The organism is Polyangiaceae bacterium, from assembly GCA_016715885.1.
In the GTDB taxonomy this organism is placed as follows: domain Bacteria; phylum Myxococcota_A; class Polyangia; order Polyangiales; family Polyangiaceae; genus Polyangium.
Genome location: JADJXL010000001.1, coordinates 390,001 through 447,671, shown reverse-complemented (window position 1 = coordinate 447,671; position 57,671 = coordinate 390,001). Strand labels below are relative to the sequence as shown.

General features: G+C 60.5%; 44 protein-coding genes and 2 rRNA genes (2 of these 46 only partly in view). 20 read left to right on the top strand and 26 right to left on the bottom strand.

The window, feature by feature from the left end:
* Positions 1-905, bottom strand: the 5' portion of a protein-coding gene (locus IPM54_01970) for a pentapeptide repeat-containing protein (protein MBK9258581.1). Its footprint begins 466 nt before the window's first position; 905 of the gene's 1,371 nt are visible here — the first part of the coding sequence; the start codon lies at positions 903-905; the stop codon falls past the left edge of the window.
* A complete protein-coding gene (locus IPM54_01965) occupies positions 899-2,647 on the bottom strand; it encodes a DUF2169 domain-containing protein (protein ID MBK9258580.1) in 1,749 nt (582 codons plus the stop codon). Before IPM54_01965 ends, IPM54_01970 begins: the two co-directional genes overlap by 7 nt.
* Between IPM54_01965 and tadA the strand changes: the two genes are divergently transcribed.
* Both tadA and IPM54_01955 read left to right on the top strand, forming a co-directional pair.
* Positions 2,544-4,625, top strand: coding sequence for a Flp pilus assembly complex ATPase component TadA (tadA, locus tag IPM54_01960; GenBank protein MBK9258579.1), 2,082 nt, complete (start codon positions 2,544-2,546; stop codon positions 4,623-4,625). The genes IPM54_01965 and tadA overlap by 104 nt on opposite strands.
* A 31-nt stretch (positions 4,626-4,656) precedes the next feature.
* The gene (locus tag IPM54_01955) at positions 4,657-5,169 is read left to right on the top strand and encodes a hypothetical protein (protein MBK9258578.1); all 513 of its coding nucleotides are present in this window, start codon (positions 4,657-4,659) and stop codon (positions 5,167-5,169) included.
* Between the two features lie 34 nt (positions 5,170-5,203).
* Here IPM54_01955 and IPM54_01950 read toward each other — a convergent pair whose 3' ends face one another.
* On the bottom strand, positions 5,204-5,650 hold the full coding sequence (locus tag IPM54_01950; protein MBK9258577.1) for a hypothetical protein: 447 nt from the start codon (positions 5,648-5,650) through the stop codon (positions 5,204-5,206).
* A gap of 235 nt (positions 5,651-5,885) precedes the next feature.
* Between IPM54_01950 and IPM54_01945 the strand changes: the two genes are divergently transcribed.
* Positions 5,886-7,235, top strand: coding sequence for a hypothetical protein (locus tag IPM54_01945; GenBank protein ID MBK9258576.1), 1,350 nt, complete (start codon positions 5,886-5,888; stop codon positions 7,233-7,235).
* Here the strand turns inward: IPM54_01945 and IPM54_01940 are convergent.
* The gene (locus IPM54_01940; GenBank protein ID MBK9258575.1) at positions 7,232-7,822 is read right to left on the bottom strand and encodes a CoA pyrophosphatase; all 591 of its coding nucleotides are present in this window, start codon (positions 7,820-7,822) and stop codon (positions 7,232-7,234) included. The two genes, IPM54_01945 and IPM54_01940, sit on opposite strands and share 4 nt — an antisense overlap.
* A 31-nt stretch (positions 7,823-7,853) precedes the next feature.
* Positions 7,854-9,077, bottom strand: coding sequence for a methyltransferase (locus IPM54_01935; GenBank protein ID MBK9258574.1), 1,224 nt, complete (start codon positions 9,075-9,077; stop codon positions 7,854-7,856).
* A gap of 155 nt (positions 9,078-9,232) precedes the next feature.
* On the opposite strand from IPM54_01935, the gene IPM54_01930 reads away from it, so the two are divergent.
* From IPM54_01930 to IPM54_01915, 4 genes are all read left to right on the top strand, one after another.
* Positions 9,233-10,783: a serine/threonine protein kinase gene (locus IPM54_01930; protein MBK9258573.1), complete on the top strand. Its 1,551-nt coding sequence runs from the start codon at positions 9,233-9,235 to the stop codon at positions 10,781-10,783.
* The gene (locus tag IPM54_01925) at positions 10,767-13,532 is read left to right on the top strand and encodes a VCBS repeat-containing protein (GenBank protein MBK9258572.1); all 2,766 of its coding nucleotides are present in this window, start codon (positions 10,767-10,769) and stop codon (positions 13,530-13,532) included. The genes IPM54_01930 and IPM54_01925 overlap by 17 nt, the downstream gene beginning before the upstream one ends.
* Entirely contained in the window at positions 13,529-14,761 is a 1,233-nt protein-coding gene (locus tag IPM54_01920) for a PEGA domain-containing protein (GenBank protein MBK9258571.1), read from the top strand. Before IPM54_01925 ends, IPM54_01920 begins: the two co-directional genes overlap by 4 nt.
* 107 nt (positions 14,762-14,868) lie before the next feature.
* Positions 14,869-16,161, top strand: a complete 1,293-nt coding sequence (locus IPM54_01915) for a hypothetical protein (GenBank protein ID MBK9258570.1) — start codon at positions 14,869-14,871, stop codon at positions 16,159-16,161.
* A 44-nt stretch (positions 16,162-16,205) separates the two neighbouring features.
* Here IPM54_01915 and IPM54_01910 read toward each other — a convergent pair whose 3' ends face one another.
* The 6 genes from IPM54_01910 to IPM54_01885 form a co-directional block, all read right to left on the bottom strand.
* The gene (locus tag IPM54_01910; protein MBK9258569.1) at positions 16,206-16,850 is read right to left on the bottom strand and encodes a hypothetical protein; all 645 of its coding nucleotides are present in this window, start codon (positions 16,848-16,850) and stop codon (positions 16,206-16,208) included.
* Positions 16,851-16,929: 79 nt separating this feature from the next.
* Positions 16,930-17,313, bottom strand: a complete 384-nt coding sequence (locus tag IPM54_01905) for a hypothetical protein (protein MBK9258568.1) — start codon at positions 17,311-17,313, stop codon at positions 16,930-16,932.
* A gap of 39 nt (positions 17,314-17,352) precedes the next feature.
* The gene (locus IPM54_01900; protein MBK9258567.1) at positions 17,353-21,996 is read right to left on the bottom strand and encodes a DEAD/DEAH box helicase; all 4,644 of its coding nucleotides are present in this window, start codon (positions 21,994-21,996) and stop codon (positions 17,353-17,355) included.
* Between the two features lie 46 nt (positions 21,997-22,042).
* Positions 22,043-22,237 (bottom strand): hypothetical protein, encoded by a 195-nt coding sequence (locus tag IPM54_01895; GenBank protein ID MBK9258566.1) that lies wholly within the window; start codon positions 22,235-22,237, stop codon positions 22,043-22,045.
* Positions 22,238-22,404: 167 nt separating this feature from the next.
* A complete protein-coding gene (locus IPM54_01890; protein ID MBK9258565.1) occupies positions 22,405-23,490 on the bottom strand; it encodes a DUF4145 domain-containing protein in 1,086 nt (361 codons plus the stop codon).
* 44 nt (positions 23,491-23,534) lie between these two features.
* Positions 23,535-23,900, bottom strand: a complete 366-nt coding sequence (locus IPM54_01885) for a hypothetical protein (protein ID MBK9258564.1) — start codon at positions 23,898-23,900, stop codon at positions 23,535-23,537.
* A gap of 121 nt (positions 23,901-24,021) precedes the next feature.
* On the opposite strand from IPM54_01885, the gene IPM54_01880 reads away from it, so the two are divergent.
* Positions 24,022-24,597 (top strand): RNA polymerase sigma factor, encoded by a 576-nt coding sequence (locus tag IPM54_01880; protein ID MBK9258563.1) that lies wholly within the window; start codon positions 24,022-24,024, stop codon positions 24,595-24,597.
* Positions 24,594-24,857, top strand: coding sequence for a hypothetical protein (locus IPM54_01875; GenBank protein ID MBK9258562.1), 264 nt, complete (start codon positions 24,594-24,596; stop codon positions 24,855-24,857). Before IPM54_01880 ends, IPM54_01875 begins: the two co-directional genes overlap by 4 nt.
* Positions 24,858-24,876: 19 nt before the next feature.
* On the opposite strand, the gene IPM54_01870 is transcribed toward IPM54_01875, so the two are convergent.
* Genes IPM54_01870 through IPM54_01850 form a run of 5 tightly spaced genes read right to left on the bottom strand, consistent with a single transcriptional unit; the run spans position 24,877 to position 31,094 of the window.
* Positions 24,877-25,386, bottom strand: a complete 510-nt coding sequence (locus IPM54_01870) for a DUF2452 domain-containing protein (GenBank protein MBK9258561.1) — start codon at positions 25,384-25,386, stop codon at positions 24,877-24,879.
* 2 nt (positions 25,387-25,388) lie between these two features.
* On the bottom strand, positions 25,389-26,846 hold the full coding sequence (locus tag IPM54_01865; protein ID MBK9258560.1) for a hypothetical protein: 1,458 nt from the start codon (positions 26,844-26,846) through the stop codon (positions 25,389-25,391).
* Between the two features lie 18 nt (positions 26,847-26,864).
* The gene (locus IPM54_01860) at positions 26,865-29,459 is read right to left on the bottom strand and encodes an Hsp70 family protein (GenBank protein ID MBK9258559.1); all 2,595 of its coding nucleotides are present in this window, start codon (positions 29,457-29,459) and stop codon (positions 26,865-26,867) included.
* Positions 29,449-29,883, bottom strand: a complete 435-nt coding sequence (locus IPM54_01855; protein ID MBK9258558.1) for a hypothetical protein — start codon at positions 29,881-29,883, stop codon at positions 29,449-29,451. The genes IPM54_01860 and IPM54_01855 overlap by 11 nt, the downstream gene beginning before the upstream one ends.
* Positions 29,880-31,094 carry a hypothetical protein gene (locus tag IPM54_01850; protein ID MBK9258557.1) on the bottom strand — a complete coding sequence of 405 codons (1,215 nt, stop codon included), beginning with the start codon at positions 31,092-31,094 and terminating at the stop codon, positions 29,880-29,882. The genes IPM54_01855 and IPM54_01850 overlap by 4 nt, the downstream gene beginning before the upstream one ends.
* Before the next feature lie 142 nt (positions 31,095-31,236).
* On the opposite strand from IPM54_01850, the gene IPM54_01845 reads away from it, so the two are divergent.
* The 3 genes from IPM54_01845 (at position 31,237) to IPM54_01835 (ending at position 37,138) form a co-directional block, all read left to right on the top strand.
* Positions 31,237-32,085 (top strand): DUF3380 domain-containing protein, encoded by an 849-nt coding sequence (locus IPM54_01845; GenBank protein MBK9258556.1) that lies wholly within the window; start codon positions 31,237-31,239, stop codon positions 32,083-32,085.
* Positions 32,086-32,144: 59 nt separating this feature from the next.
* Complete coding sequence (locus IPM54_01840) at positions 32,145-34,388, top strand: DUF2169 domain-containing protein (GenBank protein ID MBK9258555.1); 2,244 nt, start codon at positions 32,145-32,147, stop codon at positions 34,386-34,388.
* Between the two features lie 122 nt (positions 34,389-34,510).
* Positions 34,511-37,138: a protein kinase gene (locus IPM54_01835; protein ID MBK9258554.1), complete on the top strand. Its 2,628-nt coding sequence runs from the start codon at positions 34,511-34,513 to the stop codon at positions 37,136-37,138.
* An 85-nt stretch (positions 37,139-37,223) separates the two neighbouring features.
* Here the strand turns inward: IPM54_01835 and tssI are convergent, their stop codons facing one another.
* Positions 37,224-39,314: a type VI secretion system tip protein VgrG gene (gene tssI, locus IPM54_01830; GenBank protein ID MBK9258553.1), complete on the bottom strand. Its 2,091-nt coding sequence runs from the start codon at positions 39,312-39,314 to the stop codon at positions 37,224-37,226.
* Between the two features lie 206 nt (positions 39,315-39,520).
* Here tssI and IPM54_01825 point away from each other — a divergent pair, with 206 nt between their 5' ends.
* The 3 genes from IPM54_01825 to IPM54_01815 all read left to right on the top strand — a co-directional run bounded on the left by IPM54_01825 (position 39,521) and on the right by IPM54_01815 (position 43,494).
* Positions 39,521-39,970, top strand: a complete 450-nt coding sequence (locus IPM54_01825) for a hypothetical protein (protein ID MBK9258552.1) — start codon at positions 39,521-39,523, stop codon at positions 39,968-39,970.
* A 137-nt stretch (positions 39,971-40,107) separates the two neighbouring features.
* Positions 40,108-42,201 (top strand): protein kinase, encoded by a 2,094-nt coding sequence (locus tag IPM54_01820; GenBank protein MBK9258551.1) that lies wholly within the window; start codon positions 40,108-40,110, stop codon positions 42,199-42,201.
* Between the two features lie 84 nt (positions 42,202-42,285).
* Positions 42,286-43,494 (top strand): hypothetical protein, encoded by a 1,209-nt coding sequence (locus IPM54_01815; protein ID MBK9258550.1) that lies wholly within the window; start codon positions 42,286-42,288, stop codon positions 43,492-43,494.
* Here the strand turns inward: IPM54_01815 and IPM54_01810 are convergent.
* On the bottom strand, positions 43,491-44,807 hold the full coding sequence (locus IPM54_01810; GenBank protein ID MBK9258549.1) for an ATP-binding protein: 1,317 nt from the start codon (positions 44,805-44,807) through the stop codon (positions 43,491-43,493). The two genes, IPM54_01815 and IPM54_01810, sit on opposite strands and share 4 nt — an antisense overlap.
* A gap of 93 nt (positions 44,808-44,900) precedes the next feature.
* Here IPM54_01810 and cysK point away from each other — a divergent pair, with 93 nt between their 5' ends.
* Positions 44,901-45,887, top strand: coding sequence for a cysteine synthase A (cysK, locus tag IPM54_01805; GenBank protein ID MBK9258548.1), 987 nt, complete (start codon positions 44,901-44,903; stop codon positions 45,885-45,887).
* Between the two features lie 24 nt (positions 45,888-45,911).
* On the top strand, positions 45,912-46,865 hold the full coding sequence (locus IPM54_01800) for a serine acetyltransferase (protein ID MBK9258547.1): 954 nt from the start codon (positions 45,912-45,914) through the stop codon (positions 46,863-46,865).
* Positions 46,866-47,099: 234 nt separating this feature from the next.
* Here IPM54_01800 and IPM54_01795 read toward each other — a convergent pair whose 3' ends face one another.
* The 4 genes from IPM54_01795 to IPM54_01780 all read right to left on the bottom strand — a co-directional run bounded on the left by IPM54_01795 (position 47,100) and on the right by IPM54_01780 (position 51,007).
* A complete protein-coding gene (locus tag IPM54_01795) occupies positions 47,100-48,647 on the bottom strand; it encodes an SDR family oxidoreductase (protein ID MBK9258546.1) in 1,548 nt (515 codons plus the stop codon).
* Between the two features lie 11 nt (positions 48,648-48,658).
* Positions 48,659-49,282, bottom strand: coding sequence for a hypothetical protein (locus tag IPM54_01790; GenBank protein MBK9258545.1), 624 nt, complete (start codon positions 49,280-49,282; stop codon positions 48,659-48,661).
* A gap of 107 nt (positions 49,283-49,389) precedes the next feature.
* Positions 49,390-49,869: a hypothetical protein gene (locus tag IPM54_01785; GenBank protein ID MBK9258544.1), complete on the bottom strand. Its 480-nt coding sequence runs from the start codon at positions 49,867-49,869 to the stop codon at positions 49,390-49,392.
* Entirely contained in the window at positions 49,841-51,007 is a 1,167-nt protein-coding gene (locus IPM54_01780) for a serine/threonine protein kinase (protein MBK9258543.1), read from the bottom strand. The genes IPM54_01785 and IPM54_01780 overlap by 29 nt, the downstream gene beginning before the upstream one ends.
* Before the next feature lie 171 nt (positions 51,008-51,178).
* Here IPM54_01780 and IPM54_01775 point away from each other — a divergent pair, with 171 nt between their 5' ends.
* The 3 genes from IPM54_01775 to IPM54_01765 all read left to right on the top strand — a co-directional run bounded on the left by IPM54_01775 (position 51,179) and on the right by IPM54_01765 (position 53,849).
* Complete coding sequence (locus IPM54_01775; GenBank protein ID MBK9258542.1) at positions 51,179-51,979, top strand: crotonase/enoyl-CoA hydratase family protein; 801 nt, start codon at positions 51,179-51,181, stop codon at positions 51,977-51,979.
* A gap of 159 nt (positions 51,980-52,138) precedes the next feature.
* Positions 52,139-53,002, top strand: coding sequence for a cyclic nucleotide-binding domain-containing protein (locus IPM54_01770; GenBank protein ID MBK9258541.1), 864 nt, complete (start codon positions 52,139-52,141; stop codon positions 53,000-53,002).
* 28 nt (positions 53,003-53,030) lie between these two features.
* The gene (locus IPM54_01765; protein MBK9258540.1) at positions 53,031-53,849 is read left to right on the top strand and encodes a 2-oxo acid dehydrogenase subunit E2; all 819 of its coding nucleotides are present in this window, start codon (positions 53,031-53,033) and stop codon (positions 53,847-53,849) included.
* Between the two features lie 4 nt (positions 53,850-53,853).
* Here IPM54_01765 and IPM54_01760 read toward each other — a convergent pair whose 3' ends face one another.
* The 4 genes from IPM54_01760 to IPM54_01745 form a co-directional block, all read right to left on the bottom strand.
* Positions 53,854-54,606 (bottom strand): hypothetical protein, encoded by a 753-nt coding sequence (locus IPM54_01760; GenBank protein MBK9258539.1) that lies wholly within the window; start codon positions 54,604-54,606, stop codon positions 53,854-53,856.
* A gap of 49 nt (positions 54,607-54,655) precedes the next feature.
* Complete coding sequence (locus IPM54_01755; protein ID MBK9258538.1) at positions 54,656-56,317, bottom strand: DUF885 domain-containing protein; 1,662 nt, start codon at positions 56,315-56,317, stop codon at positions 54,656-54,658.
* Positions 56,318-56,418: 101 nt separating this feature from the next.
* Positions 56,419-56,535, bottom strand: a 5S ribosomal RNA gene (gene rrf, locus IPM54_01750).
* A gap of 171 nt (positions 56,536-56,706) precedes the next feature.
* Positions 56,707-57,671: ribosomal RNA gene (locus IPM54_01745) — 23S ribosomal RNA — on the bottom strand (it continues 2,039 nt past the right edge of the window).

The following is a 57,671-nucleotide window of genomic DNA, read 5'->3' as shown; positions in this document are numbered from 1 at the left end:
TCCCAAATGGAACCCTTGGCATCGACATTTCGGAACGTGCACTCGACCAGGGCTGCTCCGTCGGCATGAACTTGGTCGATTCGAGCGCCGTCGAAGTTCGCACCTTTGCCGCGAGCATCGTTCAACTTGGCGTCGGGAATGACGGCGCGTTCGAGGATCGCTCCATCGAGTGCCGCTCCCGTAAAGTCGGCGCTGAGGACGTCGATGGAGCGAAATGACGCGCCCAGCCATTGGCCGCGAACGAACAACGTCGCGCGCCCCTTCGAGCCATCGAAGATCGCTCCATCGCCGTGAGCGGCCGTGAAATTCGTGTTGTCGATGTTCGCTCCGGACATGCGGGTCTTCGTCAGGGTTGCACGCGTCAAATCCGCGCCGGCGAGATCGGCGTTCGAAAGATCGGCCTCTTCCAGTTCGGCATCGACGAGACGCGCACCACCCAGCCGAGCACCGGTCAGGTTTGTCTTACACAACTTCGCACCACCGAGGTCATGACCCGACAAGTTGGCGCCTCGCATGTCGAGGCCACTCAGGTCTGCACCAGCAACGGCGAGGCCGTGGAGTGGCGCTGGAACGCCAGCGCGGAGCCGTTCGATGATCGTCGCTCGGATGCCGGTTTCCACCGCGGCTGCTGCTACCGGCGGCGAAGCACTCACTGCAGGCGGTGGCGTTGCGGCTTTCTCCGGGGGTTCTTCCGATGCAACCGGCGCGGGTGCTTGCGCGGGCGGTGGAGGCGCTGCGACGACGCTCGAGGCTTCAGGGTCGGTCCGGACAACCGGCGGTACCATTGGCGGAGGTTGCGGCGCGGATGCTGGCGCAGCAGGCGGTGGTGCAACGGCGATGGGCGCGACCACCGCAGGCGGTTCGATGCGTACGGGCGGTTCGACGAACGCTGGGGGGTTCACCACGGCGGGCGGTTCGACGCGCGACGGCGAAGGTGTGGGAGCGTCGGGCACCTCGACGCGGCTCGACGATGCCGACTTCGTAAACGGAAGCGTTTCGAATTCCGTTTCAGAGACCGCTTGCGTGTGTGGATCTTCGATGCTGAACGCCACCGTTTGCTTCTGTTTCGCAAGGTCTGTCCGAACGACGGGCGGCGGCGGTGCCGAGCCGGGGCTCCAAGGCGCACCGGGGATGGGGCTCGATCCGGCGACGGGTTTGCCCGCGGCGCCTGCGGCAAACGGCGTGACGGCAACGCGTTTCGCCTCCAGCGCGCTGATGTCGATCGCTCGCGTTGCGTTGTCGTCGTCCATCGAGGGTCGAGGCAGCGGCGGAGACACTTGAATGCGCGGAGGCGCCAGCGCACACGCGCGGGGGGCGGAGGTTGCGACCGCGGAGGCGCAGCCGCTTGTGGAGCAGGAGCTGCAGAGCTTGCAGCGAATGGAATCGCAGGACGAAGCGCGCTGTCTTCGACGTCCGCAGCAACGGTACGCATCAGCGGATCGTTCTCGTCGATCTCGACACGCGGGCGCGGTGGCGGCGCAATCATGTTCGGCACGACGGTCATGGACCCGAGAGGTTTGGGCTGAAACGGCAGCACGGGCCTGACCGAGCTGTCCTCGCGCGCAGCTTGCGTCGTAAAAATCGATTGAGCAGCCGCTGCGCTCGGGGTCGTCGGCGACGCAATGGGCGCAGGCGCAGGCGCTCGCAGTACGTCCGCTGCTTCCGGCCATCGTGTTGGATTCCCCGGCAATTCCACGTCGGCAAAGACGCGCAAGCGGGGAAGCATGTCGAGCGAATCGAGCGGCAAGCTGCCGCGAAAAACAACGGATGCCACTTGGCGCTCGGCGTCGATGACGAGCATGTCCTGCACGAGGTCGACGACTTGGCTGTGGCTCACGCTGTTGGTCCCAACGAAAAAGACACACGCTTTGCCTCGCATCTGCGGCAGACGAGACTGCACGCGAGCAAGCGTTGGATGCATGCCGTCGAGCACGATCCATTCGTCGCCGCGGAGGTATTCGATCTGTTGATCCAAAGGGGCCGGATTGAACCAACGGAAGTCGAAACCGCTGGGGAAGTCGGCTATCGGCGCATCGATGAACGTCGAGTCTGCGGCGCCGAAAAGACGCTTGCGTTGAGGCCACTGCCGGCTGATCGGACCAAAACCAGCAGCTCGAGTTGGGTTTGTCGCATCGCAAATGCTGGGCAACCATGCGGCTCCCGCAGGTACACCGACGGGATTGTCCTCGCTGCCTGGTCCCCCCCACGTGCGCTCGTAGACGAGCGGAACACGTTCGAAGGGGCGCGGGTGTTGCGGTGCGTTTGCGGCACGCTCGCCGAATACGTGCACGGTCTTGTCGATCAAACTACGTTCGCGAAACACGGCGAGGCGCGCAGAAAGCGCAGGCACGGGGCGGCCTTGAGGAGCGCATGCGTGCGCAAACAAAATCACGCCCGCGCTCGGCAGAAACGGCATTACCTCTGCCGCTTCCACCAAGCTCGCATTGGGATTGGCGTCACGACGGCGATCTTCCGTGACGAGCTCGAGCGTCGTCGTCGGCCATGCCGTGCGCTCGTGAACGAGCCCAAGGGTGATCTTGACGATGAACGTGGCGCGTAGGTGCCCCGCGCTGCGCCAAAGAACCGACCCGCAAGAGACGGGTTTGAGCGCAGAAACGGGGATCGGGAAGGGCGATGATAAGGGCACGGACCCGTTCCTGGTACGGCTCGAGGCCGAAGATCGAGAGCAGACGGTACCGCTGCCGCCGTCAGAGACGCAAGCAGCTTCAATCGGCCAATGTAGACACGCGGGTGACCAGCCTTCCGCCGCGCGCGCAAAGGGCTATGCTGCTGCTCGGTCCATGCCCGAATCGAAGAAAGCCGAGCAAGCACCATCAGTTACATCCCCAAGCGTCGCGCCCGAAGCTGCCGCTGCACGACCCCGCCTGGGCGATCTGCTCGTCAATGCGGGCATCGTCGAACGTCCCGTCGTCGAACGCGCAGCCGTCGAGGCGCGAGCGCATCACGAGCGGCTCGGCGAAGCGCTGACTAGCCAGGGGCTCGTCGAATCGGTCGATGTGTATCGTGCCCTCGCAGCACAGTGGAAACTGCCCTTTTCGTCGGTGGAATCTCTTTCGCCGCTCCTCGACGGCACTCTTTTCGAGGCGCTACCCCGCGGGTATCTCGAGCGAAACGGCATTTTCCCAATCGTGCGCACGGGTGACGACGTGGTCATTGCCACGACCGATCCAACCGTCGTCCCGGACGATGTGCTCAAAGCCTTGCATTCTCGGGCAGCACGCCTGGTGCTCGTCACACCGACGGATTACCGGCGCCTTTGGATACTCACGGATCTGAAGCGCAATCAGGACGACAAGGTGCTTGCGAATACCGGCGGTTCGGCGACGCACCCTCGCGACCAACCGGATCTACTCGCCCACGATACGAAAGCACATCCCCATCTCATTGCCATTTTCGAGGCGCTGCTCATTGAAGCAATTTCGGAGCGAGCGAGCGACATACACCTCGAGCATGAGGGAAAAAGTGTCCGAATCCGCCTGCGCGTCGATGGCGACTTGTGGGATCTCGATCGTATTCATGTCGAACCGAATGATTTGACGGGGTTGGTGAACGTCATCAAAGTCCAGGCGCACATGGACATTGCCGAGCATCGAGTTCCGCAGGGAGGGCGCATTCGGCGCCATGCGGGCGGCAAAGCTTTCGACATGCGCATCCAGACGCAACCGAGCCTGCACGGTGAAAACGTCGTCATTCGTTTATTGCCGCAAGACACGAAGATCTTGCATATCGAGGACCTGGGCTATTCCGAGCTAGTGGCTCGGGATTATCGTCGATTGCTCGACAGTCCGGGCGGCCTCGTGCTCGTCGTCGGACCCACGGGTTCGGGTAAATCCACGACGCTTTACGCGGGATTGCAATACATCGCCAAAGACGCGACGCGAAAGGTCATCACCATCGAGGATCCCATCGAATATGCGATTGCGGGTGTGCAGCAAGCGCAAGCGAGACCCGATTTGGGGTTCAACTTCGCGAACGCAATGCGCGCGTTCGTCCGGGAAGACCCGGACGTCATTCTCGTCGGCGAAATTCGCGACTCCGAAACGGCGCTCGAAGCCATCCGCGCTTCGCAAACCGGCAATTTGGTGCTTTCGACGCTGCATTGCAACGATACGATCGACGCCGTCCAGCGTCTCATCGACCTTGGTATGCACCCGAATTCGGTAGCCAGCGAGCTCGTTGCCGTCATCGCGCAACGCCTCGCCAAACGAATTTGTGAAACTTGCCGCGTGCAAACCGAACCCGATCCTGAAATTGCATCCGAACTTTTTCCGCTGGGTGTACCGAGCGGATTTCGAGTTTTCAAGGGACGCGGATGCAATCGATGCCATCGTCGAGGAACGCTCGGCCGAGTCGCGGTCGTCGAATTTCTTCGATTGGGACCCGCAATTCGCAAGGCCATTTCACACCACGTACCCGTGGACGAGCTGCGCGACATCGCGCTCGATGCAGGTGCCGTGACCATGCGCCAAAGCGCCCTCGATCTCGTTCGAGCCGGCATCATTCCGCTTTCCGAAGTGCCGTGGATCCTGCCTGCCGAACGCATGGCAGGTACGATACTCAAGCAATCGAAAAACGAAGTTCCGGTCGAGACCACCTCGAAATAAGACAATTCACCAAAACGAAAAACATTTCACCATGGTTGCAAATTCAAACGAAAAAAGGACCGTCGCTTGCCGCATTCTCTCGTATGCAGGGTGGATCGAGGGATCCCTGCCAATTGCGGCGAAAATTGCGCTCGTCGACCATCTCAACCGACCCGTCCAGCTCTTTCGCCTCGTCGACGTGAAGCTACCCGAGCAGACGGTCAGGCATCCCTTTTTCGCGCTCACCCGTTCAGCGACCGTCGCGGTGGCTCCGCTGGGTACAGTGGAAATTCCTCCGCGCGTCGAAGGCAAAATAGCACATAAGACGTCCTGGTTGCTCCACGGCGGGATCGTCATCGAAGGGTTCTTGGATTTATTCGAAGGCGTTCGCGTATCCGATCACCTTGCGCACCGCACCGGATTCGTCGCATTGCACGACTGCACGATTTACATGCCCCATGCAGCAGCACCGACGATGGTCGTACCCCGCGTGCCATTTCTCGCATTGCAGACCGACCGCGCCATTGGTGCGTCGGAAATCGATGGCGCGGAGCACATCGAATAACCGAACACCAATGCGCGATAGATAGCGTTCGAGATCAAGGCTCTGGCGGAGGAGGCGGTGCATCGTCCGAACCGGGCGGTGGCGGAGGAGGCGGCGGTGCGCTGCAAGATCCACCGGGCGGAGGAGGCGGCGGCACGCAAATGCCTTCGTGGCACGAAAGTGGGGGCAAACCTTCGGGCGCCACCGGACAATCCGCATCCTCGTCGCACGTCGGAATACAACCATTGCCACCCTTGGGAAGCTCGACGCACGCACAACCCATTGCATCGGGCGGGCAATGTTCTACGCATTCATCGTCGCTTTCGCAAGGCGGAGGCGGAGGCGGCTTGTGCGGATGTTGTCCTTTCGAACCATTTTGACCCTGCAATTGATCGGCCGATTCCGCGGACTCGTCATGCGGACCGCTCGAATTCACGCAAGCAGCGGCAAACAGCATGGAACCGATTGCGAACAAGCAAGAAATGAAGCTGGTGCGTGACATGATATCCTCCTAGAAACCTCTGGACTCTCGTTTCGTCTCGCGGCCGCCGTTTCCGCGCCGCTCGGTTTGCCCTTAGAGCAGGTCCCGTGCCGACGCGGCGTTCCGCGGTTTTCACGCATATCGACGATTCGACGCCGCAGCTCCGCGCGAAATCCGCAGTGCGGACGCTGCAATTTCCGCACGCATGCATCACCCCGCACTCGACGATGCAATCTCCGCGTGTCAACATACAAGCGTGCGAGCTGATCGGCGGCGGGAGATTTGGGCTGCTACTACGGCCATCGTTGCGCACGTGCTCTTTCTCACGCTGGCGCCACGAACACCGCACGTGGAAGAAGAGCCGCCACCGCCAATCATCGACGTCCCTGCCGGTACGATGATCGACATCGATTCGGCAAATGAGTCCGGCCCGAGCGCGCCAAACGCATCGCCCTTGGCACGAGCGCCCGCAGAGACCGCAGCGACACGCGCTGCCACTTCAGAGCTCACGGCACGCACACCTCCGGCCGCGCCCGTGGCCGAACCCGCAGCAGACCCAGCATCGGACGATACTGCCGACGAAGAGGAACCTCAACCGGTAAAACCGGAGCCCGCACCCGCGGCTCGAGCCGCCGAATCGGAGCCTGGCCCCGTAAAACCTTTGCCGGCCCCTGTTCCAACGGATGAGTATGGAGCGCCGCCGCCCCCGGATCCCGTGGCGGGTGTTCCGGGTTTGTCAGGTCCTGTGTGGTCGGTGCCCGGCGCGATGCCTTCGGCGGGATTGCCCAAACCGGCTCCGACGACCATTGCGGCTGCGCCTATCGTGCCGAGCGACGTTGCTTCGCGCGTTCTATCGGGAACGCTGCATTCGCGCGATAAAGCAGCGGGTATCGACGTTCCAGCCGCAGGCGTCGTGGCAAGCTCGATCGGCGATGCCATGCGAGGATCGGCGCTGACGGACGTCAAAGGCACGTTCGAGGTAAAACTCGATGGAGCAGGCAACGTACAAAGCGTGAGGTTTGTCGGGTCAACCGATGGTGACGTGGGTCAATGGGCCGGTGTCGCCGACGCTGCACGTCGATCGCTTGCGGGAAAAACGCTCCAGATGGGCCCGGACAAACAAGGTGTCACGGTCGTCGTCAAAGTCGAATCGAAGGTGCAATACCCTGCAGGCACCAAAGAAAAAATCGATGTAAAACCAGTTTGCGCCAATGAAGTCGTGGAACAACTCGCGGCCGCCATCGAAGGAGCCATGCAGCCTGGCGGCGGCGTGCGAGGAATCCGCGACGATCAGGGGCGATTCATTCCTTACGACGAGCTCGACGAGGAGCGCCGGAGCCGCTTTTGCATTCCGATTGGTATTCGCGGCAAGGGCGACTTGTCGAACATCGGCGCGCTCATGACGAACGTGGTCAGCACTTCGTTTCAGGTCAAACGATCGGGCGAACAAGCCCTCCCGGCCGATGCACCGCTACCCATCGACCGCAGTGCGCCTTGGCTTCCCACGGCCCAGGGAAAAACGCGAGCCCCGTCCCCGCCCAAGAAGAAACCGAAGAAAAAGAAACGACCGCGACGCACGAAGATCGTGCCGGTTCAAATCAACTAGAGCGCTTCGAAAAGCATGTTCAACATGCGGTGGGTCAACCCCCATACGATGCGTTCTTGCACTGAAAAAGCAGGCAATTGATGGAGTGTTCCTTCGTGACGATAAGGAAACGTCGTCGCGATCTCGCCTCGTGCCATCGGCCCGATCGGCGCCCAAAACGCCTCGGCTACCTCGTCGCTCAATGTGAATGCCGGATGCTCCGCGTCTTGCATCGCAAAGATGAACGGTGTGACGAGAATTCCCGCGTGTTTGGCGCGAGTCATCGCGGGCACGCTGGGCAAACGAGCGAGCAAACGCGCGTGCCGTTCGAGATCGAGACCCACTTCTTCCTGCGTTTCGCGCTTCGCCGTCACGAGCAAGCTCGGATCGGTTTCTTCGCGTTTTCCCCCGGGAAACGCCATGTGACCCGACCACGGATCGCCCGCGCGCTCGGCGCGACGAATCAAAAGGATCTGCGCTTCGTGATGATCTCGAGGCGCGCGCAAGATGGCAGCTACCGCGGCGTGACCATCGACAGCGTGCTCTCCCGGCGAGGATTCGCGAGCCGCGAGCCGAGAAACGATGGTGGCTAGATCATACGACGACACCCGTTGAAACTAGCAGCGAGCACCGCGGACGTCACGTAGACGCTCGCCATGATGCTCGGCCCATCACGGCAAGGTTTCGCGGTGTAACATCCATGTCGAAGACCTCGGCGACATGAACGTCGTAGTCATGCTCTTCGAGCATTGCCGCGCGGTCGAGCACGACGGTCACTTCGAGCGCACGCGCCATCATCGCTCGTGGCAGCGCAAAACGCCGCATTTTCCCAAACTCGATCGCTCCATCTCGATCGTGCTCGTCGATCTCGCGAAGCGACGCAGCCGGAAGACCTCGAACCGAAAGCGCCTTCTCGACAAGCTCGGCAAAAGGCCGGTGGGCCGCTCGTCGATTGATGCCGCGCATCTCTTCGCCAGGCTCTACCGCAACTCCGCGATGCCGAAGCAAGCGCGTCAGCGCCCACCTTTTTCGGCGCGCTTCCATCGTTTCACGAAGCGCCCGTTCAACGCCTTGCCGTCGCGAGACGAGGTTCGACAAACCCAGCGTTTCTCTCGACAATACGAGCCCCGCTTGCCTTGCAGCACGCGACGATGCCAGCCGCGCTGCAGCTTCGATCTTTTGCAAACAACACGACACGAGCACCACGTCGCATCGAGCTTCTTTTGCGGCCGAAATCAAGCGATCGCCTAGCGCTCCGCACGCGTGCAGACCGATCGCGAGGTCACCTGCGTCGAGCGCCAAAGGCTCGCGACTCGCATCGAGCAGCCGAAAACTCGCGCGCGATCCGACGCTCATTCGTAGAGCGGTCGTCACGCGCTCGGGCTCGCGCTCGATGCCCACCGCGTCGCGATCGAAGACGTCGGCCGCGATGCGCGTGAAATGTCCTCGTCCGGCACCCACGTCGACGATGCGCCGAGCGCGCGCCGCAAAAGGTGCGACGGCTGCCAGAAGCGCCTCGATTTCATTCTGTTTACGCTCGGACACCAAGCGTTGCTTGCCCAAACGATGTGGTTTGTCGTTCTGGAACTTCGCGGGCAAACCTGCCACATCGAGCATCTCTTCGGCGAGTCTCGAGAGCGACGGGGGAACGTTTTCGAGCGTCGGCAGGCGCTTTGCGAGCCCTTCGGATTCGCAACGTTCGAGCTCGTCATCGGGCAGCAATGCAAGGAACTCGGTGAACCCTCGCGCTTGGCAAAACAGAGGAGGTTCGGGCCCTCGTGGGCGCCCTGCTGCGATATCCAGCGCCGGAACGACGACCTCGAGCGCGCGAGCGAGGCATTTCGAGACGAGCGTTTGCGGCATGAGAGCGAGCTTGGGAAGCGTACGAGTGTGTCTGAAATGTGCTGTGACCAGAGCTTCCCCTTCGGGGCTTCTATTCGATCGCCAACCCGTGTACGCTAGCTCCAAACCGCTCCATGGCCACTTGCCCGACTTGCCTTACCCGTTATCCCGACGACGTGACCACTTGTGCGGCCGATGGATCGGCGCTCGTGGACGACGGGACGCTTCCGACCGACGACCTGTCGCTGAAACCTGGCCACGTCGTCGGTGAATATCGCATCGAGCGAAAGATTGGCGAAGGCGGATTTGGCGCCGTCTACAGTGCGATTCATCCAGTCATCGGCAAGTCGGCCGCGATCAAAATCCTTTCGCCGCAATTTTCCGCTGACCCGGTGATGGTCTCGCGCTTCATCTCCGAAGCGCGCGCGGTCAACCAAATCCGACATCGCGGGATCATCGACATTTTCGCCTTCGGCAAGCTCGATGATGGCCGCCAGTACTACATCATGGAGCTGCTCGAGGGCAAAACGCTCGAAGAGTACCTGCGCGAGCGTGGACGCCTTCGTCCTGCAGAAGCGATTCCGATCCTGCGTCAGATTGGCCGAGCGCTCGATGCAGCGCACGCGGCAGGCATCGCGCACCGCGACATGAAGCCCGAGAACGTGTTTCTGGTCTTCGACGAAGACGGCGCGGTGATACCCAAATTGCTCGACTTCGGCATCGCCAAGCTTCTCGGCGATTCGCAGCAAACGAAGACGCGCACAGGGACGCCGATGGGCACGCCGCTGTACATGTCGCCCGAGCAATGCCGCGGCAAGCAAGTGGATCATCGAACGGACATCTATTCGTTCGGGTGCATGACCCACGTGATGCTCACGGGGCAGCCCGTGTTCACGGGCGAAGACATCATGGATGTCATGATGGCCCAAGTGGGCTCGAAACCGCCTGCGGCATCGTCTGTTTGTCCTGACATACCCGCGGCGCTCGATGCACCCATTTTGCGGATGCTCGAGAAGGATCCAGCCGCGCGTCCGCCGACGCTCGTTGCAGCGGTCGATGCGCTCGTCGAGGCGGCGCGTTCGGCGCGTATCGACGTGCCGACCGTAGCGACGCGTTCGAGTGAAAGGCTTCCGCGTCTCGACATGCCGCAGAACAAGTCGTCGGAGGATGTTTTTGCCGCGACGATGGTGCAGCCTGGGGTGACGATTGATCCGCAAACGACGTTGCCGGCCGCGGGAGAATCGAAAGCTGGGGGCAAGAGAACGGTTGTTTTGGCGATTGCTGCTGCTTTTGGCATCGCAGCGCTGGCGACGGGATTCGTCATGACGCGCCCGACGCAAGCGACGCAAGAAACGCCGGCCGCGGTGACGACGCCGTCCGCAGAAGTTGCGCCGTCGGCGGCTCCGACGATCGTGCCGGTCTCTACGGCTGCGCCGTCGGCATCAGCGGCCGTATCGGAAGACATCGAATTGCGTATTCAGGCGACGCCGGAAAACGTCGACGTCTACTTGGGCGAACGCAAACTGGGCACGGCTCCGGGTCCCCTTCGATTGCCTCGTGGCGATGCGCCGCTCACAGTGACCTTTTCGGCCCAGGGATACCAATCCAAAAGCATTCCGATTACACCTTCCCAGAACGTTCTCATTCCGATTTCGCTCGACAAGACCGTTGCAACGGTGAAGCCAAAACCGAGCAACACGGGGAAGCGTGATGATCTCGACTACTAATCGCTTGTCTTTTCGACGCAAAAAGGTTTTTCTTGGAACCACACTGCTGATGCTCGGGGCTTTGGCGATGGCGCTGGGCTTGGCGAGTTGCCAAACGCTGCCGAGCATTTCGGAAAATCAATGTGGCAACTGGGTCGTCGAGCCCAACAATGGGGAAGCGTGCGACGAAGCCCAGCGCGATGCGGGTGCCGATGCTGCGCCAGGAACAAAACAGACGCGGTGTGGAGCTCCTTTCGAGGTTGGAGCGTGCCGCTACACATGCGAGTACCACGATGAGTCCGAAATCACGTGCCCGAGCGGCCATGATTGCGGGCTCGATGGAATTTGTCGCAAAGCGGGTGGTTTGTCGGATTCGCCCATTACGATTGCCGGGGGTGGTACGCAGAGACTGATGAGTGGTGACTTCGATGGCGACGGTCGGGACGATGTCGTTGCCGTCGGATTCAGCACGGCGGACGTGCATTTCTTGACGACGAACGGGTTCGTCGAGCGCACGATTACACTACCTAATGAACGCGGGGCTCCGGGGGTCGGTGATGTCAACGGGGACAAACTGTCCGACATCGTGTTGACGCTCGAACGTTCGGTCGGTGTTCTTTTGGGGCAAGAGGATCGTTCGTTCGTACCTCAAAACTACACGACGATGTTCGTCGCGCCAAACACGCACAGGCTGGTTCCGCTCGGTGCCTACGCATTCGACGGTGCAATGCTCGGGTTCAGCGAAAGCAACGGGAACACGTACATCGAAATGATCGTGATCTATCCCGATGGCGGCCACGAACGTGCTTCGATTGACGAGTTCGGCGCCATTCCGGGATCGCTCGTGGGAGCCGTCGCGACGACGGGGATTCCCAAGGACAATCCCACGTGCGGCGTGGCGGCATTCGTGATCGGTCCCAAAGGCCCCACGCCGGCCCGATTGGCGATTGCATCTCGGTGCGAGAACAACATCCTCTCCGAAGGCATGCCATTCGATGCGGGCGTTCCTTGGGGCGGCGCCTATTTCGTCGATGTGGATGCGGACGGGGACGATGACCTCGTGTTTGGCGTACTCGACGGGGTCCCCTCGATGAAAGTACGGAAATTCGACGGAATGGCCTTCGGTGCCGTCGAGCCGTTCATTGGTGTGGACCTTGGTAGCTGCATTCAAGGTTCGCCCAATCTTGCCGGCGCGCCGCTCGCCGTGGCAGACATCAATTTGGACGGTTATGCGGATTTCGTCGACCAAGCCGGCATCGTATTTTACGCCGCGGGTCAGGCCCTGCGATTGTGCAATGCCAATGCGTCGCCGACGATGGATCCCGATCCCAAGGCGGATCCGAAGGGTTGGGCGCATGCCGTCACGGGCGACTTCAATGGTGATGGGCTTCCCGATATTCTCGCGGCGCGCAAGGATGAAGCCGTGCTCGACTTGTGGCTCCTGCATCCCGAGGGAAATTTCAATACGCTCACCATATCCGTTGGTGCTCCCGTCGACGAGCTCGTCAGTGCAGACCTCGACGGCGATTTGATTGCGGATGCGGCTTTTCGATACAGGCCGCCGGTCGAGGGCGGGATGATGATGAGCGGTCCGAGCCCAATCTATGCGATTTTCGGCAATCCACTCGCATTGCCTTCGGCTCCGACGCTTCTCGGATCGGTCATGAATGCGCAGCACATCGTGGCTGGACGCATCAAGGGTACGAATCTGCTCGACATCCCGGATCCCATTTCGGATCTGGTGGTGTTGTCGTCGGCTCCCATCGGCCCGGACCAGCCCATGCCGCTGACACTGATTCAAGGCAACGTCACGAGAAACCTCGTTTCGCCGCTTTCGCTCAAGATGGATACCACCAAACCCGAGGTCGCGGGGACCGACAACGTATATGGGGTTTTCGTCTCTGAATTCGGGTTGCCGGCGTGTGACAAGTTTGGGAAGGATCCCATGTCGCTCGACACCGAGCTCACGCCATCGAACGTCGTTGCATTGGGATCGACGGGTTCGATCTGGCTTGCGGGTTGCAAAAACAATGGTTCTTCGCTCCCGGTCGCAAGTGGCTTGGACTTGGGTAATGTATCGTTCCTCTTCGCCCCCGTGGACCGAGATTCGACCAACGATGCACTTGCCGTATTCCTGCACAACCAGTCCACGTCGGGCATGGGGCTCATCGAATACGAAGGTCAGGACAACTTCAGCTCATTGAATGGCAAACTGGCGGACATCGACAAGACCATCAAGTTGCCTGAATTCGGTGCAGCGCGACAGCCGTATACATTCGTCGATGTCGACAACAACGGTCTGCGCGACGTGATACTCACGGGACGAACGGACACGCAGTCCACGATTTTCATTTTCTGGAACGGAGACGAGCAGAACGTTTCCGGCACCATGAATGCCACCGACGTCACCAGATTCGACTTTGCTCCGGCGTACGATGAAAATCCTGCCACGAGGGATGATGGGAACATCGTGGACGTCGTCGCGCTGAACATCGACGACGACGATTACAAGGAACTGGCGATATTGACGGACAACAACGTGTACTTCGCCAAACTCCAGCTAACCGCCGCCGACGAAGAGAGCGGCTCGAAACCCACGCTCGTTGAAAAGCGCCCCTTGGAGATGCACAATTACGGCATCCCATTCGCGAACGTCCGTGGTGGCAAAGCTTTGCTTGCCATCGATGCCAATAGCGATGGCGTCGAAGACCTCATCGTCGCCGACGCTGGCAAGCTCTTGCTCTATCTTGGCAAGGAGCGTTTCCAATGAGATCCGCAGCCGTTTTTATGGTCATTTCGACGCTCCTCTTCACGGGAGCGCCAGCTCTCGCCGCAGACGTCGATGCGCAATCGCGCGCCTATTTCGAGACCGGAGCCAAGGCGTACGAAAAAGGTGATTACCTCAACGCGATTCGAGCATTCGAGCAGGCATACGCTCTGACCAAGCGCCCGGGCCTCATTTTTTCGATTGGCCAATCGTACAAGCGGCAATACACGGTCGACGCCAAACCGCAAAATCTCCGCAAAGCGCTCGAACATTACCGGCGGTTTCTCGCGGAAGACAAGACGGGCAAACGGCGCGGAGATGCGTCGTCGGCCATCATGGAAATCGAAGCGATCCTCGCACGTTTTCCCGCCGAACAAGAGGCGGCAGCGACGACTCCCGATCCGCCACAGCCGACGCAGATTTCCGTGACCACGCAAGTCGAAGACGCCATGATTTCGATCGACGGGGGCAAACCTCGCACGCTCGAGCCCGTGGAAGTCACGCCGGGCAAACACAAAGTCGTCATTCAAGCGCCGGGATATTTCCCCGAAGAACGCGAGCTCTACGCGGGCGAAAAACAAATGACGGCCATCGACGTGCCGCTCCGGCCCATGCCCGCCAAAGTTTCCATTGAAGGACGCGAAGGTTCGACCGTGACCGTCGATGGTTTGCCCATGGGCTCGCTCCCGCTCGTCACTCCGCTCGAAATCGATGCCGGTGAGCGAACCATTTCGGTCAGTCAAAGTGGATTCGTCACGTATACGAAAGATTATGCCGTTTCGCGCGGCCAAAGCCTCAAGGTGAAAGCCGATCTATCGCGAACTCGCCAGCGCATCGGTTCTTTCATTCTTTTCGGCACGGGGGTTCTCATTGCCGGAGGCGGCGTGCTCATGGCCATGGGATCCGGGGCCGCGTATGCCCAAGGTACCGAAATCGATCAGCGCCGCAAAGCTGGGTCCATCACGGCCGAGGAATTGGCCACGTACTCCACCTTGCGCACCCAACAATCCGACTTGCTCGTCGGCTCGACCGTTGCTTTCAACGTTGCTGGCGCCACTGCAGCGCTCGGATTCTTGCTCTATTACTTCGACGACCCGAAACTCACCCCCCCCAAAGCAAAGAAGGACGAGAAGGTCCCCACGAGGGAACCATCGCCGGGTCTGCGTGACATGATGCTCGTACCTGCTGCCAGCCCGGGGTTTGCGGGTTTGTCTTTCGGCGCCAGGTTTTGATCATCGATGCCAATTCGCATTGTCGTGCGCTCGATTTCACTGCCGCGCGGCAAGAAATCGCAATTCCGTTCGATATCCAGAAAAAACATGGTATGCTGCTCGGCATCATGAAGACTGCCAGCGGACGCTCGACGCTTTCTTACGCCATCACATCCATCTTCATGGTGACGGCCGGCGCACTTCCCTTCCTGGTTGCGTGCGGTTCCGAGCAAACCGAGCCTCGAACGGTCACCGAAGTGCGTTACGTGTATAGCTGCCCGACGACGGCGGCTGCCGCGCCTTCGCCATGGCCCACGCAAGCCGTGGTACCTCCGGCACCGACTCCGACGCCTACGCCCGTCGTAACAGCGCCTCCGCAACCAACCTATGCGGCCACGACACCACCTCCGCCGCCACCGCCGCCTCCGCCACCGCCTCCTCCACCGCCGCCGCCTCCGCCGCCTCCGCCGCCTCCGGCGATCGTGTCGATTGGTGTAACGGGGCCCGGATGCGTCATTCGAGGCACGCCGCCGATGGCGAAAGGCACAGCCATTTATGACGCTCCGTCGGGAGGTCGGTTGATTGCCACGTTCACTGGTGGTTTCGCGCCCCTATCGATGAGCGACATTCCGCCGGATCCGCAAATCCAGCGTTCGAAGGTCTCCACACGCGCAACCGAGCCATCCGTGCGAATCAATGGCTATGTCGATACGACGGCGATTCCCGTCTATAGCAGTCGCGACATCCCCATCGTGGCCGGTTCGATATGGATTGCAAGTGCCCAAAAGGTAAAGATAACCGGCGCGCACCCCGGCGCGGTCACCGTTGAAATGCCAATCTTCGGCACGAGCAATCAATTGGCTCGCGTACGCACGTCCTGCGATGCGCTCGCGCTCCAGCGAGGCACCCCGAGGCCGCAGACCGTCCCCGGCAATGGTCGAGGTTATCTGGCCAAAGGCAAGGACATCGATATTTTCGACGGTCCAGGTGGAAATGCCGTTTTCACGCTGCGCATGACCACCGACGACGTCAAATTGTTTTGGAGCGAAGAAACAAGCGGCATCTACGTGCACGGCATGATGCGCGCCGATATCGCCATCGACGGTTGGATTCGAAAAACGGACTTGAATGCACTACCCAAGGGAGAAATGATGGATCAATACATTCCTCCCGAAACGAACGTCGCTGGTGCGAAACTCGTCATGGATCCTCCGCCTCGAATTGCTCGAGCCCCGCGGGACATTCCCATTCGTTTCCGACGAACCGAAACGGAAGCGCCCATTGGAGTCATCGAAGCAGGAGCCGAATTTTACGTGCTCGAAACCATTGCTGGTTGGACGAACGTGTTACCCACCAAGGTGTACGTATTGCCCAGCGAAACCAATGGCTTTTGGATACCGTCGAGCGAAACGCCTCGGTGAAAAGAGACCGTCTCATCACCCCGCCGCGTTCGTTGTGAAGCTCGTCAGTCGTACCCAATTTCTTCAGTGGTCGCCCCCGCTTCTTCGAGCAATCCCCGAAACCACGCGGCTGCCCGCGCCGCACGACCATCGAGCGTTTTGCTTCCCCACACGACCGCCAATGTCACGCGCGTATCCGCGTGCGTCTTCGTGCGCTGCGCATCCTTCACGCCATTCGCGCATGGTCCATCCGCGTCGAATAGGCACAAGAGACCTCCCACGTCGATTTCCTGACCCGATGCATTGAATACGTACTTCGTTCCGGGCGGCGCAATGCCAATTCTGAGCCACGGCGTCGCCCTTTCGAGATCGATGATGCTGATGGGCAATCCGCTATGCAGCGACACCACGTTGCACGCATCCACCGCGACGTTGATTGCGCCAAGCGCCCCTTCCCCAACGGCGCGAAGCAAGTACTCGGACGACGGTTTGCCCCGTCCGGTGGGTTTGTAGCCGCCATGTCGCAGCAAATCCCGCACATGCCCACGTACGGTATCGTCCGTGGACAATGGCGCCGGAGCACTCAGGGACAAACCATCACGAATTCGCGAAGGTGTCGTGACTTGCCCGAGCGGCTCGGGAAACTTGGCGAGAAAAACCTTTGCATCGAGGAGCGGATGCGAATCGATCGTAACGAGGTCGGTGTTCATGAAATTGTCCGTGCGTTGGGCGACGATAGTTTGCAGATCGCGCGGGCACGCGCAAGCCTGATTGTCATGAGGGGCGCGCCTACTTCGATCGCTTGTCGAACCAGCGGCGAATTTTGACCACGAGTGCGATGGCTTCGACAATCACGCGAAAAACCGCCATCACCACGCATGTCCAAACAATGCCCGCAAGACCAATGTAAAAAAGTGTGCGGAGCCCAGCCCATCCCTTGTTCACGTAGGCAACGATGAGCAGTGCCCACAATGCGGTCATCCCGACCCACAGAATGAAGATGAACCCCGCGCCTTTCCCTCGCCATTTTTCCCGATGCCACGCCTTGTACGCCGCCAACATCGGAAAACTCAACGGGAGCGTCAGCACGAAAAAAGCCACTGCCACCCACAGCAAAATGGCGTGGACCCATTCTCCCAATGTGCGCGCACGCTTGCCAGCGCCCGTTGTCACGACTTGCAGTCATAGCACATGTCCCACGATTTCGCCGACTCAATCCCCCAATTCATCATCGAAATCATCTTCCTCGACTGGCTCCCGCAGTGAACGCTCCGGTGCCTTTTGCGGCGCATCCCACGGACGTCCCCATCCATCTTGCGGCCCCGACAAACGCGGAGCCATCGGAGGCGGAAGCGCCCTTCGTTTCGCATACCCATGAATCGTTTCAACGAATCCCACTTCACGAAGCGCCTTGGCAAACGGAGATCGAGCCGCGGGCACTCCATCGATCGTCGATATGACGACGACCCGCGTTTTACCTTCGTCCACCAGCGTTGCAAGCGCCTCTGCCACGATTCGCGTCTCTTTTGCGCCGTCCCCACCCGATGGTACGAACGTCAAAAGATGTTTTTCGGTCCGCCCAAGCCACGCGAGAATTCTGCCATTTTGCATGACGACTCGCGCCCCGAAGGTTCGCTTGGGTCTTTGTCCCCCGCCTTTCGACTCTGTCGAGTCATCGCCCGGAAATCGCAGCATCGCTCCCCAAGGATTCGCCGGATCAATGGCGGAAAGCACGATCGTGCGCGCTTCGTCCGATGTATCACGCAATGCGCGCAATCGATCGTCCGCTCCGGGCAGCGCAAATTGTGAGGCTCCGAGCCCCGCGATGAAATAACCGCGACGAACCTTTCCAGCATCTTCCATCGCGCGCAGAACATCGTACACCGCGGAAAAACCACCCGCAATCCCTTCGGCGAGCACCGATTCCCGCGAAAGGACACCGTGCCGATCGAGCAGCGATCGCGCGAGAGCTGCTCGTTTTTCCGTTTCGCTCGGACCTCGCTCGAAATGCTTGGGCAACAGCGAAAATCGCCCCTCGGTTCCCGGTAAAACGCTGCGCCGCATTTGCATCCCGCGACCACGCATCGAGTGCCGCCGTTTGTCCTGGCGCTGCTCCGCACCAAGCGATCGCAAAGGCGCCAGCGTGTCATTCGTGACCTCACCAGCCCATATCAAGTCCCACAAAGCCGTCACGACATCCGGGGCAAACCCTCCCGTTTCCCGCAAGAGGTCGTGAAAAAATACGGCGCCTCGTCGCTCGAGCACGTCACGAATACGCGCCGCAGCGGTCCCTTCCGCATGTCCCGCAGGCGGCGCTAAATACGGATAAGCTGCTGATAAATAAAGCGCAATTCGCCCCATACCGTCACCGCCACGTTCCACACCGCGCCAAACCACTTCACCCGCAGCACACAATGCATCGAGGTCTCCGACGCGATAGTCTTCAATCCGAGCCGGCAAGATTTCGTTTTCGAGCGCCGTCACGAACATCGGCGCCCCTTGCAATTGTTCGATGACCGAAAGTAGCGCATGCGTGCCTCGCCGTGGATGCACGATCCCGTGCCATTCGAGCAAAAATCGCGCATACGTCTCCGGCGAAACCGGTTCGACTTCGGCGAACCATTTTGCAAGCGACCGCCGCTTCAGCAATCGCAATGTTTCTGCGTCACAAAATTCGGTTCCCGTGCCACCAGGCAACATCTCGCCTTCGACGATTCGTCCCCGCTCGACGAGCGCCCCAATGGCCAAACGCACGGGATCGACGCCCATTGCAAATCGTTTGGCAACGTCCTCCACGCGAAATGGCCCGTGCGTCCGTGCATAACGAGACAATAGCCCCACGAGCGGTTCTGGCGCTGGATCGAGCAATGCGGCCGGCAAATCATCCGGAATGCGAATGCCAAGAGCATCGCGATATCGCGCCGCATCCTCGACGGCGACGAACCGCCGTTCATTCGCAATGGTCAACGCAACGATACGCCCCGACGTTTCGCATTCGCGGACGAGACGCGTCACGCGATCAGCGCTACCCGCCCGATGAAGGATTTCATCGACCGTGAGATCTCCAATCGATAGCAGCAAATCGTGCAAATCGTCTTCGTGCTCGATGGGGCGCTTTCCATCGAGCCTTTGCAAAGTCTTCTCGAGCGCCATGATCGACGCAGGATCGAGCAGCTCACGCAATTCCGCCTCGCCCAAGAGCTCACGCAACCGCGCATGATCGACCGCGAGCCGCTGCGCTTTGCGTTCAGCAAGCGGCATATCGAGGTCGTACATGAAATTGCCGATGTACCCGAACATCAGCGAAGCCGCGAAAGGCGATGGTGCACGCGTTTCGACTTCGTGTACGATGACTTCTTTCGATTCGATGTGCGTGAGGATTTTTTTCAATGTTGGCAAATCGAAGGCATCGCGCAATACTTCCCGGTACGTTTCGAGCAATATAGGAAAGGTTGCGTAGCGCGAGGCCACGAGGAGCAGGTCGCGCGCTCGTTTTCGCTGCGCCCATAGCGGTGAACGTTTTCCTGGGCTATGACGAGGCAATAAAAGGGCGCGGCCTGCGCATTCTCGAAAACGCGCAGCAAATAACGCCGAACCACCCACGGCGCGAACGACGATGTCCTCCACATCGTCGGCCGTCGGGAAAAGTCGTCGAACCTCGGGAATGACCTCGGTGCCCGGAAATCGAAACACGATACCATCGTCGGACCAAACGCATTCGAGTTCGATCCCCATTTCATTGCGACATCGTTCGGCAATGGCCGTCGCGAGCGGCGCGTGCACGCGACCTCCGTACGGCGAGAGCAGGCACACGCGCGTATCGCCGACTTCGTCCACGAATCGTTCGATGACGATGGTCCGGTCGCTCGGTACTTGCCCACAAACCCGCTGCTCTTCGTGTACGTAACGCACGAGGTTTGTCGCGGCACGCCTTTCGAGTCCATGCTGTGTTTGCAAAAAATGTTCGGCTGCCGATTCATCTCGACCAGCAATTTCCCGAGCGAGCTCGCCCATTGCTTCGCCGAGCGCCGCGCCACGCCCTAGCCTATCGCCACGCCAAAACGGCATTTTCCCTGGCTGTCCTGGAGCTGGCGTCACGAGCACGCGATCATGCGTGATTTCCATGATGCGCCACGATGAAGCACCCAACACGAAAACTTCGCCTTCGCGCGCTTCGAACACCATTTCTTCGTCGAGCTCTCCGACGCGACGCCCTGTGCCCGACGACGACTCCGATGCGTCGAGAAAAACTCCATAAAGGCCCCTATCAGGAATGGTCCCCGCATTGACCACGGCAATTCGCCCGGCGCCTTTTCGCGCCCGCAAGATTCCGGTCTTGCGATCCCAAACGATTCGAGGCCTCAATTCCGAAAACTCATCCGAGGGATACTTGCCGGAAAGCATGTCGAGCACGCCATCGAAACTCGATCGCGGCATTTCCGAAAACGGCGCTGCTCCTCGCACGAGATCGAATAACGCATCTTCGTGGATGGGATCCATCGCCGTAATGGCGACGATCTGTTGTGCGAGCACGTCGAGCGGGTTTCTCGGGTAAAACGTCGCTTCGACATCGCCTGCGAGCATGCCCGTCCGCGCGGCGACGCAAGCAAGCAAATCCCCGCGATGTTTTGGGAATATGCGACCTCGGGAGAGCGCCCCGACGGAATGCCCTGCTCGACCAATGCGCTGAAGTCCGGCAGCAATGCTCGGTGGTGCCTCGACTTGAATGACCAAGTCCACAGCACCGATATCGATACCAAGCTCGAGCGACGACGTCGCCACGATGCACGGAAGCTCGCCGGCTTTCAGCGCTTCTTCGACTCGTGTGCGTTCGTCGCGCGACATCGAACCGTGGTGCGCGGCGGCAATTTCTTCGTCGGCGGTATCGTTGAGCGCCGATACGAGCCTCTCCGCAAGGCGACGACTATTGACGAAAATCATCGTCGATCGATGCGCTCGTACCAATTCGACAAGGCGCGGATGAATGGCTGGCCAAATTGACTTTCCCGCAGGATCCGCTTGTCGCGGCTGCGCATTTTTTGCCGGATCGGCCATGTCGTCGACGGGCACTTCGATGCTTATTTCGAGCTGCCTTGGCGCCGCTGCATTGACAATCGCCACCGGCCGAGGTTCTCGCAGTTTTCCCTTTACGTCGAAGCCCCCGAGCAGCCGTGCGATTTCGTCGAGCGGCCTTTGTGTTGCGCTCAAACCAATTCGTACGGGCTGGCGCGGCTGTTCACTCTCGCTTTGCTGAAATGCGGCCAATCGTTCCAGAGAGACGAACAAGTGCGCACCACGTTTCGTGGCTGCCACGGAATGAATTTCGTCAATGATGATGGTATCGATGGATCGCAGGATTCGCCGCGCGGCGGACGTGAGCAGCAGATACAGCGATTCGGGCGTCGTAATGAGGATATCGGGCGGTTTTTTTGCCAAACGCACGCGATCTTCGGCGGGCGTATCTCCCGACCGGATCGCAACCGTTGGTACGCGATGCGTAAAGCCCATACGAGCCGCCGCAGCCGTAATGCCGGCAAGGGGCACGCGGAGATTTCGTTCGACATCGGAGGCGAGCGCTTTCAGCGGGGAAACATAAAGCAGCCGCGTGCGCGTCTCAGCGGGCGGTTCGTCGGAAAATACCAATCGATCGAGCGCTACCAGGAATGCCGCCAGGGTTTTACCGGATCCCGTGGGAGCGAGGAGCAACGTCGACGTGCCTGATTGAATGCTCGGCCAACCGAGCACTTGCGCCGGGGTTGGTCCGGGAAATGCGGAGGAAAACCACACGCGCGTGGGTTCGTGAAACCCAGCGAGCGGCTCGATCGCGGCAGTCTTGGACGAAGTGCGTCGCGGCACGGACTGATTCGTATCAACGGACGTTCCGGCTGACAAGCAAAGCCAGTCACGCCACGTTCGTCGGCGGTAATTCGTCGAAATCCACGTAGATCAAGTCTGGAGCTATCTGCGCAATACGCCTTGCCTCGGCGATTTCCACGTCGTCCCGCGCCGGCTCCGTCGGATCCGCTTTCTTGCTGAGCTTGCAGTTGTTTTTCTCGGCAAACGCAATCGCTGCCCACCCCGTCAGTCTGGTCGCCATACGCCCCTCCACGACATTTCGTCGCGACTTTGGATTGAGGTCGAGGGCCATATTTCCCAGCGCTCGCGAGGGGCCCCACTGTCCGAGCCCGCGAAGCGGGCGAGTTTGGGGAACGCGAGTGCTGGGAAATATGGCCCTCGACCGGGTTTACACCCCAGCGTGACCCCTCAACGTTTACGCCGATGTTCTATCCAAAACTCGATGATACGCTTTGCGCAAAGCAAAACCACCGATAGATCCGCATCCGTCACGGTGGGCGGATACCGAGCATCAATCTGACGCTCGTGCGCCGATTCATTGCCCAAAACGCGCAGGACATGCATGTACGACCGTATCCAATCGGCCACCTGCCGCTCCGACAATGAATCGATGTTTTTCCCAAGGTCGTACCCTTTCGGCGGTTTGCCGAATACGTCCGCGACGACCGCTTCGACCAGCCTGCGCGCAACGAGCCCAATCTCGAAAGACCGAGCTTCGGGCGAACCCACCAAGCGTGCAAAATCCGCGAGCACTCGCCGATGTTGATCCGATACGACCGCATTCGCCGATTCGACGACCCGCGCCAAATCCGCTCGAACGGCATCCGCAACTTGCCCGCGTGGAAGCGATACGCGCACGCGAGCGAGCGCATCGTTCATCGCTGAATCAATCGTGCGCGCCTTGTCCGGATCTCGTTCGACGAACACGATGCGCTTCACGTGCTGCGATTCGACCAAGTGCTTTCGCGCGTGCACGAGCAGCTCCGCCACGATCGTCGCCGGATCGAGACGCGCATCGCCAGCGCCGAGAAGCGGAAGGACGAACGTGCTCGCTACGATTCCTTTGGCTTCCGCAACAGCGAGCGCAACGAACGCATCGTGAATCGCCGTGTGCGGATCGGTGCGACGCCCGATGTCCTCAATGCAGAGAATGCGGCGAATTTTTGCAGATGTCGTCAATTCGGAGAACCAACATCCAAGCGCCGAACGCAAGTCGAGCACAGGCTTTGCACGCAGCGCCGCAACATCGATTTCCGCTTGTTTGTACAAGGCGCCGATGACCGTGTGCGCCACGAATGTATACGCTTCGGGTTCGACCGCAAATGCATCGAGCGTGTCGGAGAAGGCCGAGACCGCGAGCAAGTCGGCCGTCTCTTCGAGGTCCAGCAAGCTCCCTTGCCGCAGCTCGAACGTGCGCAAACCCCACTTGCTTTCGATGTCGACGGCATTGACGAGCTGCATGGTTTGTCCGAGCGCATGGTTCGGTTGGACCAAGCGCAGCGCGCAGCCTACCACGCACACCGATCGTTTCGGGTTCGTCAATCACGCCGCGGTGCGCGCAGCGCGCCGATCGCCACGATGAGCAAGGCGAGCGTCAGAAAAGTCCCGCCTAGCGCCCCGGGACGCGTCGATTCTTTCAAACCCGTAACGAGTGTCCGTGCGATCGCTCCGTCCGGCGTCTTCGCCGGATCCTCGAGGTACGCCATGACCGCCGCCAAGTCGGTCCACGTCGCATGCACGATTGCACTCACGAGCGTCAACCACATCGCAGCAGTAAACGCGAGGCGCCGCGGTTCGGGCTTCACGGCAAACCATACGGCACCACCGACGGTCATCACCCCGAAGACGAGCGTCGGATACATTCCCCAACCGCCTTCGACAAAAAAATCTCCAAGACCACTCATGCTTGCGCCTCCGGTTTCGACCGCTCGAGGTCGTTCTCGTTTGCGAAGAACGCAGTAGAGCGCCGAGCGTGACAAAGTTTTTTTTTCGTCACGCTTGGAGTACACGTTCGTTGATAGGGGCATGACCACGCCGGATGCAGCCGAGCTCGTCGAACGTCTCCGGACGGGAGATCGAGCGGCTTTGCGCAAAGCGTACGCGCTGTACTCGGATCGAATTTTCGGATTTTTGCTGCGCCTCACGCGTCGTCGCGATGTCGCGGAAGACCTCCATCAAGAAACGTGGGTGTCCGTGAGTCGCAACGTGCATCGCCTTGCCGAGGACACGGATTTGGCCGCGTGGCTCTTCACCATCGCGCGAAACAAACATCGTTCGTGGCGACGATGGGCAGCGCTTGATTTTACGCGCTACGTCTTCGATGCATTCGAGTCCGAATCGGTTTCGGCGCCGGGCGCACCGGATACGGGTGACGACCTCGTCGCGCTCGAAATGGCGTTACGTGCGTTGCCGGAAGCTCACCGCGAAGTGTTGCTGCTCGTCGGTGTCGAGGGGCTCGAAGGAACGCAAGCAGCGGATGTGCTAGGAATCAAGCCGGAAGCGTTCAGGCAGCGTCTATCGCGTGCTCGAGCGGCGCTCAGCGAAGCACTCGAACCGAGAATGAACAAAAATTCGTCAATGTTACAGAGAGGTGAACCGTGAGCTTGGACGAGCGAGATCCGCTCTTGGACAAACTGCACGCGCTGCCGGTGCAAACGCTGGATCCCGCTCGCAGTGCTCGGGCGCTACGCGCTGCCGAAGAAGCGCTGCCGGGCAAGGTTCGTCCGGGCACTCGATGGCCCGAATTCGCCATTGCCGTCGCATTGAGCTTGACCGGCGTGTTTTATGCAGTGAATTCGGTGAGTAGGCTCGAACAAATCTACGTTTCGAATCAGGCGGCACCGTCGAGTTTGGAACGTTGAGTTTGACGCTCCAAACCCATCACGTTTTTCCCGTCAATTCACCGGCGTAGGATTCGTCTTTCAGCAAGCGCGAGACGACCGTTCGACCGTCTGGACGTGAACGTTCATCTCCAAGCGGGCGAAGACTCAGGTCGATTTCCACTTTGTAGGAGCCTTCGAACACGTGCGGGGGCGATCCGCCCCATTCATCCGGGGAAAGCATGGAGAAATAAAGCTCGCCGTCGGGGCGGCGGTAGAGGTGGTAAACTTTTCCCGGTATTTTTTTGAAATTGCATTTTGCGCGTTGCAGGCGTGCTGAAAGCCGCGCTTCTTCGAGCAGTTGGCGCGCTTCTTCCTGGAGTGCGCGCATTTGATCCCGAATTACTTCGAGTTTTGCACCAACGACGAGCCCGAGCGCTTGGTCTGCCTTTTCGATTTCTTGCGCCATATCGACGAGATCGATACGCGCTGCAAGGCGACTCGTCGGATACGGAATCGAGCGCGTGTGAATGAGCTCGCCCGTGGGTTCATCAGTCGGATCGTGTGCCATGGTTACGAAACCTTGCCATTTGCGGCATTGAATTGCTCGCGCGCTTCGCGGAGCACCTTGATGGCCGCATCTCTTTGCCCGCGCGCCGCAAGTGCCCAACCTTCGTCACGCAAGATGCCGGCGTAGAGCTCGTGCGCTCCGTCCTCGCGTGCAGCGATGGCAGCATTGCACGCTCGCAATGCGAGGTCACGACGCCCGGCGCCGTCGAGCCCCCTGGCTAGCCCGGACAAACCCATGGGAGGTGCAACGATCGTCACGGCCAAAAGCCCTTCGGCAACGAGCACAGCGGCATCACGCACGCTCGGGTGTGGAACATCGAGCGCCAAACGCGTCGCGATCCAGATGGACTGCGGGATGGTAACGACCGTGCCCGAGTGAAAGAGCTTGGTCACTTCGTGCAGCATCTCTGCCGCTTGTTGCGTGCGGTTGTTCTTCAGCGCCGCGACGGCATCCAAGCCAAGCGACGCGAGGCGCAATGAAGGCGTGTCTGCAACGTCGGGACCGGACGCCGCATGCGACGTTTGATCATCGCTGAGAAACGCTCGGACGCGACGAAGCAGCGGCACCATTTCGGGCGCGACGTCCGCGGCGGCGGTGATCGCATCGGCGCGTGCGTCCCCTTTGGTCGTCGCGATCTTGATGATCCAAAGCAGCCTCGCGAGCGCCGCATTTCGCGCGGATTCATCGGGCACGTGGCGAATGGCTGCATTGATGCGATCGGCCTCGACGGCCGTGAGCGAGTCACCGAGCGCATCGGCATGTTCGACCGCCATGCGGATCGCGTATCGACCAAGTGATGTCGTCGGATCGCGACTCAGCTCTTCGAGCAGCGACAACCCAGACGCTCGAGTGAACTTGCTCGGAGAACGCAAACGACCAAGCGCAATGACGAGCTTGTGCTCGGGAGGTGCACCCGTGGGATCCGCCGCTGCCGCGTCGGCAAACGCCGTCGACGCATTGCTTTGATCACCAAGCATTCGCTCGACGCGTTTTGCGCGAGCCGCGAGGGCCACATCGGCCGCATTCCCTTCCTTGTCCGCAAGCGTTGCTGCATGACCGAATGCTTCGAATGCGCGTGTCGAGTCGCCCGTGAATTCGAGGCACCGGGCGAGCAAGTAATACGCACGAGCCCGCGGTTCGCGTTCGGCTTCGGCGCGGGCGAGGCTGACGGCGGCAGACCTGCGCCCCTGCGTAACGAGCGACTTGCAGAGCGTGATGATCTCGGCGAGGTGTTCGCCTCCGCCGATGATCAACGTGTACTTTTGGGCAAGGTCCTCGACGTCTTTCTCGTTGCCGAGTTTGACGGCGCAGCGCAAAGCGCCAAGCACGACGCGCGCGCAAAGCGGGCCTTCGAGAATTCTCGGAATCTGCCTCTTGTAGGCCTCGAGCCCGAGGAAAGCCCCTCCGTTACGCTCGACATACTCGGCCCCGGAAAGAGCGATCTCGCTGAGGACAGTCATGCGTGCAGGCGCCCTTCGCTACGCGCCGCCGCGCTCGGTGACGAGACCCAGCGAGGGCAAGCGTTCGAGTGCCGTGTCGATGCGTGATGTTTCGGCTCGGATTGCTTCGAGCTTGCGACGAAGCGCAGCGGCGTCTTTCGTCTCTGCGGAAAGGTTTCGCAGCGGCTCGATGGCCTTCTCGTGAAGCTGCGCTGCGAGTTTGTCTCGTTCTGCAAGCTGTAGCGTTCCCACATCCGACGAAGACGGGACGAAGTCGGCGAGCTTGCGTTCGACGCTTTGCGCATAGAGCCGTTCGCCTCGCAGCCGGCGCTCGAGGTACGAAGGATCGTCGAGACGCATCGCGGAAAACTCTTCCTGCACGGCGGTTTCGTACAGCGCTTGCACCTCGTTGTAGACGCGTCGCCAAACGACCGCATCGTTGGCCTCGTATGCCGCAGCCGCGCGCGCCTCGATGTCTTCGATGCGTTTGTCCCAAGCGGCCCGATCCATTCCGTGCAGTGCTCCGGTAGATCGATACACGACGCGACGAAGGTCGGCGAGCTCCGACTCGAAGCGCGCCATCGGCGGAGAAAGCGTCTCGTTCGGATCACCGCGGTACCAATCGACGAGGATGCGCAACTTTTCGCAAAGTGCCTGCATCTTGTCGGGGTCTGTCATGACAACCTCGCGGATCCCCGCGACGAGCAAGTCCGCTTCGGCGCGATAACTCACCGCGCTCGATCCCCAAAGGTTCCGCCCCGTTTTATCTGCGTCTTCGAGCAATGCTTCGACAGCACCCGCTGGGTCGAATCGAGGCGCTGCGGGCGGTTCGACCTGAGCCCATAGCTCCTGCCCAGCAACCACTGCTCGCGCTTCCATGCGCATCGCATCGTCGCATCGCAACGTGAGATCCACGGGCGTACCCACGGGCAGCTCTTTTGGCACTTGGAGGAGCAGCGCTTTGATGGGCATGCGATTTTGAAGGAGCCGAAGCACGACGGCGCCGCTTTGATCGGCCGTGAAAAACCGATGCTTTACTTCCGTGGGCAAACCTGCACCACGTGAAATGAGCACGCGACGCTCGCGCCGGCCCGCACGCACGACTTCGATGGCAATGTCTTTGGCCACGACCGACGGACGGCTCAACGCGCTCGCACGCGGCCGCACATCGCCGCGATAGATGGCAAACGGAAGCTCGACCAAAGTCTCGCGCTCGGCCGAACGCAAGCTCAAGCGCATGCCTTGTTCGGGCTCTTCTCCGAGCGGAAGCTCCATGCGCACGACAGCGTCGCTCGCATCGGGAACTGCGGTTCGAGCGACTTCGTCGGTCCCGTCTTGGGACGTCACGCCGCGATAGATGATGGCTTCGGCTGCGCTTGCCGGAACTTGATCGAAACGCACGCCGAGACGAATGCGCGCCGATTGGCTGACGAGCGGCGTCGTGAACGAAACGGCGATCTTCTTCTGCTCCTCACCAAGGCGCAATCCACCGAGTTGCGCGGCGTGGATCGCGGCTCCCAACGCCACACACGTATCCACTTCGTCCTGCAAGGGTTTTTCCGAGCGGCTCTTCATGCAGATGGCTTCGATCACTCGACGAATGACGAGCGGCACACGCGTCGATCCGCCCACGAGCACCACGTGATCGATCTGCGACAAATCGACCGACGACGTCTCCGCGCTGCGCGTAAGAGCGCGCTCGCAACACACGATCGTGCTCTCGACGAGATCCGAAATGGCTTTCTCGTATTCCGCTCGACCGATCTCTCCCTCGAACGACACGCTTTCGTCGCTCTTGTCCTTCATGAAGTCTTGCTTGGAGACGTTCACGACTTCGGATGTCGAGAGCGACTCCTTGATCTCTTGCGCCAAGTGCACGAGGCGCCCGAAGCGAGCGCGATCTTCTTCGCTGTTGCGCACGTCGAGATCGAGCGAGTAGCCACGCTCGACAAGCAGCACGCGCAAGCGTTCCGCGAAGCGGCGATCGAAGTCGTCACCGCCGAGATAGTTGTCGCCGTCGATGGCGAGGACTTGGTATTCGCCTCCGAGGCAGCGGAGGATCGACACGTCGAACGTGCCGCCACCAAGGTCGTAGACGAGGAAGTTGCCGTCGGCGAGGCGGCTTTTCCACGTGTGATAGATGGCTGCCGCCGTTGGCTCTTGCAGGATGCCGATGACCTCGAGGCCTGCGATCTCTCCAGCGAGACGCGTGGCTTCGACTTGAGGTGCATCGAAGTACGCAGGCACGGTGATCACCGCGCGATCGACGCGAACCTCGATTCCCGAAGAAGCTTGTTTGCTCAAGTGCTCGCGCATGCGCGCGCGAAGCTCTTCGAGAATCTTCGAGCTGATCTCGGCCGGAGAGAGCGCATGCGGACCAACGTCGACATTGACCGCTTGTCCCATGCGTCGCTTGATCGATTCGATGGGCCCAGGGGTTTTTCCGCGTCGCTGGCGAGCCGCATGTCCTACGACGAACGCCTCTGCTTTGGGATCCCATGCAACAGCGGACGGCACCGTTCGCCTGCCGAAACGATCGGCGAAGATGTGCAAGTCACGCTCGGATGGATCGAGCATGGCGATTTCGGAGTTTGTTGTTCCAAGATCAATTCCGACGGGTCGATCAACGAACATGGCGATTGGGTTTCTCCGATGGCGAAAGGGCAAGGACGGGATCGTCGTCGAGTGGTTGAGGAGTCGAACGTCGAGTGCGCTCTGCGGCGCTCGACAGGAAAGCACGGAGTGCGAACGCGACCGAGGGGCGCGGCGCGAGATCGATGAAGGTGAGCGACTTTTGGGCCGACGTTTTCCGGCCGCGAAGCGGTGCGTAGTCTGACGACGTGCGCGAAGCATCCGGATGTCGTGGATGTGCGCCGAGTGCTGCACGAAGTCGGCGAAGCGGATGCAGCGTGAGCTCTTCCCAAGCTGCCCGAATGGCCGCTCGGTCTTCTTCGTTTGCATCTTCCGCAAGCTCGCGCAGACGCTCTGTGATGGCGCGCGGACCTTCCTTCGGATCGATACCGAAACGCTCGAAGGGGTTGCGAGTCGCTCCGCTCATGATGCAATTCCCAGCAGCTTTTTCGCTTCTGCGAGACGTTTCTGTGCCTCGGGCAAACGGCTCGACGCTGAGTAGAGCGATTCGGCACGCTTGATCATCGCTTCGGCCGTCGTGCATCCGTGATGCGTGGGAGCCCGCGCTCCAGGTAGAAGCCGCAACGCTTGTTCGCAAAGCGAATGTGCGAGCGTCAAGCGCGCATTCCGATGCGATGGACAGATGCGCAACGCGCGTTCGGCGATGGCCGTCGTCTCGACTTCGGTGCGTGCGACATCTGCTTTGAACACCAACATTTGTGCACAACGCCCGGCATACGCAATCTTGGATGGATCCGTTTCGATTCGTCGGGTCAACGAATCGATGAGCGGCCAGATGGGCTCGATCAAGATGCCCAGATCTCCCCAACGACTTTGGCGACAGTGGTTCCAAGCAAGCGGCGTGCATTCGTCGACCGCCGCATGCTCGACATTTTCATCTTCGCCGGACCAGTGCCACACCGCAGCGAACCGCTGCATGAGCGCCGCTCCTTCGCGCGCAGTTGGTTCGCCCCTGGCCGTCGTTTCGGCGATCGCCGTGAGGATGGGCGTAATCGCATCTTCGATGGCGGCGGCCATGTGCGAGTTGGCGCGTTGCGTGACGCGGGCTTCGAGCTCGTTCGATACTCCCGCCATGTGACACGCTTCGGGGACGCGTCTGAGCACGACGAGTGCTTGTTTGGCGATCGTCGTGAGATCTCGTGCGCCGCTTTTCGCGCGTTCTCCGATCTCGTCGATGGGCCACATGGGGACTTCGGCGAGCGTGCGCTCAAGTTCCTCGCGGGGCAGAGCGCCCCCAACGACAGCCTCGCCGAGCTCGCGCAGATACCGCTCTTGGCGAGTGAGCGCGAGCCAAGCGATGATCGAGCGGACGTGGGCATCGGCCTCGCCCAAGGCTTCGGCCAGGCGTGCATGATGCAGCGCCAAGTGGTGGAGCAGCTCGGGGGATCCATTCAGATGCTGCGCTGGATCGAGCCGCTCGACGAGAGGCGTTACGTTGCCCATACGCGCTGCGTCGAGCACTTCCACGCCGCCCGGCGTGGAGCGAATGGCGGCGCAAAGGCCCGATGCATGCCACGGCACTGAGGCGTCGCTTCCCATTTGCGCTTGGACGAGGCGTTCGAATGCGACTTCGTCCGTGAGCCGCGCGAGCAGCGCGTCGTCCTCCTGTCGCCACACGGCGAGAATCATCCTGGCACGAGCCGCTGCGGTCAATGATCCTCGCTCGCTCGCAGTTGTGATATTCGTCGAGGTCGGTCGTTCGACGAATCGTCGACTCGAACGAAAGCGGATCTTTCGCGCGACCGCGCCAGGAACGCCAATGAGCTACGTCGTCAAATCGGGGGATACGCTCGGTGCGATTGCCAGTCGATACGACACGACGGTGCAAGCCATCCTCGCAGCGAATCCGCAGATCAAAAATCCCAACGCGATCTTCGTTGGGCAACAAATCAAGATTCCGAAGAACTCATCTTCGGGGCAATCGCCAACGCCCAGCAAGCCTCCGGAAGACACGGGCGGCACACCTGCGCCGAGCCAATCGCAAGGAGGACCTCCGGCGACGGGGCCTTGGACGCTTCCGCAAAGTGGTGCTGCGCGAAAGTTGGCGGTCAGCGATTTCGTTGCAGCAGCAAGGAATTTGGACTGTGAAACCGCTGCAGTCCGTGCGGTTGCCGAAGTCGAATCCGGCGGACGAACAGGCTTCGACGACGCAAAGCGGCCGAAGATTTTATTCGAGATCCATCTATTTCGGTCGAACACCAAGAGCCGTTACGACAACAGTCATCCGCATTTGTCGGCGCCGTACTCGAGCCCGCGCAGGCGTGCGAGCTACAAGAAAGATCAATGGGCCGTCATGCGCGAAGCCTTCGCGCTCGATGCGGACGCTGCCGTGAAGAGCGCATCCTGGGGCATGTTCCAGGTGCTCGGAAGCAACTACAAGATGTGCGGATGGTCGAACGTGCGGCAGTTCGTCTACGACATGTTCGAGTCGGAAGCGCAGCATCTGCGAGCGTTTCTAGGCTATTGCCGCGGCGCGAAGATCACCCCGCATCTGAAGACGAGAAATTGGGCAGCGTTTGCGCGGGGCTACAACGGTCCTGACTACGCATCCAACGCGTACCACACGAAGATGGCTCGCGCGTACGAACGCTACAAGAGGCAAGGCTGACGGATCGCTCGGCAACCGTCGGCGGTATCCATCAGCAGATATTGGTGCCTCGACAAACCATGGAAATCGTTTCCCACTGCCCGCTCCCCGCTGCCGTTCGGCCTTACCAGACCGTGCGAGGGGCTCGCTTCATCCTCGTCGTCTGCAAAGCCACGTACCTGCTCGCACCAACGACTTCGGCGCTGAGTGGTTCGCAAGAACCCATCCTCGACGAAGACAAACGCTGGGACGACAAACCCGATCGAAGTGTCTTCGCCCCCTCGGACATCGTTCCGTTCAAGCGGGACGTCGACGTCATCCTGGTGGGCCACGCTTTCGCTCCCGGGGGCGCGCCTGCGCGGTCCATCATGACGCGTCTGTGCGTCGGCGAGATCGACAAGAGCATCGAAGTTTTCGGTGACAGACTCTTCACGCCGCATGGCGAGCTTCGAGACGGCCCGCGCATCACCCGCGCACGCTTGCGTTACGAGCGCGCGGCTGGCGGCCCCGGCACGGCGAATCCCGTCGGCATGCGGTACGACAAGAAGGACCTCTTTGGCGCGGTCGCGTTGCCGAGTCTTCAGCCACCGGGCCTCCACGTCACGCGTCCGGAAGACCTCGTCGAGCCTGTTGGATACGGACCCATTGCACCTGAATGGCCGTCACGAGCAAGCCGACTCGGACGCTGGGCAAACGCATTCGTGCCAGCACGTTGGTACGAATCGCCTCTACCAGACGACATCGACCCGTCCTTTTTCAATGTAGCCCCGCCAGATCAGCGATTGCGTGAAGTTCGTCCCGACGAACGCATCGTGCTCGAAGGGCTCACGAGCGATCAAGCGCGGTTCGTCACGCAGTTACCAGCGCTCGTACCGAAGGTCATCGTGGAACGGATCACGGGTCGGCGAGATCCGATGCAGCTCCGTGCCGACACATTGTGGATCGACACGTCGCGGCGCATGTGCACGGTGACGTGGCGGGCAAGCATCCCGATCATGCATCCGTCCGACACGGGGCGCATCATCGTCACGCTCGGCGCACCAGAGCCGAGTCGGGTGTATGCGAAGCACGATCCCGCGCTGCTCGCGACGCCCATGTCCGTGGACGATCCGGTTACGAGCGAGACGCTCACGTTCAACCCGCTCGGGATGAAACGTCCGGTAACGCCGTTCGATCCGCAAATTCCGGCGGTCTCGAATCCGCTTGAAGGCCTTCTCATCGACGATGCGCTCGTCGAGGACGACGCGATCACGTTTGTCCAAACGGAAGACGTCAAGAGCAACACGTTGCCTTTCGTTGCACCTCAAAGTTCACCGGCAAACCGCAGCACGAACGTCCCGCCGCAGCCGTCGTTCGATCGAGCACTACCTTTTGCAGCTCCCGCATCATCACCACCACCGGTTGCGCCGGCGCTTCCGTTCGTTGCTGCAACCGCACCGACTCCCCCGCCGCCACCTCCGCCCGCGCGAGCGTCATCCCCACAAATCTCACGCGATTTGCCGTTTTTCTCTTCGCTCGGTTCCAGCGGACAAACCGAGTCGGCGGTTTTTCCTACGCCGAGTCCATCGGCCGTTTTTCCTGCACCGAGCGCGCCCACTCCGCCCCCGGTTTTTCCTGCGCCAAGCGCGCCCACTCCGCCCCCGGTTTTTCCTGTCCCGCATTTGCACGCGCCTACCCCGGGCTTTCCAGTCCTTGGCACCGTTGCTGCCCCAAGCGGGCCGAGTGCTTCGCCGCCTGCACCAGCCGCCGCGCCCGCAACGGTTCCCGATGCCCCGCCGCTCATCGGACCACTGGCAACGGCCGAGATGTACGCACGCTCGGCTCCTGCTGCGACAAACGATGCGGGTGCTGCCCCCGCGGAGGAAAAACCCACGCCTGCAGCGGTCGCGGATGCTCTTCCCATCGAAGATTTCCCGATCGAACGATGCGCAAAAATCACGGCGTCCATCGCACGTCGCAGAGACGAACGCGCTCGTATTCTCGAGGCCGAGAAAATCGAAGTCGGGCTTTTCGCTCAGGTTCAGGTCCATTGGTACGAGGCGATTTCGGCAGAAACCGATCGAGGAAAAACCAAGCTGCTCGAAAAGTTCGATGCGGCCTACGTCGAGCGCCTCGAAGAAGAACGCGGCCCAATCACCCCTGAGCAATTCGCTCGAATCGTCGTGGCCGCCGAAAGAGGTCGCCCGGACCCGACGTTGCGCGAGCTCGGACTACCTCCAAGCGCGCTCATGCGTATCGAACGCGTGTTCCTCGGGCGAACGACGCGCGACACGGAGCTTGGCAAGCAAGTGCTTCGGGCAATCGAAACGGAACGAGACGCTTGAGGCGTGTACGTGCCCAAGAGGCGCGTGCGTCATTGTCCGACGTTTCATTGTAGACATCTCGCCCGGCCGCGGCTTTCCGGTGTACGCTGGGGGCAGGTACGTTCGACGCGCGAAGCTCTTCTATGGCCGAACAATCGACGACCAGACCCAACGCGCCCACCAGCGCGACTTCGACGCCTGCGCGCGCGAAGGATGGAGCACCTGGTCCGAGCTTCGGTTCGACGGTGTCGATAGCGTCGACCAATGATTCGGTCGACGAGCTCGGTGCGACGGTCGCTGGAGGCCTCACCTCTCCCGCTGCAACCAATGCGGACATGCGAGCTGATGCCGCATCTGCACGTACGAGCGACGCTCCGTCGATCACACGCGTCATCCCGGTGGGAACGCCGACGCATGCCGACGAAGCAGTCATCGTTGGAGGTGCAACGGATCCCGCGCCTACCTCCAACGGCGATCCGACCGGCTTCAAGAAAGCGCACGCGCAAACGCTTGCCGGACTTGCTCCACCACCCGAGCTAGCCGCTGCCATGGAAGCCGCAACGCCACAGCCAAGCGCAAGCGCTTCCAGGGCTCCCTCGACAGCACCACCATCGGTCGCAGCAGCCTCAGCATCGAAGCTACCGCTTCCGCCGCCGCGGCCAGGCGCAGCTCCATCGAAACCAGGCTTCACACCGCCCCCATCAAACGCTGCGTATCGCCCAGTCGGGCCGGCACCGACCTTCGGCGCGCCGCCTCGACCGCGCGCATCATCGCCACCACGCATGGGCATGCAGCCGCCGCCGTTGCCTCCCGCCGTAGGTGTGCCGGCGCTGCGGCCGCCCTCGGCTGCGGGATCGCCAGGGTTTGTCCCTCAAGCACCCAACAGTGCAGCGCGTTCGTCGTCGGCAATGCCTGCCGTCACGCCCCCGCCTTCAGCGGCCGATCCGCGGCGAACGTCGAATGCAATGCCCGCCATCGCGCCGCCTCCTGTTCCGGGAGACATTCGGCGAACGTCGAATGCAATGCCCGCCATCGCGCCGCCTCCTGTTCCGGGAGACATTCGGCGAACCTCAAACGCGATGCCCGCCATCGCGCCGCCTCCGGTTCCGGGAGACATACGACGAACATCCAATGCGATGCCTGCCGTCGCTCCGCCTTCGGCTCCGAGCGATCCAAGACAATCGTCGAATGCGATGCCCGCGGTCGCTCCGCCTCCCGCTCCAAGCGATCCAAGGCAGTCGTCGAATGCGATGCCCGCGCCCACGGCCGCAGCGCTCAGGCCAGAAGACATCCGAGTCGGTTCGGGAACGATTCCGATGATCAACGTGGCGCAGAGTTCGTCGCCAGCTCCCGCGGCAAACCCGGAACGTGCCGAACAACCTGTCGAACATTCATCGCCGCCGAAGATGATCTATGCCCCGGGCACGATCATCGCCGGCAAGTACCGGCTCGAACGAGTGCTCGGTCAAGGCGGCATGGGCGCCGTGTGGGTCGTGCGCAACATGAGCCTCGATGCAGACTTTGCGCTGAAGCTCATTCGACGAGATCGCGCGACGGAGGAGGCAGCGGCGCGACTTCTCACCGAAGCAAAAGCCGCAGCGAAACTCGGCCATCCGGGCATCGTGCGCGTTTTCGATTTCGGACAAACCGAGGTCGGTGATCCGTATCTGGTCATGGAGCTGCTCACGGGCGACTCGCTCGGTGCACTCATCACCCGCAAGAAACGTCTCGAGCCAGCCGTGGCCGTGCAGATGCTCTTGCCGGTCGCAGCGGCTCTTTCAGCAGCGCATGCCAAAGGGATCGTTCACCGGGATCTCAAGCCGGACAACATCATGCTCGCGACGCAAGAATCGTCGCGAAAGCTCGTCCCAAAGGTGCTCGACTTCGGCATTGCGCGCGTCCTCCGCGACGACGTCGAACGCCACCAAACCATCGCCGGCGAAGTGCTCGGAAGCCCCGACTACATGTCGCCCGAGCAAGCGCGAGGCCAGCTCGACATCGATCATCGAACCGACATCTGGACGTTCTCCGTTCTTCTCTACGAAAGCATCACGGGCAAACGCCCCTTCGAAGGCCACAACTACAACGCGCTCATCGCATCGATCGTGTCGAACCCGCCGATGCCCATCCACGCGTATGGCGTTGCCGACACCGATCTTTCGGGGATCATCGATCGAGGTTTGTCCAAGAGCCCCACGGCGCGCTGGCAGACGATGAAGGACATGGGAATCGCCCTTGCGCGATGGGCAGTCACTCATGGAGTGCAGAACGACATATCGGGTGTGTCAATCCAAACCGAGTGGCTTGCATCGGCTCCCCAGCAACTGATGACACTCCAGCCCGCGCAGCTCCCTCGATTGGCCGTTCCCGGGGCCGAGCCTCAAGCGGCGCACTCGACTGCGCCGGTCGTTGCACGCGACACTGTCGAACGGTCGGGTTTGCGCGGCGATGGTCGAAAGAAATGGATCATCGGCGCCTTGGTGCTCGCAGCGTTCGTCGGAGCGTTCGTCATCGTCAGCAGCTTTGGCTCGATGTTCTTGGACTCTGCTGCACCGGCACCCGAGGTTGATGCTGGCCCGCCACCAGAAACATCGGCAAGCGCCGGACAAACCGAGCCTAGTGCGAGTGCCCCTGCACCGACCGCGAGCGAGGTGCCGTCGTCACAACCGAGTGCTCGCGCCAGCGCGTCGGCGAAACCTCCTGTCGTGCCTGTGCATACGACTCCGATCAGGCGCAAAGCTCCGCCGGTGCCGACGAACATCAAGTTTTGACGGCTGCACAAAAGTGGTTGGCACTTTTGTGAGGGCATGTCGCAGCACCCTCACAAAAGTGGTTGGCACCTTTTGGGGGTGCGCCTCAGGTGTTGATCTTGACCATCGGCCCGCCGCGAATGATCACGTCGCCGCCCGAGCACAGCACGTTCGTCTGGCTCGAACCTGACACCGTAATCGTCGCGGCCGTCAGCGTGATCGTATCGCCCGACATCTCGATCGACGCGCCTCCTGGCGTGGAGAACGTGATCTTGTCGTGCACGATCGTCTGCGCGGTGCCTGCAGCAGGACCGCCCTCTCCAGGCGGAGACACCATGACCGAATAGGTGGCGCCAACGGTCGTCGAGTCGATCGCACCGACTTGCGTCGAACGGCTCACGCCGACGACCACGCTTCGATTGATCGCCGTCACTTCACGCTCGCTGGCCTGCACGGTCTTCAGTAGGTTTTTCCCGATCGTGATCGTCTCGTTGGCACCGATGGACTTCGTTCGGCTTTGCCCGATGCTGACGGACTCGTTCGCTTTGACCGTCTTTTGACGATTTTGCCCGATCGTGACGGTCTCGTTTTGATGCACCGTCTTGGTCCGATCGTTCATGATCGTAGCGACTTCGTCATGCTTGACGAGCTTGTTGTAATCGCGTTCGGCCTGCATGCGGACGAGCTCTTTGCCTTGCGCATCCTCGAACATCAGCTCGTTGTAGCCACCCGTCGCGCCGGTCGAATTGCTCCGGATACCGCTCTGCGTCTTGTTGTCCGGCAGTTTGTAGGGAACTTTTTGCAGGTTCGTGAACACGCGACCAACGACGACGGGGCGATCGGGATCTCCACCGAGGAAGTCCACGAGAACTTCTTGTCCAATGCGAGGCAAGTTGACGCCGCCGTAACCAGCGCCGCCCCACGGTTGGCTCACGGGGATCCAGCACGAGCTGTTGTCGTCCATTTTGCTTTCGCGATCCCAATGGAAGTGGACGCGAACGCGACCGAACTCGTCGCAATGGATTTCTTCACCGGCGGGCCCGACGACCGTGGCGCTCTCGACGCCGTTTACCTTGGGCTTGTGTGCACGCGTCGGCGGGCGATAAGGCTGCTTGGCGCTCTTCGCTTCGCATTGATGTGTCCATTCGCCCGTGGACGTGCCGGCGAGGTTCGATTCGACGACGAGCAACTTCTTGTCGCTCGCGAGGTCCGCACGCGGGTGATCGAGGAAGCTCGTCACCATGCCCGGCGCGACATCGTGCGCGCTCGTGGAAAACGAGACGGTCGTTCCACTTGCGCGTTTGGCCTCCAAGCGACGCTGCGCGAGTTTCTGGCCTTCGGTCTCGTCGGTGCGGGCTTTGCCTTTGTCATCGGCCGCCGGCGTATCGTCGCCTTTTTCAGCGCCGAACAAGAATGCTCCAGGCTCGTAATGAAATCGCTCGAGTTTGTCCTCGATGGCGCTCGCTGCCCCCGCAGCCGTGGCGGCGAGGTTGTACGAAGGCGGCTTACGATAGTCGACGTCGCGAATCGTGAGTTTTCCGGGACGAACTTTCCGCGCAATACGCACGTCGGTGACGTGTTCTTTATCGGCCGTAGTGGGGTTGTCGCGGAAGGCGATCGCGGCGCGCGCTGCATTCGATTGCGGCGCGTCAGCCAAGACGAGCTTGGATTCGCCATCTTGCGTTTCGAAGTAGAACGAGATGCCCGCATCTTCGAGCATGCGGCAGATGAACGCGTAGTCGCTTTCGGCGTATTGCACGCGGTACTTGCGCTTCTTGTAGGCACCTTTGTCGATCTTGAGGACCGGTTCGATGCCCCACTCGGAGAGCAGTTTTACCACGATGTCCGGCTCGGAAAGTTGCTGGAACATGCGGTGATTGCGGCGTTGCGTGGCGAGCCAAAACGTCGGCACGATGGCGACGTGGTAACTGGACAAACCCGTCTCTTCGACGGCAAGTTGTTCGAGCTCGTTGCAGATGCCGGTCCAGATGCGTTGCGAACCGGCGAGACCATGGCCGTGGTGCAGTACGAAGCGAGCTTTTTGCCCGACAATCGATTCGAAGTCGACGTTGGGGTTGTCCGTCAAAGCGACGAGTCGCACTTCGAAAAGTTGCGACATTCGTTCGTTGACCGTGAATTCACGCACGTCGAAAGAGTCACCCGATGCAAGTTCGACCGAGAGATTGCTGGCTGCCATCGTAGGTCACCCGTGTGTCGCGGCAAAACGCCTGTCCGTCGTGTTTTGAGGAAGTTTGGCGGCGGCCCCGATGGACGTGGAAATCGGGAACGCAAGGCGACAGTAACACGGCTCGGCAGCGCGGTGTGCAAGGTTTTGCGGCTCCTGTCGGGATCAATCGAGCATCGGCGTTGACAACGTTTCTGCTCCCAAGCGAACGTTTGCTCATGTTTTCGACCCGTCCGCTGTTCGTGAACACCCATTGGGTTCTCGAGCGCGGAATCATCGAGCCCATCGTGATCGTGCGGCGCACCGCGAATCCGTATGCGGCGCTGGTCGAAGTGCGCGCGTCTTTCGACGCGTTGACGCAAGTCTTCGACACGCTCGACAGGCGCAATTTATCAGTGCTGGTGGACATGCGCCTCGCACCTCCACGCGATGATCCGGAATTCGATCGCGCAGCCGCGGATCAGCCCAATCATCTGTCGCGTGACTTCGTCCGATCGGCCGTCTTGATTCGAACCGCCACCGGGCTTCTGCACGTGCAGCGACACATGCAGCGCCTGGGTCTTCCCATGAAGGTGTTCAGCGACGAAGTTCAGGCAATCGAGTATTTGCGTGGACGCATGGATCCGCCATCGGCTCGTGGCGGGACGATTCCGCCGCGGCGCGGGTAGCGACGGATTCGAGCGCTGCGACGATTTCATCTTGAATTGCCGTCGATCATTCGAACGCCTCGCTCGACGAACGGCTTCGTCCCGGCGCGTCGACAAGCCCCCTGCACTCGCCAGCGCAATCGTATAGTCTTTTCGTAGTGCGCCGCTTCGACGTCCTCGTGCTCACCGCTCTCCAGGACGAACTGGATGCCATTCTCGGCCTCGGTGGTGACATTGCGGGCACTTGGCACGCAACGCGCGATGCGGAAGGGTACGTTTACCATACGCGACAAGTGCCGGCGGATCGCGGCGGAATGCTGACGATTGCCGCGGCATGGATTGGCGAAATGGGTGCATCGGCGGCGGCAACACGAGCCGCTACGCTCGTCAAAGAGCTCGATCCGGGCTGCCTCGCCATGTGCGGCATCTGCTCGGGAAAACGAGGCGAAGTCACGCTCGGCGACATCATCGTCGCAAGCCTCGTCTACGACTACGATCGCGGAAAGCTCGTCGCACGCGACGAAGGCCACGCGGCGCCAGACCATTACCACGACATCACCACGTACAACCTCGAACGACGCTGGGCGATGGATGCCGCGTACTTCGCGCGCGACGTCGAACGCATTCGAGACCTCGTAGGACCAAGACCGCTCGCCATGCGCGTGCAAATGCGATGGCTCCTGCACGCAATCGCGGCGTTCGAACAGGATCGTGCCGCGTCGCCGAAGGACAACCCGGAACGCAAAAAACACTGCCCCGATTGGCCACGCGTCGTGGCCAAGGCCCGCTCCGAAGAGTTGGTCACTCTGGAACGAGGAGGACTACGACTCACCGATCGCGGTCGCGAATTCGTGCTCGAAGACGAACTGCTGCATCCGGATGGTTTGCCCGAGGATCCACCTTTGCGCGTGCACGTGGGTCCCATCGCAACGGGCAGCGTCGTGCGAGAAGATCCGCTCATCTTCGAACGGCTCGCGCGGCACGTGCGCAAGACGATCGGCGTCGAAATGGAGGCTGCCGCCATCAGCCAAGTTGCGTCTCACCTCGGACGTCCGTCGATCATCGTCAAAGCCGTGAGCGATCACGCCGATCACGACAAGGACGACAGTTTTCGTGCGTTCGCTTGTCGAGCATCGGCCACGTGGCTCCTTACGTTTTTGCAGCGACACCTCGAACCACTCGACACAAATTTTGAGGTCAAAGCGGTTGGTCTCGACGCACGTGATGAACGACCAAGCCAGACGCCGCATTTCGTCGATGCACAAACGCAAGCCGTAGCGGCCGACTTGGAAGCAGCCATCGCCCGGAGAAACAGGCTCCGGCACGTGAATGCCGACACGAAACAGGTGGATCGCGAAATTCTGGCGCTACGAAGGCAACTTCGCGAAGGCGGCGTGCTCAGGGCCGGAGATTCACTGGGCGACGGAAGATACTTGCTGCTCGAACAAGTTGGTCGGGGCGGGTTTGCCCACGTTTGGCGAGCGCTCGATAGACAAACCTCGACGCATGTTGCCATCAAGGTCCTGCGGAGCGATCTGGCGCATGAACGGCAGCGCCGAGAAAGGTTTTTCCGAGGCGCACGGATCATGGCCGAGCTTCATCATTCGGCCGTCGTGAAGGTGCTGGAACAGAAGGGCGAAGACGGCGGATTTCACTACTTCGTGATGGAGTTCGTCCCTGGAAGCGATTTGCGGCAAGCCGTCCTGCGTGGTGACGTTCTACGCAACGCGGGCCTGTTCATGGTGCTCGCGGTCGGAGAAGCTCTTGCCAAGGCGCACGACCGAGGCGTGATTCATCGCGACGTAAAACCGGCAAACATCCTGATTCATGCCGACGGGTCACCCAGGCTCACGGATTTCGACCTCGTGGCAGCCGCGGATACGACCGGCGGGACGCGAAGTGGAGCATTGGGGACGTTCGTGTACGCGGCGCCAGAATGCATGCATCAGCCGCAAAATGCCGATCCGCGTGTCGACGTATACGGGCTTTCCATGACGACCGTTTTCGTACTTTACGGACGTGAGTTGCCGCTCGACGTGGTGCGCGACGCAAAAGCGTTCATCGAAAAGCTCGATTGCCATCCCGAGCTCAAGGACGAGCTGGTGCGGGCGACGTCTTGGGAACCGGCTCTGCGGCACGACAATGCTCGTGAATTTTGCGCGAGGGTCAATCTGACGCTTCAGCGACCATTGCGAGACTTGCCGGTCCGCGCTGAAGACAAACTGGAAGAGGACTTTTTTAGCCGCATATGAGGTTGCTCGCGGGCCTGTTTGCGCGCTAATGTCCGCGCGCTTCGGCCCCGTTCGTCTTGGGCCGGCCCCTTCGGAAACACCGCCATGAACAGTCAGCAAAAAGTCATTCCGGGTTTGCTTGCAATCGGCCTCGGATTCGGTTGCGCCGGGCAGCAACAGCAACAAGACGCCAAGGCGCCCGAGCCCAAAGTCACGCAAGTCAAAGTCGGCAACATCAGCCCGGTCGACCTGGCGGTTTGTTTTCCCAAAGCTCCAGCGTTGCCCGACAAAATCAACAAATCAGTCCTGACCGGTTTGCTCGTTTCTTCACAGCCCCTCGTCATGGAATGCCTGGTCGATCCGAAGCACCGCGGCCCCGCGGACGCGACGGAATTCACCATCGAAAGCACCCTCGAAGGCGGCAAACTCACGCACAAGGTCACCGGGACGAACCTGACGCCCGACGGCGAAAAATGCATTGGCGCCGCGGTCGATCGGTTCGTCGCGTCCGCACCGGATTGGTCCGCCAAAGCCACGGCGACGACAACCTCCGTCACGGCCAAATCCTTTCCGTTTCAACACAACGCCACGAGCATGCCGGCCGTGAAAATGGGCACGAGCGAAGCATCCGACGCCGCAGGAACCATTCGTTTGGCGCAAAGCACCTTCTGCGATTGTTACGCGGCGTGGAAAGACAGCGAGCCTGGTGAGCTAAAAGCCAGCGTAAAAGTCACGAAGAATGCTGCACCTGTCGTGACCTTCGACGCGTCGACGGATGCGACCGCGACGCAAGTCGCCGCATGCTTGCAGCCCAAAGTATCGGCATTGCCCCTGAAGACAACGTCGGACGAAGTCACGGCGCCCTATACGTTTTTCTTCGCAAACTCCATGGGCACCGGCATGTTCACGAATGCCAAACCCGCCATGGCGTTCATGCAGTACGATGCGGTACGCACACAGACGTTCGGAGCGTCGCTGGTGGCCGATGGCAGTCGTCTCGTCGCCGCAGAGGCCTACGAGGCGCTGGTGCAGCAATACAAGAAGGAATCGAAAAGCGTGACGATCAAGCAGCTCCAAGATGGCTGCGATGGCCTCCTGAAGGGCCACGATGGGTACATTGCGGCGCTCGAGAAACAGCTCGCCGTCGAAGAACAAGCCGTCGCCATGTTGACCGACTTCGCCGCGAAAGACGCGAGCTGGGCGCCCGTGAAAGAAGCCACCGCACAGCAGCCCGGACAAACGAAGAAAGACCTCGAAACTGCCAAAGCCACGCGCGCCGAAGACGCCGCCACGTGCGCGAAGCTCAAGATTTAATCCCCCAACCTGAACTTCAATTGAAACGCCGCTCGATACGTATCGAGCGGCGGAGGCGTCACGCTCGCATTCGACGCAATGATTTGCGACGCCCACATGCGCTCGGCAACGCCGCACGCATCCTCGAGCTCCCGTCCAGCTCGCCCATCACTCAATGCAACGAGCGCCACGATGTCGTCCGGCGGAAGATGCTTCGCGTAGTAACTCAGGATCTTCGCCCGCTCGGATGCATTGGGCAGCGGAAAACGGACGAACAGATCGAACCGACTGAGCAGCGCTGGATCAAGGTCGTCCTTGCGGTTCGTCGCGCCAATCACGACCACGTTGCTGCGATCCACGAGCCCCTGGAGCTGCCGCAACAGCACCGAAAGAATGCGTCGCGTGCTTTCGTGCATCGCTCGCTCGCGCGACCCCGCGAACGCGTCGATTTCGTCCAGAAAAACGATGCTGCGCTGCAATGCACCAGCCGTCGTGAAAATCGCGTCGAGCCTGCGTTCGGATTCCCCATACCATTTGCTCATGATCGATTCGACGGGCAAATACACGAGCGGAATGCCGCTTTCGCTCGCAATCACCCGCGCCATCGTGGTTTTTCCCGTCCCCGGAGGCCCCTCGAAAAGAACCGCGCGAGGCAAACTCGACCCCGGACGCGAACGCGCCATTTCACCTACCGCAACGAAAATTTCCGGGTGCAAGAGCGGCAATACGATGGTTTCTCGAACATCCCGCTTCGTCGATTCGTATCCGGCGATCCTATCCTCTCGAAATTCACCGCTCGCCTCGAAGACGACCGCACCGAGCTCGGCGAGTTTTTGTACGGGCGAAAGAGTCACGGCTGCATCTTCATTGCGGCTCGCGCATTTGCGAAATACGTCGAGAACACAATTGATTTCTTCTTGGAGCAGGAGGCCTTCTTTTTCGAAAACGACCATACCGCCTCCTTTGGCGTCGAAGCGAATGGTGATTTTCGTCGGCGGGACGAGCTCGGGGCCTTCTTTGCGTTTGTCGGCGAATTTGCGTTCGATTGGGCTGTGGTTGTCTCCGACGAGCGTCGCGCCGTAATAGCTGCGCCGGAATTCCGTGAAGTAGCGATAATACTGCGTGAGCACGTCGACGATGGGAAAGAATGCTTCTTTTCGCAGCTCGATGAACGACAGATCGACGGTGAGCGTGGATTTTTTGTAGGAGACGACGGGCAAGATCGCGTTGATGGTTTCTGGGCGCAATGCTCCGAGGTGCAGGGCGCTACCGGCGTCGATCTGTTGCTTGGCTTGGTCGTACGAAACGGCCGCGAGCGGAGTTGAATCGTTCATGCGCGCGCAGATGAAAGCGCCTCGAAGCGTCGCTGTCAAACGTGACCGAGGTTTATCGACGCACGATTCGCAGCTCGTGCTAAAGTGCCCGCCATGGCTCGCATCTTCGAAGACAATTCGCGCAGCATCGGGGGAACTCCACTCGTACGAATCAACCGTTTGACGCGCGGAGCGCATGCGACCGTGCTCGGCAAGGTCGAGGGGCGCAACCCTGCGTATTCGGTCAAGTGTCGAATCGGAGCTGCGATGGTATGGGATGCCGAAGAACGCGGCGCCCTCGGTCCCGGAAAGGCCATCGTCGAAGCGACGAGCGGCAATACGGGCATTGCGCTTGCATTTGCCGCGGCGTCTCGAGGTTATCGATGCGTGCTGACGATGCCCGAAACCATGAGCATCGAACGTCGCAAAGTGCTGGTGGCGCTCGGCGCCGAATTGGTCCTTACGCCCGGGGCGCTTGGAATGAAAGGCGCCATTGCTCGCGCGGAAGAATTGGCTGGGGCAGAACCGGATCGTTACGTGCTCATGCGGCAGTTCGAAAACCCGGCCAACCCGGCCATTCACGAAACGACGACTGGACCGGAATTGTGGAACGACACCGATGGCGGCATCGACGTGCTCGTATCGGGCGTGGGCACGGGCGGCACGATCACGGGCGCGTCGCGATACATCAAAAAAACGATGGGCAAGGCGATCATGAGCGTAGCCGTGGAGCCTTCGCATTCACCGGTCATCACGCAGACGCTGCGAGGTGAAGAATTGAAGCCGGGACCGCACAAAATTCAGGGGATTGGAGCTGGGTTCGTCCCGAAGAACCTGGATCTTTCTCTCGTCGATCGCGTCGAGCAAGTGACGAACGACGAAGCGGTCGCGATGGCTCGGCGGCTGGCACGCGAAGAAGGCATTCTGAGCGGCATCTCGTGTGGGGCCGCGATCACCGTCGCGCTGCGTCTCGCATTCGACGAGGCGTTTTCTGGCAAGACGATCGTGGCGGTGCTACCCGATGCGGGCGAACGGTATCTGACGACCGTGCTCTTCGAAGGAATGTTCGAGGGCGTCGAGAAGGCCACTGCGTCTGTTTGACGAGACAAACACAACTCCAACGCCATGTCCGACAAGATGGAAAAGGGCCTCGACACGGTCGTGTCAGGGCTGCTCGCAAGCTACGCGAACGACCCGCGAGGTCATCACATTGGCAAGAAATTCTTGCCGTCGCGCGAAGAGATTTTCGAGATCATCGAGCTTCTCTTCCAGGTGTTTTACCCGGGCTACTACGGCCGGCAGGACCTCACGAAAGGCAATCTCGAGTATCACGTGGTGACGCTCGTCTCGACGCTTCGCGAGAAGCTCGCCACGCAAATCGAAGAGTGTCTTTGTTGGTCGAACGAGATGGGTCGGGACGATCGAAAGCTCGGTCCGCGTTGTGAACACAGCCGCAAGCTGGCGTCCGAGCTCCTCGAGCGGCTTCCTGCCATTCGCGACACGCTTTTGCAGGACGTCCAAGCGGCGTACGACGGAGATCCGGCCGCCGCGAGCATCGACGAAATCATCCTCGCGTATCCGGGTCTATTGGCCGTGACGGTGCATCGCGTAGCCCACGAGCTGTACAAACTCGAAGTGCCGCTCATGCCGCGCATCATGAGCGAATGGGCGCATTCGCGGAGCGGTGCGGACATCCATCCCGGATCGCATATTGGCCGGAGCTTTTTCATCGACCACGCAACGGGCGTGGTGGTCGGCGAGACGTGCGATATCGGGCCGAACGTGAAGATGTATCAAGGTGTGACGCTGGGCGCGATTTCGCATCCGAAAGACGAGCGCGGGCGCATCATTCGAAACGCGAAGCGACACCCGACGGTCGAAGAATCGGTGACGCTTTATGCAAACGCTACGGTTCTAGGAGGACAAACCGTGGTGGGTCGGGGCAGCGTGGTCGGCGGATCGGTGTTCTTGACGAAGAGCATCCCACAACGTTCACGCGTGGGCGTCAAACCGCCGGATTTGCGCGTGATCGAAGGCAACGGTAACGACGAGGAATACCCGCTCGAATTTGAAATTTAGGGTGGGTTTGGTCGGCCAAACTCGACAAAAAAAGCCCCGGCGACTCACCATGAGCCTGCCGGGGCTTTGTCGCCGAGCGGGATAACAAATAGCGACATAGGAAGCAAAACGCATCGGCGAGCTTTCGTCAATGACATTTCTTTCGTCGGGCAATTTTTCGCCGCTTGAAACGTCAATGTGCCCGTGGGGGCGGACGAGCCGGACATCAATGGGCACGCATTGATCTTCGCCGCGTTACCAAGGCGTTGGCTTGTAGTCTTTGAAAAACTGCCCGAACGGATGCGTACCCGTCGCGAATCCCGAAAATATCGGATCGCATATGCGCGCCGCACCGTCGACGATGTCGAGCGGCGGATGAAAACCGTGTTCGGCTTGTTTTCTCGTCGCGATTGCGATGGGGTCTTCATCCGTCACCCATCCGGTGTCCACGCTGTTCATGTGGATGCCGTCCTTTACATAATCCTGGGCAGACGTGCGCGTGAGCATGTTGAGCGCCGCTTTGGCCATGTTCGTATGCGGGTGTTTGTCCGTCTTGTGGTCCCGGTAAAACTGTCCCTCGACCGCCGAAACATTGACGATGTGTTTGTCCCGGGACGGCTCGCGCGTCATCAAATTCTTCAATTTGCTGGACATGACAAACGGCGCAACCGCGTTGACCAGATACACTTCGAGCAGCTCCACGGTTGGAACTTCGGCCAGCGTAAGACGCCAACTGTTCTTTTCACGCAAATCGACTTGCTGGAGATCTTGATCGAGCTGCCCGCGAGGAAAAAGCTCCATCTTCCCCGCTATCGCGTGATCTTCGGCCGTGAGAGCAAGTTGGGAGAGCTGCGCGGGGTCGGCAAAAAGCGCTTCGGGCGCCGATGCAAGAAGGTTTCGCTCTCGGGCGTGACGCGCGACGAGCGGACGAGCAGGCGCGGGCAATGCATCGAGCGCAGCCTGTTCGAGGTCGACGAGATGAGCGTAATAGCCGGGCGGGCGCCGCACCGTCTGACAAGCGTTGTGAATGATGAAATCGAGCCGTGGCAGGTGCGAATTGACAAACCGGACAAACCGTTCGACCGCGGGCGTGAAACGCAGGTCGAGGCCAAAAATCTCGAGCCTGTCGGCCCACGCTTCATAATCCGCTTCACGCGCATAACGCAAAGCCGCGTCATGCGGAAACCTCGTGGTGACGACGACGCGACAACCAGCGCGCAAAAGTAAAATTGCTGCTTGGTATCCGATTTTCACACGCGCGCCCGTGACGATCGCCACGCGTCCTCGCAGATCAGCCGATTGCACCCGCTTTTGGTAGTTGAAATCGGCACACGCTGGACACAATTGATCGTAAAAGAAGTGAACCCGACGGAATTCCTCTTTGCAGACGTAACACTTGCGCGCCTCGAGAAGCTCGGATGCCGATTCGGCACTTGCAGCGCGAGGCAATTCCTCGGGGCCACGAATGGGATCGGGCGTTTGGAATACGGGGGCGCGACGAGCGGTACGAATGCCGGTCGCATCGAGCAATCGCTCTTCGGCAGCTCGAGCTTCGCGTTTGTCTTTGCGACGTAGCTCTTTCGCAAGCATCCGTTGCTCGGAGCGACTTGGCCGTGACACTCGCCCGGCTGCTTCGAGAAGCCTCTGCCGCGTGGCAGCGTCCACGTGCGCCAGTCGACCTCGATTGGCAACGATGCCTTCGAGAACGGAAATGGTCGTGAGAAGGTCGTCTTCGCCGAATGGGGACGTATCTCGCGCGTCGTCTTCCGCGGTTTCGTCCTCGTTGATCAATTCGTCGTTCATCATCATTGGGATCAATGGAAGGCCAGACCGAAGAGCTGGCCGTCGAGAGGAATGGGCATTTTGATGGCGCAAACGAGCCCTAAATCGATATCGTACGAATCGCCTTCGGTGAGGGTGCCGAGGGGAACGGCGAGCCGAAATGCCGCGGAGAAAAAGCCCAGTGAAACGAACGGCGACGCATGAACTCCCACGGTCGTAGCATATTTGCCGGCACCCTCTTCGAGATATGCCCCGACTTCCGCCCCGAACATCATGAAATTGAATTGCGGACCGAATGCAAAACGAGCGTGCGTGAATCCCACCGTTTGAGCTTGCGCAAAACCGCCAATTCCGAAACGAAATGCGGCGCCGGGATACCGAACGTACGATAACTCGGCACCGAGAATTCCTGTGACCGGCGTATCCAAGTGCCCCGTGAAACCAAAGATGGGACCGATACTGACGAAATTTTTCGCTTGTTGCCGAGACGATTCTCGAGGGAGGACGACGACGGGTTTGGCCGATGAAACGACTCGTGGTTGCGCCGTTTCTTTGGCCTTTGGCTCAGCGAAAGAATATGCGGGCAAAGCGAAAATCGCGAGGGCGGCGAATGTGGAAGCCCAAAGCAACCGGGCGCGACGAGAGACCGGACGCACGAGAGGCAGATTCGAAGCGAAAACTTGGGCGAGCGCCTGACGCATCGAGTCGGAGCATACACGCGGAATGAAACCCCGCCAGGAGATCTCGCGCGGATGGCGGGGTTTCACCCCAATCGCGCCAGGTACCGCATGAGCCGTGCGAGAGCGAGGACCGCGCCGGCGCCAATGAGGATGCCGGCAACCCACGTCAAACGAAGTGGACCAATGTCGACGCGTTCGGTGCCGAGCCAATAGGTGCTGGCGAGGTAGTCGAGCGTGCGGACAAACACGCCGGTGGCAGCAAGCGCCACAGGTACGCCGAGCATGGAGCCCACTTCCGGTGCTGGTTCGGGCCCCACCGACGGCAATGTCTGACGAGCGGGCGGTGGCGACGGCGGACGTTCGCGTGGAGGCATCACGACATGGGATCCAGAGATGCGACGAGGCGCGGTCGCTGGGCTTTCATCGAGGCCCACGTTGAGCGCAGGCGACGTCGCAGCTCGGGCCGCGGGCGCTAGATCGAGATTTGCCGGCTGCGCAACACTGCGCGACAGTTCGGCGCTCGTCGTTTGCGGCCTACGTCGTGATGGGGGCACGACATCCACGCTCAGCTCGAGCTCTGCAGGTTCGTGTACCGAAGGTTTCGTATTCCGAAGCGGAACGGAGCTGCTCGTTGATGCGGAGTTGTTCGAGTAAAACCTCGGGCTCGGGTATGGCGCCGGGCGGAGTGACGGCGGCATATCCGCCGCTCGGCGGACGCACGGGGGGCGTACGACGACCGGGAGCATACGAACGCGTCACGCTCGCCAGCGCTTGCTCCATTTCATCCCAAAACATGCCTGCGTCGGCGGGTCTGTCGCGGGGATCGAGCGCAAGGGCTCGTTGCATGACGGCTTCGATCACGTCGGGAACTCGAATGCCCTCTGCACGCGGCGTAGGTCGCCTTTTTTCGTCGAGCACGGTACCCATGATCGCGACGGGATCGCCGTCGATGACGGCTCGTCCTGCGAGCAGTTCGAGGTACGTGATGGCCAAACCCCAAACGTCGGTCCAAGGGCCGGTGGTACCAAAACGCTTCGGCGCCCATTGTTCGGGCGCGCCGTAGCGAGGCGTGAATGCGAGCGGAATCGATTCGGTCGACTGCGTCTGCTGCCCCGCCATCACGGAAACGGTGTCGCGGGCTCGAGCGATGCCGAAGTCGAGAATTTTGATGACTTCGATGCCGCGAACTTTGGTGAGAAAAATGTTGGCAGGTTTGATGTCGCGGTGGACGACGCAGATCGATCCCGAGGGGCCAGGAAATCGGTGCGCGACTTCGAGCGCGCGAGCGACGGGCGTGAGAATCCGCGCGGCTTCGAGGCAATCGACGGGCTTCTGACCGCTTGCAGCGCGGTCTTCGATGTAGGCCCAGAGCGTGCGTCCTTCGAGCCACTCGAGCGCAATGAACGGAACGATGAGACCACTGCTGAGAGTGAGAACATCGTAGTGCAAAGGTCGGACGACTTCGGGGATATTGGCGGACAAACGGAAGAGCATCTCTGCTTCTTCGCGAAAGCGTTCGAGAAAATCGGCCCGTTGAGCTTCGGGAATGTTGGGAATTTTTAGGCATTTGAGCGCCACGGGCGCGCGAAACGCACCATGGAGCGCTCGATACACCACACCAAATCCGCCTTCGGCGACAGCTTCTTCGATGCTGAAGGGACCCTGCGTGGTGCCGGCGATGCCGAAGACATCTTGGGCCATCCGCGGCAGCATACGACGACTCGGGCAGCGCGGTGAAGTAGGTCGCGGCGAAATCCAAGCCCTGCGTAACGGCTCTCGCTCATGTGCTCACTCGATTCGTTTGCGAACGACGCCATGCGCGCACCCTCGAAGAAGCGACAAACTGCAGCGCGGCTCTGCTAGCCTCGCGCCATGAGTGACTTCGTCGCGCTGGATATTTCGGACTCGATCGCCACGGTGACCTTGCTTCGAACCACCATGCCTCCCGCGTTCTTCGCGGATGTCGAAGCAGTGTTCCGACGCATTGCGACCGAACGCGAAGTGCGTGCCGTCGTCGTGCAGTCGACTGCAAAGGCGTTTTCCTTTGGCCTCGATTTGCGCGCGGCGATGAACGAGCTTGGCCCACTTCTCGGTGGAAGTTTGGCTGCGGGACGCATGGAGCTGCTCGGAATCATTCGACGACTTCAAGGCAGTTTCGACGTGATTTCCGCGTGCCCCGTACCCGTCGTCGTGGCGATCCACGGACCGTGCATCGGTGGAGGACTCGATCTGGCAACAGCGTGCGACATCCGCTTGGCGTCGCGAGATGCAACGTTTTCGTTGCGAGAGACGCGCATCGGGATCGTTGCGGATCTGGGAAGTTTGCAGCGACTTCCGCGCATTTGTGGACAAGGCGTGGTGCGCGAGCTGGCGTTTACCGGCAAGGACATCTCGGCAGCGCGAGCCGAGGCGATCGGTTTGGTGAACGAATTGTTTGACGACGTAACATCGCTGCATGCGGGCGCGCGGAAGCTGGCGCTCGAGATTGCGAGCAACCCGCCGCTGACGGTGCGGGGCGTCAAGGCCGTGCTCGATTACGGCGAGGGAAAAACGGTTGCGGATGGCCTGGCCTACGTGGCGGCATGGAACGCAGCGTTTTTGGCTTCCGAAGATCTGACCGAAGCGATGATGGCATTCGTCGAGAAGAGGCCGCCGCGATTTTCGGGCAAGTGACGAATTGACGAGCTCGAGCGCGCAATTGCGACGAAAAAGGCAGCCGTTGCGCCCCACGAACTGACTATCGCACCTGCCGCAGTTTCATGCGACACTACGCGCCCTCGGAGCGGCTCGTGCGTTTGCGCTCGAGCCACCTCGACGCAAGGAAAGCTCGCCATGACGATCCGCCCTGCAGACTTGCACGCAATCCCTCTTTTCGAGGGGATCACCGAGACGCACTTGTCCGAGCTTCTCGAAGCGATGGAGCGCGTCACACTTGCTCCGGGCAGCGTGCTGTTCGAGGCAGGCACCGAACCGCACCACTTCGCCTTGCTCGTGCGTGGCGAGATCGCGCTCGAACAAGAGGGAAACGTGCGGTTTCGACTGGCCCCCATCGCACCGATCGGGGAGCTTGGCGCATTGACTGGACTTTATCGCAACACGCGCGCCGTCGCGACGACGGAAGCCGAGATTTTGCGCATCGGAGTCGGTGCGTTGATGCGTTTTTTCGAAGCGCACGGCGACGTCGCGTTCCCGTTTTACAACAACCTGCTCAAGATCGTCGCCGCGAAGATGCATCGCGACGCAACGCGGCTCGAAGAGATGCGCACGAACATCATTCGAACGCAAAAGGCAATGAAGGAACTGCGCGACCACGTCCTCGAAGCGGAAGAGACGCCCATCAGCAAGACGGTGTGCGATACGATCGAACCGCTCATCGAAAGGAATCGCCGAGGCCATTACATGGTTACGCCGGCGTATGCTTTGTCGACGTCGGTGCGCCTCGACGACGGACGGCTCCTTCCCGTTTCGGCGATGTCGGAGGGATTCATCAAAATCGTGAATTTGCCCGATGCGGCTGCGAACCGCGAAGTGAGCTTCGTGCTGGTCGCGCCGAGTGATGAAATTCCAATGAGCGGCAAAATCGTGCAAGTGGCCGATGACGGAGTGCTCGTCGAGCTGGATCTCTTGATAGACGAATATGCCAAGAAATTGCAGGAGCACCTGACGCGCGTCCAAATGCTGGATTTCGTCGTTTGATTGCCCAAATTCGCAGGCGGCTAGCACCATGAACCCCACTCGTCGAAAACTCGCCATTGCAACTTGGTCGTCGCCGCACGAAGGCAACATTTACGGCAAATTGACGCTGGACGTGAGCCAAGCGCTGCCGTACGTGGAACACCTGCGCAACAAAGACGGTGAAAAAGTCACGATTGCGCATATCGTGGGCAAAGCCGTCGCCAAAGCGCTCGAAGCAGCCCCCGGATTGAATGGTCGCATCGTATTCGGCAAGTTCGTCCCGCACGAATCGGTGGACGTTACGTTCCTGGTGGCGCTCGAAAATGGCAAAGATCTGGCCAAGACAAAAGTTACGAATGCAAACGAGCGGTCCATTTCCGACATCGCGCGCGAGCTTGGAAAAGGTGCAGGCCGCCTGCGTGAAGGCAAAGACGAAGGTTTTGAGAAAAGCAAAGGCATTCTCCGAGCGTTACCGACGTGGCTTCTGAGGCCGCTTCTTTGGACGACGGGGTATCTCACGAGCGCGCTGGGCATTCCAGCGATGGGTCTGGAAGCATTTCCATTTGGCTCGGCGGTCATTACGAACGTGGGTTCGTTCGGTTTGGAGGAAGCGTACGCCCCGCCGACTCCATTTGCGCGTGTGCCCGTCCTGATTCTCGTGGGCGCCGTGAAAGACCAGCCAGCCGCCGTGGATGGCCAAGTGGTCGTTCGTCCTCAAGTAACGATTACGGCGACGATCGACCACCGCTTCATCGACGGAGCGGAGCTCGCCATTCTCGCCAAGATCGTTCGCCAGGGCATCGAACAGCCTTGGACGCTCGAAGGTTTGTCCAAACCACCTTGGGAAAGCGACAAGTCGTCGAGCTAAATGCTCATTTCGGGACGCCGGAGGTGGAATTGAATCCGAGCGTCAATCGGAGGCGTTCGGTCGAGCCCACGGTATTGCCCATCGTGGTGTGCGTTTGCAGGTCTCCATCGATGCACGCGGGCACGGCCGGTTCGTAGCTGTTGTCCCCGAGCACGACGTAGCTCGCAACGTAATTGCCATATTCGGTCGCAGCATCGACGTAGTTGAGGCCGATTTCGGCGAGATTGAGGCCGCCACCAGCAGGAAGCGCCTGACCGAATACACCCGAAATGGTCAAGTAACTACCATCGATATTGAATTCGCCGTCCGCGTTCGAATAGAAGACGTCGTAATATTCGGTCGATGCACCACTGATATCCTTGTTCGCATCGCCCAATGGATCGGCAAGCCGAACCCCGAGCTCGGGACCATCGATGGTGAACGTGTACGCGGTGGGCTCGGTGCCACCCGTACGCTCGTAAAACGTAATGCTCGTGAGGCCCGGGAGCTTACGCACGGGCACCATCGATGGGGCGCCACCGGCTCCGACGAAACTGCCGCCAACGCCAATGCCACCTTCGCCGCCATTACCTCCGCCGCCAGCAGTGCCCTCACCGCCGGATCCGCCAGTGGACGACGACGATGCGCCGCTCGAAGCACCCAAACCGGCCGCGCCACTGCCTTGTTGATCCGCGCCGCAACCAACGACGCCAAAGGAAAAACCCACGAGCGAACCGAGCGCCCACACGAGAGGAGCAACTACGCGATGAGGAAGCATGACTACGAGGAGATCGCGGAACGACGAGCCCGTCAATCCCCTCGCAGGGTCACGCAAGCAGCACTTTGCGAAGTGCGCCGAGACCGATCGCACCGGTGGAAAGTAGCGATGCGTGGAATCGTTTCATGTCGAAGGAACTGCCCTGCCGCGCGCGCACTTCGTCACGCAGGCCAAGCATGATGCGCTCGCCGACTTTGTACGCGATGGCCTGACCAGGCCAACCGAGATAACGCGTCATCTCGGAAGCAGCATGCGAGGGCTTCATGCGCCCGACGCGCGTGAGCATGTCGACGCCGTAGTCGAAATCGATGAGCTCCCCAGGGCGAAACGGAGCATCCACCGGCGCACGCAAGCCGAGGTGTGCGCCGATGTCGAGCACGACTCGGCAGGCGCGGATCATTTGACATGCAAGCATTCCAAGCACGTACTCGGGCCGCTCGAGATATCCGAGCTCGTCCATGAGACGCTCGGCATAGAGCGCCCAGCCTTCGGCGTAACCGGTCTGGAAGTCGCTGATGATGACGCGATGCAAGCGACTCAAGTCGTCGCGCAGAGATACCTGCGTGCCGAGTTGCAGGTGATGCCCCGGAAACCCCTCGTGATACGCCGTGCTCACTTCGGTGTAGAGCGGGATGAGTGCGTCGTTGCCCGGCGAGTACCAGATCGTGCCGGGCCTCGAGAAGTCGTCCGAGGGAGGCAAGTAGTAGGCACCAAGCGGACCACCTGGAGGCGCGAGTTTGGTTTCCACGGAACGCACGGGATGCGGGATGTCGAAGTGGATTCCATCGAGCTCTTCGACGGCTCGTGCTTGCCGCTCGGCGACGAATCGAACGAGTTCGTCCGGGCCATGCGCGCAACGTGATGGATCGCTTTCGAGCAGAGCGATGACTTCGTCGAGCGATGCACCTGGTTTGATTTGAGCCGCAACTTTCTGCATGCGCTCCGAGATCTGGCGGATCTCGTGCCAACCCCAGGCGAACGTGTCGCGCAGGTCGATCGTCATGCCGAGAAACGCACGGGCTTTGCGCGCATAACGTTCCTCGCCAAACCCTTCGTTTACTGCGGCACTCGGGCGGTACGTTTGCTCGAGGTAGTCCGCTAGGTCGGCATACGTGCGCTGAGCATGCGCGATGGCCTTGTCGAGGCGCGCGGCGAGGCTCGCATCGAAGACGGGACTCGACGCAAACGACGAAGCAAGCGCGCGAAACGATGACGACTCCCCCGCGTGAACGCGTGCTTGCTCGATGGCGGCGTCGACCTGCCTGCGTGCAGCCGTATTTCCGTTGCGGCGTCCTTCTTCGAGCGCCTCGCGATAGGAACCGAGCGCGCGATCGATCGTCGCAAGGCGTTCGGTGATGTTCTGCCAACCCTCGCGGGTGGACGTGTTCATCACGTCGAAGACCATGCGGATGTTCTGAACGGGCGATGCGATGTGGTTCAGGTCGACGAGATGGTCGCCTTCGCGAAGCCGCTCGAGCTCGACGTCGATGAAGTCGCGCGCGAAGAGGACCGCAAGCTTGTCGCGTTCATTGGCGCAAGGGGCGGCATCGATGTGTTGCCTGTGGTGAGTGAGCGTCGAGATGGCGGCGGAGGCGCCTTGTGGGCCGAAGTCGTCCCAGGCGTGGTCATGTCCAGCGATGCCCCAGAAGGTGGCGGACGAGGGGCGCAAGGCAGCGATATCGCGCAGGAGCGCGTCGGAGAGGGCGAACATGTGCGGATTGTGGGGGATGATTGGGTTGGAGGTGATCGGGAAATTCGGCGGATGGAAAAGAAAAAGCCTGCAAGAGGTTATCTTGCAGGCTTTAGAAAAGGACCCGGCGGCGTCCTACTCTCCCACTAGGCTTCCCCAGCAGTACCATCGGCTCCGAGGAGCTTAACTTCCGAGTTCGGGATGGGATCGGGTGTGGCCTCCTCGATTTCACCACCGGAATTTGTGGGTGCACCATTCGAGCGAATCGAAGGTGTTTCGCGTTGGTATCTCGATCACCCGATCCAGAGTCGAGATACGTTTCGTGAATTTGCGTCCGCAGTAGCATTGAGCGCTACGCAGGTTCGTCACCCGAACTCTGCGTGCGAGGAATCGACGTTTGCCTTAGAAGTATGGTCAAGCCGCACGACCTATTAGTACCGGTTAGCTCCGCGCATTACTGCGCTTCCACACCCGGCCTATCAACCTCGTGGTCTACGAGGGGTCTTTAGGAGTCTTGCGACTCGGGACACCTAGTCTTGAGGCCGGCTTCCCGCTTAGATGCTTTCAGCGGTTATCCGTTCCGCACATGGCTACCCGGCTATGCCCTTGGCAGGACAACCGGAGCACCAGAGGTGCGTTCACTCAGGTCCTCTCGTACTATGAGCAACTCCTCTCAAGTGTCCTACGCCCACGGCAGATAGGGACCAAACTGTCTCACGACGTTTTAAACCCAGCTCGCGTACCGCTTTAATCGGCGAACAGCCGAACCCTTGGGACCTGCTCCAGCCCCAGGATGCGATGGGCCGACATCGAGGTGCCAAACCGCGCCGCCGATGTGAACTCTCAGGCGCGATCAGCCTGTTATCCCCAGAGTACCTTTTATCCGATGAGCGATGGCCCTTCCATGCAGAACCACCGGATCACTAACGCCTGCTTTCGCACCTGTTCGACCTGTCGGTCTCACAGTTAAGCTCCCTTGTGCGTTTGCACTCTACGCCTGGTTTCCAATCAGGCTGAGGGAACCTTCGCACGCCTCCGTTACTTTTTGGGAGGCGACCGCCCCAGTCAAACTGCCCACCAGGCAGTGTCCCTGACCCAGGTGATGGGTCTAGGTTAGATTTCCAGAATATCCAGGGTGGTATTTCAACGTTGGCTCAGCTGAACCCGGAAGCCCAGCTTCAAAGCCTCCCACCTATCCTACGCAGAATATCCCGAAAATCACTGCCAAGTTGCAGTAAAGGTTCATGGGGTCTTTCCGTCTTGCCGCGGGTAGAGGGTATCTTCACCCCCAATACAATTTCGCTGAGTCCCTGGTCGAGACAGCGGGGATGTTGTTATGCCATTCGTGCAGGTCGGAACTTACCCGACAAGGAAT

Excerpts from the sequence above, each read along its gene's own strand:
- tadA (MBK9258579.1), top strand. The coding sequence starts at position 2,544 with ATGAACGTGGCGCGTAGGTGCCCCGCGCTGCGCCAAAGAACCGACCCG.
- IPM54_01955 (MBK9258578.1), top strand. The coding sequence starts at position 4,657 with ATGGTTGCAAATTCAAACGAAAAAAGGACCGTCGCTTGCCGCATTCTC.
- IPM54_01950 (MBK9258577.1), bottom strand. The coding sequence starts at position 5,650 with ATGTCACGCACCAGCTTCATTTCTTGCTTGTTCGCAATCGGTTCCATG.
- IPM54_01935 (MBK9258574.1), bottom strand. The coding sequence starts at position 9,077 with ATGCCGCAAACGCTCGTCTCGAAATGCCTCGCTCGCGCGCTCGAGGTC.
- IPM54_01925 (MBK9258572.1), top strand. The coding sequence starts at position 10,767 with ATGATCTCGACTACTAATCGCTTGTCTTTTCGACGCAAAAAGGTTTTT.
- IPM54_01920 (MBK9258571.1), top strand. The coding sequence starts at position 13,529 with ATGAGATCCGCAGCCGTTTTTATGGTCATTTCGACGCTCCTCTTCACG.
- IPM54_01915 (MBK9258570.1), top strand. The coding sequence starts at position 14,869 with ATGAAGACTGCCAGCGGACGCTCGACGCTTTCTTACGCCATCACATCC.
- IPM54_01910 (MBK9258569.1), bottom strand. The coding sequence starts at position 16,850 with ATGAACACCGACCTCGTTACGATCGATTCGCATCCGCTCCTCGATGCA.
- IPM54_01895 (MBK9258566.1), bottom strand. The coding sequence starts at position 22,237 with ATGGCGACCAGACTGACGGGGTGGGCAGCGATTGCGTTTGCCGAGAAA.
- IPM54_01885 (MBK9258564.1), bottom strand. The coding sequence starts at position 23,900 with ATGAGTGGTCTTGGAGATTTTTTTGTCGAAGGCGGTTGGGGAATGTAT.
- IPM54_01880 (MBK9258563.1), top strand. The coding sequence starts at position 24,022 with ATGACCACGCCGGATGCAGCCGAGCTCGTCGAACGTCTCCGGACGGGA.
- IPM54_01870 (MBK9258561.1), bottom strand. The coding sequence starts at position 25,386 with ATGGCACACGATCCGACTGATGAACCCACGGGCGAGCTCATTCACACG.
- IPM54_01865 (MBK9258560.1), bottom strand. The coding sequence starts at position 26,846 with ATGACTGTCCTCAGCGAGATCGCTCTTTCCGGGGCCGAGTATGTCGAG.
- IPM54_01860 (MBK9258559.1), bottom strand. The coding sequence starts at position 29,459 with ATGTTCGTTGATCGACCCGTCGGAATTGATCTTGGAACAACAAACTCC.
- IPM54_01855 (MBK9258558.1), bottom strand. The coding sequence starts at position 29,883 with ATGAGCGGAGCGACTCGCAACCCCTTCGAGCGTTTCGGTATCGATCCG.
- IPM54_01845 (MBK9258556.1), top strand. The coding sequence starts at position 31,237 with ATGAGCTACGTCGTCAAATCGGGGGATACGCTCGGTGCGATTGCCAGT.
- IPM54_01840 (MBK9258555.1), top strand. The coding sequence starts at position 32,145 with ATGGAAATCGTTTCCCACTGCCCGCTCCCCGCTGCCGTTCGGCCTTAC.
- IPM54_01835 (MBK9258554.1), top strand. The coding sequence starts at position 34,511 with ATGGCCGAACAATCGACGACCAGACCCAACGCGCCCACCAGCGCGACT.
- tssI (MBK9258553.1), bottom strand. The coding sequence starts at position 39,314 with ATGGCAGCCAGCAATCTCTCGGTCGAACTTGCATCGGGTGACTCTTTC.
- IPM54_01825 (MBK9258552.1), top strand. The coding sequence starts at position 39,521 with ATGTTTTCGACCCGTCCGCTGTTCGTGAACACCCATTGGGTTCTCGAG.
- IPM54_01815 (MBK9258550.1), top strand. The coding sequence starts at position 42,286 with ATGAACAGTCAGCAAAAAGTCATTCCGGGTTTGCTTGCAATCGGCCTC.
- IPM54_01810 (MBK9258549.1), bottom strand. The coding sequence starts at position 44,807 with ATGAACGATTCAACTCCGCTCGCGGCCGTTTCGTACGACCAAGCCAAG.
- cysK (MBK9258548.1), top strand. The coding sequence starts at position 44,901 with ATGGCTCGCATCTTCGAAGACAATTCGCGCAGCATCGGGGGAACTCCA.
- IPM54_01800 (MBK9258547.1), top strand. The coding sequence starts at position 45,912 with ATGTCCGACAAGATGGAAAAGGGCCTCGACACGGTCGTGTCAGGGCTG.
- IPM54_01795 (MBK9258546.1), bottom strand. The coding sequence starts at position 48,647 with ATGAACGACGAATTGATCAACGAGGACGAAACCGCGGAAGACGACGCG.
- IPM54_01780 (MBK9258543.1), bottom strand. The coding sequence starts at position 51,007 with ATGGCCCAAGATGTCTTCGGCATCGCCGGCACCACGCAGGGTCCCTTC.
- IPM54_01775 (MBK9258542.1), top strand. The coding sequence starts at position 51,179 with ATGAGTGACTTCGTCGCGCTGGATATTTCGGACTCGATCGCCACGGTG.
- IPM54_01770 (MBK9258541.1), top strand. The coding sequence starts at position 52,139 with ATGACGATCCGCCCTGCAGACTTGCACGCAATCCCTCTTTTCGAGGGG.
- IPM54_01765 (MBK9258540.1), top strand. The coding sequence starts at position 53,031 with ATGAACCCCACTCGTCGAAAACTCGCCATTGCAACTTGGTCGTCGCCG.
- IPM54_01760 (MBK9258539.1), bottom strand. The coding sequence starts at position 54,606 with ATGCTTCCTCATCGCGTAGTTGCTCCTCTCGTGTGGGCGCTCGGTTCG.
- IPM54_01755 (MBK9258538.1), bottom strand. The coding sequence starts at position 56,317 with ATGTTCGCCCTCTCCGACGCGCTCCTGCGCGATATCGCTGCCTTGCGC.